Origin of the sequence: Anaeromyxobacter terrae (genome assembly GCF_022690685.1) — a bacterium.
GTDB classification, from domain to species: domain Bacteria; phylum Myxococcota; class Myxococcia; order Myxococcales; family Anaeromyxobacteraceae; genus Anaeromyxobacter; species Anaeromyxobacter terrae.
In genome coordinates this window covers 1-55,944 of sequence record NZ_JALCYY010000031.1, presented here as the reverse complement: position 1 = coordinate 55,944, position 55,944 = coordinate 1, and the positions used below count along the sequence as shown (strand labels likewise).

Genomic DNA, 55,944 nt, shown 5'->3' with positions numbered 1-55,944 from the left:
GAGATGGATTACCTCGGGTTCATCCACTACGACGACGAGATGTGGCGCGCGGTGCGCGCGCGCCGGCCGCTCCTCGTCGAGCGGCCCGACGTTCCGGCGGCGCGGGCGTTCGCGGGGATCGCGGACGGCCTCATCGCGCTCGACGGCACGCGCCCGGGGAGCACGAAGTGAAGCCGCTCGCGCAGCAGACGCTCTACGAGATCCTCGAGGTCCCGGCCGACTCCACGGCCGGCGAGATCGAGACCGCGTACGCCCGCGCGCGGGAGGTGTACGCGCCCGGCTCGATCGTCACCTACTCGCTCATGTCTCCGGAGGACGCGGAGCTCCTCTCCGCGCGCCTCGAGGAGGCGCGGGGGACGCTCCTCGACCCCGCCGCGCGCGCCCGCTACGACGCCCGCATCGGCGCGCCCGTGGAGCCGATCCCGAGCCCATGGCCGCCCGCGATCCCTCCCGTCATCCCCGCGCTGGCGCTCGCGCCGGTCGCACGCGGCGAGGACGAGGAAGGCGACGAGGGCGAGGTCCCGTCCGCAGGGCCATCCCGCGGCGGGGCGACCGAGCCGGCGCGGCCAGCCGCCTGGGCCCCGACGGAAGCGCCGCGCCCGGCCGCGGCTCCCATCCGGCTCGATCGCGAGGTCGCGGCGCCTACGCGCACGCCACCGCCCGTCCGCGCGCCGCTCCCGGCCCTCACCCCCGCGCCCGGCGCGCCGCCCCCGCCCGCGCGCGAGGTCGGCGTCCCGGACGCTACGGCCTGGACGGGAGAGGTGCTCCGCCAGATCCGGGAAGCGCGCGGGATCTCGCTCCAGCTCATCTCCGAGCGCACGAAGGTCACGCGCCACCACATCGAGAACATCGAGGCGGACCGCTACTCGCTCCTGCCCGCGTCCGTCTACCTGCGCGGCATCCTGCTCGGCATCGCGCGGGAGCTCCGGCTCGACGGGCAGAAGGTCGCGCGGTCGTACCTGGAGCGGATGGCGGCGGCCGCCGGAGCGGGCGGCCCGACCCCGCGGCGCTGAGCATTCGCGCCAGGGCCGGTTCGTTGACCGGCACCGGGGCGTCACGTACGATCTGCGGCCATGCCGCTCATCGACTCCGCCGAGGCCGCCACGCGCCTGGCCCGGGCCATCTGCTCGGACGTGTCGCTCTACAACGAGGAGAAGATCGTCCGCGGGATCGAGCAGGACCGGTTCTTCGACGTGCTCAAGGACGAGCTGGAGGAGGGGCGAGAGCTCTACCGCTCCCGCGTCTCGCCCGACCTGTACGCGCGCACGAACTTCTACGATCGGGCGATCGTCGACGTGATCCTGCGCTCGAAGGGGCACGTGAAGTCGAGGATCTGGTAGCCGCCCGGGAGACCGCGCATCGATCGCAGGATCGTCCTCGTCCCCGCCGAGCTCGCGGGCGTGCGCCTCGACGTCGCGCTCTCGCGGCTCCTGCCGGATCTCTCCCGGTCCCGCGTGCAGCGTCTCGTCGAGGACGGCCGCGTCCACCTGGGCGCGCGCCCGGCCAAGGCGGCGTCCCGGCTCCGCGGCGGCGAGACCCTCGAGATCGAGGTGCCGCCCCCCGAGCCCTCTCACCTCGTCGCCCAGGACCTGCCGCTCGCCGTGCTGTACGAGGACCCGGACCTCCTCGTGATCGACAAGGCCGCCGGGATGGTGGTCCACCCCGCCCGCGGTACGCCCCACTCCACCGTCGTGAACGCGCTGCTGCACCGCCTCGCCCGTGGCCCCGGGGAAGCGGGCGAGGCGCCGGGAACGAGCGGGCAGGGCGAGGCGCGGCTCGGCCTCGTCCACCGGCTCGACAAGGACACCTCCGGCTGCCTCGTCGTGGCGAAGACCGACGCGGCCCTCGCCGCGCTGCAGGCGCAGTTCAAGAAGAGGACCGTCGAGAAGCGGTACCTCGCGCTGTGCCACGGGGCGCTCGCGCCGGAGGGGCGCCTCGACACGCCGTACGGACGGCACCCGCGCGATCGGACCCGCTACACGGGCCGGGGCGCCGGTGCGCGGCGCGCGGTCACCGAGTGGCGCGTCCGGGAGGCGTTCGCGTCCGGCGCGTCGCTCGCCGAGGTGACCCTCCACACCGGCCGGACGCACCAGATCCGCGTGCACCTCGCCGAGGCCGGACACCCGCTGCTCGCCGACGCGGTCTACGGGGGCACGCGGCGCGAGGCGCGGCTCCCGCCGGAGCACCCGGTTCGGCGTGCCGCCGAGGCGATCGGGCGCCAGGCGCTCCATGCCGCCCACCTCGCGTTCGATCACCCGCGCACCGGGCGCCGGCTGGCGATCGAGGCGCCCCTCCCGGACGATCTCCGGCGGGCGCTCGACGTGCTCCGCGCAGCTCCAGCTCCGGCGGCGCCGCGGCGCCGGTGAGTCGCCACGGCCCTCAGGGCACCGGGGCTTGCGGGGGCGCGCCGGAGGCGACGCGGCACTGCTGCGCGTAGGCGCCGAGCGTCCCCTCGAAGGCGCGCCGCGCGCGCTCGGGCGCGCGCTCGGGGAGCGCGTCGATGGCGCGCCGCTGGACCGGCATCGCCGCCGCGCACTGGCCGAGGTCGGAGAGCACGGCGGCGAAGCCGGCCAGGATCGGCGGGCTCCACGGCGCGAGCCGGACGGCCTGCCGCGCCACCGGGAGCGCCTCGCCGGATCTCCCCTGCGCGAGCAGCTCGGAGGCGAGGTTGTGCAGCGCGGCCGCGTTCTCCGGAGCGAGCTCGGAGGCGCGCCGGAGGGCGTCCTCCCGCTCTGCGGCGCCCGTGGGCCCCGGGAGCGAGTGGGCGAGGAACGTCCAGGCGCGCGGATCGAGCGGGTGCGCCTCCACCGCGACGCGCGCGAGCCGGACCGGATCCTCCCCCCACAGCGCCGCGTGGTACTGGAGCGCGATGGGGTGGGCGCGGTCCTCGGCGAGCGTCTCCTCGACCTCGGCCCGCAGGGCGTCCAGCCGCTTCTCCGGCCCGTGCTGCCAGAGCGCGAGGCGGATCGCGTGCACCTCCGGCGAGGGGATGCGCTGCTCGAAGTAGCCCACCGCGGCGGGCACGGCGACCTCGCGGACCACGGCCTCGAGGTGCCGGCGCGCGTGCGCGTGGAGCGCCGCGTCGAGCGCCTCGGGCGCGCCAGGGCGCGCCGGGTCGTACTCGGGGAACGCGGCGCGCCAGGCGGCCTCGGGTGCCTCGCCGGCCGCGAGCCGCCGCTGGAGGTCGGCGAACGCCTCGGCGCGGTCGGAGGCGAGGTAGTGGACGAGGAGCCAGCTCGCCGCGTACCAGTCGAGCACGTCCCGGTTCCCCGCCGTCCCATCCCACGCGAGGAGCGCGCGCGCCGGGACGGGCGAGCGCCTCGCGCGCGCCACGCGCGCCTCGGGCGGCGCGCCCAGCACGAGCGCGCCACCGGGGACGTCCGCGCCGAGCGATTCCATCGAGACCGCGACGCCCTCGGCGAACCAGCGCGGCTGCCGAACGAACGCGCCCGCGAGGAAGTGGTGCGCGATCTCGTGCGCGAGGAGGGCGCGCTGGTCGGGCCGGATCTCGCCGGAGAGGACGATGCGCGGCGGCCCGCCCTCGCTGCGCAGGTAGTACCCCTCTGCGCCATCCGGGGCGAAGGGGGCGTACTCGGCGGCGCTGCGGAACGCGATCACCTCCACGCGCCCGGGTGCGGGCCGCGCGGCAGGGAGCGCCGCGGCGACCGCCGCGCGCATCCGCTCGAACCGGCCGACGAGCGTCGCGGCCCTGGCGGCGTCGAGATCCGTGCGGAGCACGAAGTGGTCGCTCGCGAGCTCGCGCCACTCGGCGCCGCCGTGCTCGGGGCAACGGAACGGCCGGGCTCCGCCGACGCACGCGCCGAGGAGCGCGAGCGATCCGAGGACGACGAGCGCGCCGAGGCGCAACACGCGCGGATCGTAACGCCATGGCGGGGGGCCGTCGCAAGGATGGGGGGCGAGCGCTACACGGCCCCGAACGAGGCCTCCGGGCCCGCAAGCGCCTCGTCAGCCCGGCGCGCGCGCACCGGCGGGCACCTCGGGCGGCGGATCGGCGGGCTCGAGCGGCTCGGACGCGCGCCGCACCGCGCGCGCCGGGGGCGCGTCCCAGCCGCGAAACTGCACCTCGAGCCTGAGCGTGACGGCGAACTCGGTCTCCCGGCCGCGCTCGGGTGTCCACGGCCAGGCCACCTCGGGCTCGACCTCGACGAAGAGCCAGCGGCGGTACACGTCGGTTCGGAAGCGTGTGAACGTACGGTAGCGGTCCACGCTCGTCTGACTCCGCGTGGCCCCCTCCAGGCCGACGCCGATCGCCGCGGCGACGGTGGGCGTGAACGCGCGCAGCGCCGCGAGCTCGCTCGACCACTCGACGCCGCGGCTGCGCTGGGTGAGCTGCCCGAAGCCCGAGAGCCGCAGGAGCGCGTAGCGCCGGATGCCGCGCTCGACGTGCGCGTCGAGCGATGTCCCGAGGTGCGTGTCGGTCCGCCAGAAGCCGCTCGCCGCGATGCGCGTCAGGAACAGCGGGCCCACGGGGATCGCCCAGCGGAGCCGCGCGCGGACGAAGCCGCCCGGCGGCAGCTGCAGCAGGAACCCCGCGCCGAGGTCGCCGTGCGCGAGGAGCCCCTCCCAGACCCGGACCCGCAGCTCCGCGCCCCCGCTGCCGATGGTGTCCGTGGGCTCCTCGCCGTCCGTCGGCACGAGCGCGGAGAGGGCGTCCCGCGTCTGCCCCTCGACGACGAAGCGGAACCGGTCGAGCACGCGGCTCATGCCGGGCAGGCGCAGGTCCGCGCGGAGCCCGATCGAGTAGCTCGGCGCGCGGCCGCGCCGGAACAGGACCTCGTTGCGCCAGCGAACGAAGGAGCGCGATCGCTCGGCCTCGAGCTCGGTCTCGTCGGAGAAGAAGCGATCGAACACGATCACCGGTGCGAGCATGCGCTCGGCGATGAAGGCGTGGCTCGCGTCCAGCCAGTTTTCCTCGTCGCTGCGCTGCGAGCGCTCGCCCGGGCTCTCGGGCCCCTCCTCGGGCTGCGGGGGAGGGGCGCCCGGCGGCTCCGGAGGCTCCTTCGGCAGCAGCCTGGGTGTGAACGAGACGTTCGGGGCCGCGGGCTCGACGACCAGGGCGGGCGACTCGAGCGTCGCGGGGGGCGGCGCGGCGGGCTCGAGGGCCCGACTGGGCGTCCTTCCGGCCCGGGCGGACGCCCGGTCGGGCGCGGCGGCGAGCGAAGCGAGGACGAGAAGGGCACTCAGGCGACGCGGCACGGTCGCCTGCACGTTAACCCGCGTGGGCGCCGTCGGACAGTGGAACACCCGCGCGTCACCCCGCCGCCGGCGCCCCGGCGTGCGCAGGCGGCGGCAGGGACCCGGCTACAGGAACAGGCGCGCGTAGACGGAGAGGAAGCGCTCGTCGCCGCGGCCCCGGTTGTCGGTGACGATGTCGCGGGCGCGGGGGAACCGCTCGAGCGGCAGGTACCCGGAGCTCGTCCCGTTGTCCTCGCCCACGAGGTTCGAGAACTTCACGTCGGCGCCCAGCGTCACGTTGTGCACCGGGGTGACCTCGACCCCCGCGCTCACCGGTCCGGCCACCCTCCGGTCGAACCCGGCGTTCTCGTTGAACGGGACGTCCACGCCGACGTTCCCGAACGCGGCGAGGCCGGGGAAGATCTGGACCTGGAGCCCGAGCGCACCTGCGATGGCGTCCGTGAACGCGACGTCGCTCCGCTTGTTGAGGAACGTGGTCCAGTCGGCGTCCGCGAGGATGGCGAGGTTCGGCCCGAGCGTGTACTTGTACAGGAGCCCCACCGCGCCGGTCCAGACGGTGTCCGTGAAGTCGAACACGTGCGCGCGGGCCTCGAGCGCGAGCTGGCCGGCAGGGCCGCTGCGCAGGATCCCGAGGCGGACGCGGCCGCCGACGTCGTCGTAGACCTTGCCGCAGTCGCTGCCGTTGCCGCCGAAGCACAGGCCGGTGGAGTGCACGACGCCGACCTGAAGGTCGTCCGCCACGCCGAAGTCGAGGCTGGCCGGGATGCTCCAGTCCGGCACCCTGCCGTCGTTCGTCTTGGAGATCTCGAAGCGCACCGGGACGCCGAGCTCGATGAGCCCGCGGGACAGGGTGAGCGGCTGACGGACGAGCTCCTGCGTCGGGTAGGAATCCTTCGCGTACCGGGTACCCGCCCCCTCGTCGAGCTGCGCCCGCGCGGTTTGCGCGGAGGCGAGCAGGACGGCAGCGCAGGCGACGACGAGGCGGAGGATCGCGTTCGGCTTCACGGCGTGCTCCCTTCTCCGAGGGTGACTGTCGACGGACGTTCTATGAAGCGGCGTCCGCCGCGCCCGCAACGCCTTCGAGTCGCACCCCGGCGGGCCCCGCCGGCCTCGAGTCACGGATCGTGACGCCCCGCCGGAGCCGTACGGAGCGAGCCCTCGCGCGGCCGGGCCTCGAGCCGGCGCATGACGCCCCGCGCCTCTCTTGACGCTGCGTCGATCTCGAGCCCCGCCTCGCGGAGGGCGCGCTCCGTCTCCCGGTTCGGGTGACAGCCTCCGGTGATCGCCGTCCAGGCGGGCTGCAGGCGATCCTGGAGCGCTCCGACGGCGCGGTCCCCGCGGACGTGCTCGATCGCCCGCAGCGTGCCTCCCGGCGCGAGCACCCGCTGGACCTCACCGAGCGCCGCCGGGACGTCGCGGACGCTGCAGAGCACGAGGCCGGAGAGGACGGTGTCGAACGCGCCGTCGCGGAAGGGCAGCGCCTCGGCCCGGGCGAGGACGAGCGGCGCCTGCGGCGCGCGCCGGCGGGCGCGGGCGAGGTTCGCGCGATGCGGATCGACAGCGACGGCGGCGCCGCGGGGCAGGAGAGGCAGGTTCCGCCCCGTGCCCGTGCCGAGATCGAGCGTGCGGCCGCGCGCGCCGCCGGCGAGCCACGCACGCCAGCGGCCGAGCTGGCCGTGCTCGAGCAGGGCGAGGCCCAGGTCGTACAGCCAGGGGATCTGCTCGAGGCCTCGCATCGGGGCTCCGTTCGCGCAAGCGCGCGGTGAAGGTCAGTCGAGGTAGCCCTGCGCCTGGAGGCGGAAGAGCTGGGCGTAGCGGCCGCCGCGCGCCACGAGGTCGCGGTGCGTGCCGAGCTCCTCGAGCCGGCCGCCGTGGAGGACCGCGATCCGGTCCGCGATGCGGACCGTGGAGAAGCGGTGAGAGATGACGATGGCGGTGCGGTCGGCCGAGAGCTCCTTGAAGCGCTGGAAGAGCTCGTGCTCGGCCTCGGCGTCGATGGCGGCGGTCGGCTCGTCGAGCACGAGGACCTCGGCGTCCTCGCGCATGAAGGCGCGCGCCACCGCGAGCTTCTGCCACTGCCCGGAGGAGATCTCGTGGCCGGACTCGAACCAGCCGCCGAGGATGGTGTCGTAGCCCTTGGGCAACCCCTCCACCAGCGCTGCGGCGCCGCCTCGCCGCGCCGCCTCGGAGACGCGGGCGCGGTCCTCGACGAATGCGGGGTTGCCGAGGCCGATGTTCTCCGCGGCGGTGAACTGGTAGCGCACGAAGTCCTGGAACACGGCGCCGATCCGCTGGCGCAGGTCGGCCGGGTCCATGTCGCGCAGGTCCACCCCGCCGTACCGGATCTCGCCCTCGGTCGGATCGTAGAGCCGCAGGAGCAGCTTGACGAGCGTGCTCTTGCCCGCCCCGTTCTCGCCGACGAGCCCCAGCTTCTCCCCCGGCGCGAGCGTGAGCGAGAGGTCGCGGAGCGCCCAGGCGGACTTCCCGGGGTAGCGGAAGGAGACGCCGCGGAGCTCGATCTCCGCGGGGCGCCCGCGCGGAGGGCTCCTGGGCGGGAGGGCGCGCGGCGCCTCGCCGCCCGTGGGTATGTGCAGGTAGCCGAACAGGTTCGACATGAAGAGCGCGTCCTCGTACATGCCGCCCACGCCGGAGAGGATCGCCTGCACGGCCCCCTGGCCCTGGCGGAACACGGCGATGTAGAGCGTGAGGTCGCCGAGGGAGATGTCGCCGCGCGCCGCGCGCCCGGCCATGAGGGCGTACATCGCGTAGAACGCGAGGAGCGAGACGAGGCCGAAGGTCATCCCTGCCCTGAGCCGGCGCACCGCGAGCCGGCGGTCCTCGTCGAAGAACTTCCGGAACAGCGCGCGGTAGCGGCTGAGCACGAGCGGCCCGAGGCCGTAGAGCTTCACCTCCTTCACGTGGCTGTCGCGGGTGAGGATCCACTCGAGGTAGTTGAGCCGGCGCCCCTCCGGCGCGCGCCAGGTCCAGAGCCGGAAGGACTCGCCCGAGAGCCGCGCCTCGGCGAGGAAGGCGGGCACCGAGGCGGCGACGATGACGAGGACGCTCGCCGGCGAGAGGCGCAGGAGCAGCCCCGAGAGCGCCACGAGGGTCACCGTGTTCTGCCCGATGGAGAACGCCTGCATCACGAGCGAGAGCGGCCGGGAGGAGGCCTCGCGCCGGGCGTTCTGCATCCGGTCGTAGACGTCGGCGTCCTCGAAGTGCCTGAGCTCGAGCTCCAGCGCCTTCTCGAGGATCCGCTCGTTGATGCGGTTGCCGAGCGCGCCGCGCAACAGCTCGCGGCGCAGGGCGAGGAGGCGCCCGGCCGCCATCTGCACGGACATGAGCCCGAGCTCGATGGCGACGAGCCACAGCACCCGCTCCCGGTCCGCGGCGAGGCCGCTCCGGGCGGCCGCGACGACGCCGTCGACGATGAGCTTCCCGGCCCAGGCGATGCCTGCGGGCAGGAGCGCGAGCACGACGGTGAGCGCGCCCACCGCGATCGCGCCACGGCGGTCGGCCTCCCACACGAGCCGCATCGTGCCCGGCACCTGCCGGAACACGACGCGCATTCCCTGCAGCCGCTCCCGGAGCGCCTCGCCGGCGCTGCGCGGAGGCTGCGGAGGGAGGGGGTGGGAACGGGCGGCGGGCACGGCGCCCGCTATAACGCACGCGCCGCTCGAGATCGATGGCACACACGCTCGATTTCTCGGGCGCGCTGTCGTAGATCAGCGGGCGATGAACATCCCGGAGCATCGGAGCGACGCGACGACGGCGATGGCGCCTGCGGATTGGTCCATCGACCGCGCGATGCAGTACTACAACGTCGGCGGGTGGGGGGCCGGCTTCTTCTCCGTGAACGAGAAGGGCCACGTGGTCGTCCATCCGATGGGCCAGCCAGGCCCGGTCATCGACCTCATGGACGTGGTCGAGGACATCCGCGAGCGGAAGATCGGCTTTCCGTGCGTGGTCCGCTTCCAGGACGTGCTCCGCGCGCGCGTGAAGCAGATCAACGAGGCGTTCGCGAAGGCGACGGCCGAGATGGGCTACGGCGCCCGCTACTTCGGCGTCTACCCGATCAAGGTGAACCAGATGCGCGAGGTGGTCGAGGAGATCCTCGACGCCGGCGCGCCGTACAACTACGGCCTCGAGGCGGGCTCGAAGGGCGAGCTGCTCGTGGTGCTCGGGATGAACACCAACCCCGAGGCGCTCACCATCTGCAACGGGTACAAGGACGAGCAGTTCCTCCGGCTCGCGCTGCTCGGCCGCAAGCTCGGCCGCAAGGTCATCGTCGTCATCGAGAAGCTCTCCGAGCTGCCCCAGCTCCTGAAGCTCGGGGAGGAGATGGGCGTCGAGCCGATGATCGGGCTCCGCTCGAAGCTCACCACCCGCGGCACCGGCAAGTGGGAGGGCTCGTCCGGGGACTTCGCCAAGTTCGGGCTCACCGTCCCCGAGCTCATCCACGCGGTGCGGATCCTCAAGGAGGCGGGGAAGGAGCACTGCGCGAAGCTGCTCCACTTCCACGTCGGCTCGCAGCTCACCGAGATCCGGGTGGTGAAGGACGCCGTCAACGAGGGCGCCCGCGTCTACGCGAAGCTCCGCAAGATGGGGCTGCCCATCGAGTACTTCGACGTCGGCGGCGGGATGGGCGTCGACTACGTCGGCGTCCAGACGAACGGGAACGCCCAGCCCGGCACCATCGCCTCGACGGTCAACTACACGCTCGACGAGTACGTCGGCGACGTCGTCTACAACGTCCAGCGCGTCTGCGTGAACGAGGGCGTCCCCGAGCCGCACATCGTGTCGGAGTCGGGGCGCGCCATCACCGCCCACCACTCCTGCATCATCATGAACGTCTTCGGTCACATCGAGATCGGGTCGGCGGAGGAGATCGCCGCCGCCTCGGCGCCGCGGCCGGACGAGCCGAAGCTCGTGCGGGAGATGCGCGAGATCGTCTCCTCGATGACGCCCCGGAACCGCGCGGAGGCGTACCACGACGCGGCGGCGAAGAAGGAGGAGGCGCTCCAGATGTTCAAGCTCGGCATCCTCGGCCTCGAGGAGCGGGCGGTCGTGGAGAGCCTCTTCTGGAAGCTCGTGCGCGGGATCGCGGACCTGAACCGCGGCAAGAAGCGGCTCCCGCGCGAGACGCGCGACCTCGCCGACAAGATCGCCGACCAGTACATGGCGAACTTCTCGCTCTTCCAGAGCGCGCCCGACCACTGGGCGTTCGACCAGCTCTTCCCGATCGTCCCGTTGCACCGGATGGGCGAGGTGCCGACGAAGGACTGCACCATCGTCGACATCACGTGCGACTCGGACGGCAAGATCGACCGCTTCATCGAGAACGACGGCGTCGACGAGACGCTCTCGCTCCACGCGCTCAAGCCCGGCGATCCGTACTACCTCGGCATGTTCATGACCGGCGCCTACCAGGACATCATGGGCGACATGCACAACCTGTTCGGCCGGGTGAACGAGATCCACGTGTTCGTGGACGACGAGGACCCCGAGGACTTCTACATCGAGGAGGTCATCCCGGGTGACACCATCGAGAAGGTGCTCTCTCGCCTCCAGTACGAGCCCGCCGAGCTCTCCCGCCGCGTGAAGAGCGCGCTCGACGGCAAGGTGAAGGAGGGAGCGATCCGCCCGAAGGAGGGCGTCTCGCTCGCCGACTTCTACGAGGCGGTGATGAAGGGCTACACGTACCTGGGCGTCTGACGCTCCGCGCGCCTGCCGGCGGGCGATCGGTTGCGGAGCGGGCGCGCCCTCGTAATCGTTGAGGGGTGCCGGAGCGCCCCCGCAAGCCCGGAGAGACCTTCGAGTCCTACGCCGAGCGGCTCATCCGCGAGGCGCAGGAGGAGGGCGCCTTCGAGCGGCTCTCCGGGGCGGGCAAGCCCTTGCCGCTCTACGGCGGGGCGCTCCCCGAGGCGTGGTGGATCAAGGAGAAGCTCCGGCGCGAGAAGCTGTCGAGCCTCCCGGACTCGATCGCCATCCGCCACGAGGCCGAGGCCGTCCTCGCCGCCGTCGCGCGCGAGCGGGACGAGCACGTCGTCCGCGAGCGGCTCGAGGCGCTGAACGCGAGGATCCGCCGCCTCAACGCGACCTTCGTCGGCTGGCCGCCCACCACCCTCGCGCCGCTCGACGTCGAGGAGGTCCTGCGGCGCTGGCGCGAGGGGAGGCTCGCCCCGTCCGGCACCGCGGCGCAGTGACCACCGGTGTGGTCTCCCCCCAGTGGGCCGGGCTCGACGCGGCGGCGGAGGCCATGGTTCCGGCATCACTCACCCGTGGCGGCGACGCGCCGCCCGACGAGGAGCCGCGCATGTCCGGGGTCTACAAGAAGATCGAGATCGTCGGCACGTCCCCCACGGGCTTCGACGAGGCGACGCGCGCCGCGATCGAGGAGGCCTCGAAGTCGATCCGGCACATGGCCTGGTTCGAGGTGGCCGAGCAGCGCGGCGCCATCAAGGGCGGCAAGATCACGGAGTTCCAGGTGACGCTGCGGGTCGGGTTCAAGCTCGAGTAGGCTCGAGCGATCGCTCCGAGCCGCCTCGCCGGTCAGGGCGCGTCGAGGGCGGCGCCGGACGCCACGGGCACGGGCGGCCCCCTCGCCGAGAAGACGAGGGCGACGCCGACGAATCTGCCGTCGGTGACGTCGCCCGGGCGAGCCGCCGTGGAGCGTTCGTAGCGGAGCACCGACACCGCGAGCCCGATGCGGCGCATCCCGCCGGGGAGCGGCCCGTAGTGGAGCTGCCCCGTCGCGCCCCACAGCTCCGGCTGCGCGTGCACCGGATGGACGTTCCAGCTGCACTGCGGGGCGAGGTCGAGCTCGAACCCGGCGAAGAGCGGCACGCCAGCGATGAGCGCGAGCCGCGCCCGCGTGGTGGGCTCGAGCTCCGGTCGTCCCGTCAGCGCGGCGATGCCCGTCGCGGCGAGCGACAGGTCGAGGTGCTGCGTCCGGACGGCCTGGGCCTTGACGCCGAGCTGCGCCGACAGGACCGACAACCGCCCGTCGACCTCGAGGCGAGGCGCGATCCCGCGCGCCGCCCAGAGCTCGACGGGCGCGACCGGGACGAGGGGTAGGACCATGTCGCCCGTGGGGTGCTCCTGCGGGACCGTGCGCTCGTGCCCGTAGCCCGAGAACCCGATCGCGGCGCCCAGGTCCCACTCGCCGGCGTCGAGGGTCCGCGCGCGCCCGAGCTCCATCTCGGCGGTGCAGCCGGAGAGGGTGACGGCGGCGATGAGGGCGACGGCGCGCGGGCAGGGCAGGGCGATCCTCGGGGCGATGGGGCGGCGCCATTCTCCACGAGTGGAGGGCGACCGTCACGTCCCGGGTGATGGGGACCGGGCGCCGACCCCGGCGTCCGGTCGGCGCGTCTCACCGTGCGTCGGGTTCACGGTCGGCGGAGGGTGCGCCGTCGCCGCCGTCCTTGGGCTCCTCGACCTTCGTGGGCGCGGTCACTCCCTTGTCGAGGATCTCGATGCGGTAGCCCTCCGTCTGCGCCCTCGACTCGTCGAGCGCCGCGCGCACGCGCTGCCCTTCCTCGAGGTCCTCGAACGTCGCCTTGAAGTCGCCGACCTTGATCTCGGCCTCCGGCGCGACGAGGACCTCGCGACGGGCGTCGCCGACGCGCAGCGTGACGGTCCCGTCGTCGCGGTCGACCTCCTCGACGCGGCCCTCCACCGTGCGGCCGGCGCTTCCGCCGCTCGCTCGCGAGCCCTGCGCCGTCCGGCACGCTGAAGCGGCGAGGGCGAGGCCGAGGGCGACGGTGAGGTGCGTGCGCATGGCGAGTCCTTTCGAGGAAAGTCTGGTCCTCGTCAGACCGGTGCGCAGCGGGAGGGGGCGGGCACCCGCCCGGCCGGACGCCGCGCCTGGACGCGCCCGGCGAGCTCGCGGTGGTTCGCTCGTGCCTGGGCGCGCGGGAGGGCCGGGTCTACTGCTTCGGCTCGGGCTCCGGAACCTCACGCTCGAGCTCGACCGCGCCGTCCGGACCGCCGGCGCGGTGCAGGTCGGCGATCACGTCCTCGTCGGAGACCTGCTCGAAGCGCTCGTACCACTGCCCCACCGCGAAGAACGGCTCCGCCAGGTCCACCGCGACGATCGCGTCGAACTCCGATCGAAGCTCAGGCTCCGCCGCCGCGGCCATCACGGGCGCCGCGAGCACGACGCGGGCGGCCCCGTACTGCCTCGCCGCGAGGGCTCCAGCCCGCGCCGTAGCGCCCGTCGCGACGCCGTCGTCCACGAGGATCGCGGTCCTCCCCGCGAGCTCGCGCATCGGCCGGTCGCCCCGGAAGGCCCGCATCCGCCGAGCGATCTCGGCCCCCTCGCGAGCGGCGAGCTCCTCGACCCAGGCTTCATCGACGCGGGCCCCGATGCCGCGCAGCGCCTCGCGGCTCAGGAACACGGCCCCGCCCTCGGCGATGGCGCCGATGGAGTGGTCGGTGCCCGGCGCGAGGACTTTGTGGACGACGAGGACGTCGAGCTCGGCGTCGAGGACGCGTGCCACCTCGACGGCGACCGGGACGCCTCCTCGCGTGAGCCCCAGGATGATCGGCCGCTCCGCACGGAACGGCTCGAGCTTCCCGGCGAGGAGGTGGCCCGCCTGCGTTCTGTCCCGGAACATCATGGCTGACCTCCGCCGCCCGATCCTCCACCCTCCGTCGGCTCGGGTCACTCGGGCGTCATGATCCGGCGCGGTCTCTTCAGCTCCCGCTCGCCGCGCGCGGCCTCCTCGCGCCGGCTCGCGCAGTCGGCGCAGTCGAGGACGAACGGCAGCGCCGCGAGACGGCCTGGCCCGATCGCCTCGCCGCAGTCCCGGCAGATCCCGTACTCACCCGCGTCGAGGCGCGCGAGGGCCGCGTCGATCAGGGCGAGCTCACGTTGCTCCACCTCGCCGAGCTGCGTGAGGTCGTACTGCAGCTGCTCGCTCTGCGATGCCTCCGCGGCCTCCGCGGTGCGCTCCGCCCGGCGCAGCTGGTCGATCGCGCCGACCGAGCGAAGGCTGGCCTCCAGGATCTCGCGGCGGCGTCGCTGGAGCCGCGTCCTCGCGTTCGTCAGTTCGACCGCGTCCATTGCACCCACCTCGCGGGACAGCCGAATCCGCGTAGACAGCATCGACCCATCGCAGGCGTGCGTGCATCCGGGTTTCCGGAGATCCGCCGAGGAGGCAGCGCGCAATGCGAGGGGGAGCGCCGCCCGCGCTGCGCCGAGCTGGCTGCTCGTTCGGCGAGAGGGGGCGCGGCGGCCTGCGCTGTCGCCCACCCCGATCCGGCGACTCCGGAGGACCCGGCACCCACGGTGGCCGGGAGGCCTACGCTGAGGCCGGTTGAAAGGGGGGAACGCAAATGCTCCTCGAGATCCGGAAGCTTCACGTCCTCTCGGGAGACGGGCAGACCGCCGACGTTCGCCGTGTACTGTGTCCGGCGCGCACCTGGACGGTGACTCTCGAGCAGTGCCTCGCGTGCGAGGACAGCGGCGGCGGCGTCGTGCGCGACCCGGCGGCGCGCATCGACTACGCGTCCTGCAATCACGCGGGCCAGGCTCGGCGGGAGGGCGCCGGGGACGTTGCGGACCGCACGCCGATGTCCGCCTTGATGAGGACCCAGGTGTTCGCCGTGCGGCCGGAGGTGAGCCTGGAGGCGCTCACGGAGCTCCTCCTCGACCGGGGCATCGGCGGCGCGCCGGTGGTGGACGAAGATGGGCGTCCCGTCGGCGTGGCGTCCAAGACGGACCTGCTCGACGAACGCCTCGCCAGGGGCGACACCGGCGAAGGGATCGCGCGCGGGCGGCACGTCGACCGCGGACACTTCCGCGTCGAGCTCGGGCCGGGCGTGCACGTGGAGCCGTCGCCCTACGAGTCGGTCGGCGACGCCATGACGCGCGCCGCGTTCACGCTGCCCGAGGACGCGCCGGTCGCGCGGGCGGCGGCGATCATGGCGGAGCGCGGCGTCCACCGCGTGCTCGTCGTCTCCGAGGACGGCAAGCTGTCCGGGATCGTCACCGCCACGGACCTCATGCGCTGGATCGCCGAGCGAGCGGGCGAGCTGCGGCCCGAAGCGTAGCGAGGCGCTGGGCCGCCCTCGTCCTACCGAGGCTCGCAGCTCGGACGCGACCGGTCACCGACCCCGGGCCCGCGGCCCTTACGGACTGCGCCTGGCGGGCAGGCGTAGCGTCAATGCGCCGTCGCCGGAGACGTCGAAGCGCGATTCTCCGCCGCTGATCCGGTTCAGCGTTTCCACGAGCCACCCCGCCTCGCCGGGGGTGGCCCGGACGAGCCTCATGTTCCGGATCCGGAACGGACGCATCCGAAGCCGCTCCAGCTCGCCACGAGCCGGATCGACCTTCGCGAGGTAGGCGAGGACGAGATCGTCCCGGTACGTCTCGTAGCCCTCGATCCCCTCGTAGTCGTCGATGAAGTCACCGCAGCCGTAGAGGACGAGCCGTCCGCGGTACACCTCGATCGGCCGGACGTGGTGAGAGGAGTGGCCGTGGACGACGTCGACCCCCGCGTCCACGAGGCGGTGAGCGAAGCGCACGTGGTCCGGCGGGACCTCCCATCCCCAGTTCGTGCCCCAGTGGATGGAGGCGACTACGACGTCGCCTGGGCGCTTCACGCGCCGCACACGCTCGCCGATCTCCGCCGCGGTCTCGTCGTCGAGGCGACGCACGAGATCGACGCCACTCCGGGCAGGCGTGGCGGCCCAGCTCGGAGGGATGCCGCACTCCTTCGTTCCGAACGCGAGCACGACGACCCTGCCGCCCCCGGCGAGCTCCACGACCGCAGGGCGGCGGGCGTGCGCGAGGTCGACGCCCGCGCCCGTGACCTGAATGCCCGCTCTCCCCAGGCTGTCGAGGGTCTCGAGGAGGCCGGGTCGGCCGTGATCGAGCACGTGGTTGTTCGCCAGGACGCAGACTTCGATGCGGGCGGCCGTGAGGCAGGCGACGTTCTCCGGGCTCATCCGATAGTGAATGCCCTTGGCCGGCCACCGCTCCTCGCTGCGGGTGATGCTCGTCTCGAGGTTCACGATCCGGACGTCGGCCCCGGACCACTCGGGCTCGGCGAGCGCCTCTCCCCAGACGTACGGGAACGCGACCGGGCGCGGGATCGGGCCGTTGGCCGCCTCCGCCAGCTCGACGTAGGTACGCGCGTCGTCGACGCTCGGCTCCTCGAGCCGGGGATCGCCGGGGCTCGGAAGGATCTGATCGACCCCGCGGCCCGTCATCACGTCCCCGGCGAGCAGCAATGTCGGCATGTCTCGCTCCCTGACGTCCGGATACTGGCCCTCGCGCGCCGGCGACACCCTGACGGCGCTCCAGCGGCCCCAGCAGCCCACGCGCCGGGCAAGCCGCCGAGCGCGCTCGCCGTCGCTTCCACCGGGCCCGGTGACACAATGATGGCGTCATGGCGCGAAGCTCCGCCGATGCTCCCCGTTTCGAGCCTTCCTACCTGCGGCTGCTCGCGTCGGGCGAGCTGGACGAGCGGGCCCTGATCGCCTCGTCTCACCTCGAGTGCTGCGACCTCTGCGCCCGCTACTGCCGGGTGAACCGGAAGGTGTCCGTGCGCGGCGCCGTGTGCCGCACAGGCGAGCGCGCGCGGGTCGACAGCGCCTTCCCGCACTTCGGCGAGGAGGCGTGCCTCACGGGCTGGGCCGGATCGGGCACGATCTTCTTCGCGTGGTGCAACCTCCGCTGCCTCTACTGCCAGAACTGGGAGCTCTCGTGGGAAGGCGCGGGCCGGGAGGTCGGTCCCGAGGAGCTCGCGGCCACGATGCTGGCGCTCCAGCGCGCCGGGTGCCACAACGTGAACCTCGTCTCGCCGAGCCACGTCGTCGCGCAGGTGCTCGCGGCGCTACCGATCGCCGCTCGCGGCGGGCTCCGGCTCCCGCTCGTGTACAACACGGGCGGCTACGACAGCCCCGAGGCGCTCGCGCTGCTCGACGGCGTCGTGGACGTCTACATGCCGGACATGAAGTACGCCGACCCCGAGCTGGCGCGCCGCTACTCGCACGTGCGCGACTACGCGGCCGTGAACCGCGCCGCCGTGCGCGAGATGCACCGGCAGGTGGGCGACCTCGTCATCGACGCGGACGGCATCGCGCGGCGCGGCCTCCTCGTCCGGCACCTGGTGCTCCCGGACGGCATCTCGGGGACCGACGAGGTGCTGAGGTTCATCGCGGAGGAGATCTCGCCGGACACCTACGTGAACCTCATGGACCAGTACCGCCCGTGCTTCAGGGCGTTCGAGCACGAGCCGCTCGCGAGGAGGCCCACGGCCGCGGAGCTCCACGGCGCGCGAGAGGCGGCGCGGCGCGCCGGGCTGCGCCGGCTCGATCCGCGCTCGGCCCGCTGACGGCCACCGCGCCGCTCCTCACGCGCCCGCGTCCGCCCGGCGGAGGGCGGCGGCGTGTCGGGCGCAGAACTGCGAGCCCTTCCGATCGGTCTCCGCGAGCGTGTTCGAGAACCACATCACGCAGCGCGCGTCGCGGCAGTGGCCGAGCCCGTACGCGTGGCCGAGCTCGTGGACGGCCTCCGTGGCGGCGCGACGCAACGTCCGCTCCGGATCGGCGCGCGCGACGAGCCGCGCGAGCGACATGATCGCGGCGCTGCGGCTCGCGTCCGCGACGCCGAACACGAAGTTCAGGTCCGGGACGAAGAGGTCCACCTCGGCGACACCGAGGATCCGCTCCCACGACTGCGACCGCGCGGCAGCGACCGCATCGAGGAGGTCGGTCGCGAGCCACCGGCCGCGCGAGGACCGGTGGGCACCTTTGGGGAGCGGGAGGGCGGGCGCGTCGACGATGCCCCGGCAGAACGCCTCCTCGATCACGCCGTGGAGGTGTGCGACGACGCCGGGATCCGCGTCCCCCACCGTCGCGATCGCGATGATGCGCCGGGATTCCTCGAGTCGCTTCTCCATGACCGGAGCCTGCGGAGCGGCGGCGCGAGGTGCCGACCGCGGCCGTGACGTGTTCGGCCCGTCACTCCTTTTGGCGCTTGAAGTAGAAGTGCGCCGTGCTGCCGTGAGCGAGCACGGCGACGAGCTCCCAGCCCTTCGCCCCGAGCGCGTTCAGCTCGGTCTCGTCGAGCGTCGCCTCCTCGGCGAGGTCGCGAACGAGGTGCCTGTACTCCCACCTGGGCTCGACGTACACGATCGGCGGCTGCACGTGGGCACCGGGCGGTCTCTGGGGTTCGGGAGGAGAGGTCTGCCGTTCCATGGCGTCGCTCCGGTGGCGAGGGCGGGCATCGGTGCCCACCTCGCGGATGATACGGGAGCGGGCGGCGGAGAGCATCCCGGCGCACGCGCGCCCCGGCCTCGAGCCCGCCGTGTCACGGCCTGGTGCCTCGAGCGCGTCGGCGAGCGGGTGCCCGGGCGCGGCGAGCGCCTTCCCCCGCGAGCCTGAATCGAGTGGGGTCGTGAGCGGCGGGCCGTTAGGCAACGAAGATGACCACCCGCCTCGAATCCGAGTCGCAGCACGCGGGTCCCGCCGACCCCGGCCGGATCGGACCCGACGACCCGCGCTACGCGGATCTGGCCCACCGCGGCTTCAACCGGCGCTTCCGGGGGGCTCCCGACTACGTGCGGCTGGTCCGCTCCACCGGGCAGGTGGTCCAGGCCGTCCAGGAGGCGGTGCAGGAGGATCTGCGGGTGGCGGTCCGGAGCGGGGGGCACTGCCTGGAGGGGCTGGTCGCCGACCCGGCGGTGCGCGTCCTCATCGACACCTCCCTCATGAAAGGCGTCTCCTACGACCCGGAGCGGGCGGCCTTCGCGGTGGAGTGCGGGACCACCGTCGGCGAGGTGTACCGCGAGCTGTTCCTCGGCTGGGGAGTGACGCTCCCGGCCGGCGAGAGCCCGGACATCGGGATGGGCGGGCACGTGCTGGGCGGGGCCTTCGGCTTCCTGTGCCGGGAGCACGGGCTCGCGGCGGACCACCTCTACGCGGTCGAGGTGGTCGTGGTGGACGAGGCCGGCAGGGCGCGCAGCGTGGTGGCGACCCGCGAGCCGTCGGATCCCAACCGCGAGCTGTGGTGGGCGCACACCGGCGGCGGAGGCGGCAACTTCGGGATCGTCACCCGGTACTGGTTCAGGTCGCCGGACGCGCGCGGGACCGACCCCGCCGCGCTGCTGCCCCGGGCGCCGGGGTCGGTGCTGACGTTCCGGGTGGGGTGGAGCTGGGAGGACCTCGACGAGCGGGCGTTCGCCCGGCTCGTGCGCAATCACGGAGAGTGGTGCGAGCGGAACGGCGGCCCGGACGCTCCCGGCGCGAGGCTCTTCAGCATCCTCTTCCTCCACCGCCGCCAGTCCGGAACGATCGCGCTGCGCGGCCTCTCCACCGCAGGTGAAGAGGCCGCGCGGCTCTGCGACGAGCACCTCGCCGCCCTGAACCAGGCCGTCGGCGCGCCCTGCACCCGCCAGCTCGAGACGAGCTCCTGGCTCCGCTTCGCCCTGAACCCTTTCCCCGAGCTGTTCCGGGTGCCCGGCGCGGAGAACGCGAGCTTCAAGATCAAGGACGCCTTCCTGCGCAGACGCTTCACCGACCGGCAGATCCAGGTCGCGCACCATCACCTGACCCGGACCGACGTGGACGTGCCCGGCGGCATGCTGGGCCTCGCCACCTACGGAGGAAAGGTCAACACCGTGGCGCCCGACGCGACCGCCTCGGCGCAGCGCGACTCGATCCTCACCACCGCGTGCAACGCGGGCTGGATGGACCCGCGGGACGAGGAGCGCAACCTGGGCTGGGTCCGTGCGCTCTACTGGGAGCTCTTCGCCGACAGCGGCGGCGTGCCCGCGCCCGGCGAGGTCGCCGACGGCGCCTTCATCAACCACCCGGACGCGGATCTCGCCGACCCGCGGTGGAACACCTCCGGCATCCCGTGGCACACGCTCTACTACAAGGGCAATTACCCCCGGCTGCAGCGGGTCAAGGCGCGCTGGGATCCCCGCGACGTGTTCCGGCACCCGCTGTCCATCCGGTTGCCGTGATGGATCCGGCGACCGGAGCGCCGGCGGGACGGAGCTCCACGGGCCAACGGTTCCCTGACCGCGACCGCTCGCGGTACCATGGCCGACGACCTCATGAGCGAGATCTCCTCCACCGTGGTCGGTACGGCGCCGACCGTGGACGTCGGCACCGCGCTCGGCAGCTACGAGCTCGTGGGCCTGCTCGGCAGGGGAGCCATGGGATGCGTCTACCGCGCGCGCCACATCCGGCTCGGGCGTGAAGTCGCCATCAAGGTCCTGAACCCGGAGTACGTGGCGCGCCCCGATGTCGTCGAGCGCTTCTTCCGCGAGGCGCGGGTCGTGAACGACATCGACCACGAGCACATCGTCGAGGTCACCGACTTCGTCGAGGCGCCCGGGCTCGCGTACCTCGTGATGGAGCTGCTCGAAGGCGCGAGCCTGCGCGAGCTGATGACCCAGCGCGGCCGGAAGTACCCGCCGCTGAATCGGATGCTGCGAATCATGACGCAGGTGTGCGAAGCGCTCGAGGCTGCGCACGAGAAGGGGGTCGTTCACCGCGATCTCAAACCCGACAACATCTTCGTCGTGGAGAGGGACGGCGCCGACTTCGTGAAGGTGCTCGACTTCGGGGTCGCGAAGCTGCGCGATCCCGTCGATCACGCCGCCACCTCGGCTGGGATGGTCCTGGGGACGCCGCACTACATGGCGCCGGAGCAGGCGCTGGGGAGGGACGTCGATCGACGCGCCGACATCTGGGCAGCGGGCGTCGTCCTGTACGAGCTGCTCTCCGGCAAAGTGCCGTTCACCGCACCGAGCTTCGTCGAGCTTGCGATCTTCATCCGTGAGCAGCCCCAGAAGGCGCTACCGCGGCGGACGCCGCGCGGCGAACGCATTCCGGCCTGGCTGGCCGCGGTCCTCACCAAGAGCCTCGAGAAGCGCCCAGACGATCGCTTCGAGTCGATGGCGACGCTCGCCAAGGCGCTGCGCGCGCCGCGGCGGCGCCGCACGATCGTACGCTCGCGCAGCCTCCTCGCTGCGGTCGCCTCGGCAGCCATCGTGGCGACGGGCGCCGCCGTCGCCGTGCGGTTCGGCGTCACGCGGAACCTCGGCGCGGCGCTCGAGTCCGGCCGAACACTGGTGCGGGAACTCGAGTCGGAGGCTCGCACGGACCCGTCGCCGTCGTCCGACGCGACCGGGACCTCGATCCCGCCCCCGAGCTCGATCTCGCCCCCGACCGCGACCAGGAGCCCGGCCGGGACGTCATCCCCGACCTCGACCTCGGTCGCGCCGGCGACGTCGCAGCGTCCGGCGACGACCTCGCGGGCGACGTCTCCCTCGCGCACGATGTCCGCTTCAGGACCGCAGCAGCGGGGAGCCGTCGAGCTTGTCATTCGCTCGTCACCGCCCGGCGCGTCCGTCGTCCGGCTCGACACCGGGCAACGCCTGGGGAAGACGCCGCTTCGAGTGAACGTCGCCCGCAAGGCGGCAGCGGTCTGGCTACGGATGACCCTCGACGGCTACAGGCCGGTGAAGTTCGCAGTCGATCTCCGCAAGGACAACACGGCCAACGTGCCGCTCCACGGCGTGGCGAAGAAGCCGAAGGTGGCGCGGCGACGTCGCTGATGGCTGCGCTTCCTGCTGACGCTCCGTCGCCTTCGGCCAAACGTCAGCGCCAGCGATCAGGTGAACGGGCGGGCACGCGAGCGGGAGTAGTGCCGCCACGTGCCTGGCTGCTTCCGGGACACAGGGGGGAAGCGCGATGTGTGCGCGGAACCCGTGCCTCCCGCATCGTTTTCGCCCCCCTGCGGGTGGCGGGGGTGGCGATTCGCTGCTGGTGTGGTCGAGGCGCGCATGTTGCTTCACCCCGGCGCCGAACCCGAACGACACGAGCGTCGAGATGCGAACCAGAATCCTCGCCTTTGCGAGCGCAGGCCTGCTCGCCGTCATCGCGTGCGGAGACTCGTCCACGAACCCGGGCGCGACCCCGACGAACGCCGACAGGTCCGACAGGACGCAGATCGCGAACTACCAGGACCTCACGGGACGCGTGCAATCGGCGGCGCTTTCCTATCGCGCTGCGATGGGCGCGCCCACCATGACGGTCGCGGGTTGCCCGGCGGCGCACGACGCTTACGACGCGCAGGTGCGCCCGTGGGTTTCGCAGATGGTGCAGATGAGCGGCGCGATGGACGGCTTCATCGGCGCGCACGACGGCACCGCGTACGCGGACATGAGCTGCGTGGCGATCGCGATGCTGGCCGACCTCGACGCGCACGGTCGCGTCGCGTGCACCTTCGCGAGCCTGAGCGACAACCAGGCCGAGGCCTTCCGCCACGCCGACGTCATGGCTTCGTACGGCGCGCAGGTCTACGCCCGCTGCGGGCAGATGATGGGAGGTCTCGACGGCGGAGGATACAGGTGGGGGCCGATGGCGCCGGGATGCGGCGGACCGGCGGGAGGAACGAACAGCGGCGACCCCGTCGCGCTCGGCGAGCGTATCTTCAACTGGGGGATCGGCGTTGATGGACAGCCGATCGTTCGCAACGGCGGCTTCGGGATGATGATGATGAGGAGCGGCTGCGCGGGCTGTCACGGGTCGGATGGGCGGGGGCTTCGCACCATGATGTTCACGACGCCGAACATCACGTACCCGAACCTCACTGATCCGTCCGGCATGCGCGATCCCGACGGCAGCCGCGGTCCGACGTTCACGGACGACCTGATCCGCCGCGCGGTGGTCGAGGGCATCGACCCCGACGGCGAGCGGCTCGACACCGCGATGCCGCGCTGGCAGCTCAGCGATCAGGACTGGGACGATCTGCTCCTGTTCCTGAAGACGCTGCGATGAGGTTCGCCTTCGCGCGGTTGACAGCGCGTAGCGAGCTTCGTTATTTTCGCAACCGTGGAAGTGACCTCCGCCCGACCCCGCCGTGTCCGCCCCGCGCGCGCCAACGCGACGGGCGAGTGCGCGGTCGTCTGCGTCGACTCCCGCAAGGTCGCCGCCGTTTGCGCTGCGGCCCCGGACGACGCCGCCATCGGGCGGGTCGCCGAGCGGTTCTCGGCGCTCTCCGATCCGACCCGCGTCCGCATCCTGCACGCGCTCTGCCGCGCCGAGCTGTGCGTCTGCGACCTCTCGAAGGTCGCCCGGCGCTCGATGCCCGCGACGTCGCAGCAGCTGCAGCTCCTCCGGAGGCTCGGGCTCGTGAAGTTCCGGATGGATGGCAGGCTCGCGTACTACAGCCTCGCCGACCCGTGGGTCCGGGAAGCACTCGAGACCGCGCTCGACGGGGGAGGGACGCGGTGAGCGTGCGCGTCCTGCGAGTGCTCGTGCTCGTCGCCGTGAGCGCGTTCACGTCGGGCGCCGCTCAGATCCTCGCGGCCGCGATGGATGACGACTGCGCGGCCGCGTGCGACGGCGCGCTCGACGGCAAGCACTGTCCTCCGAACTGCGCCCAGGGCGTCTGCGCGAAGGTGCATGTGTCCCTCGCCACGGTGGCCACGCCGTGCCACTGCCCAGCCGCAGCGACGATCGTGCGCACCGTCTTCGTGGCGCAAGCGTCGCCCCGGCTCCCGGTGCTGACGGCCGGCGTGTTTCACCCGCCGAGAGCCTGACGCGCTCCCATCACGGGAGCAGTGTGTCCGCTCACGCGGGTTTCCCTCGTCCTTCGTCCCGTCGTCCACGACGCGTCCGCGCCACAGCGCGGAAGGAGAAGAGTCCATGCGTTCGATCGCCCTCGCGGTCGCCTTCGCCGCCCTGTTCACCTTCGCCGCCCCGAGCCGTGCCGGCGAGCCGGCTGCGCCCGCCGCAGCGGATTCGACCGCTGAGAAGTGCGAGCACGGCGTGAAGAAGACGCTCTGCACACGCTGCAACCCGAAGCTCATCCCCGTCTTCAAGGCGAAGGGCGACTGGTGCGGGGAGCACGGCGTCCCCGAGAGTCAGTGCGCCAGCTGCAACCCCAGGCTCGCGAAGGAGGGCGTGAAGTGACCCGCGTCGCCCTGGCGGCGGCGCTCGCCGCAGTCGTTGCAGGAGCAGGCTGCACGCGTTCGGCGCCGAGCGTCGAAGGGCACGGCGCGACGCCGGAAAAGTCCGCGCTCGGGGCGGGGGCGGAGCAGGTCGCGAGCGCCGGCGCGCCGAAGCTCTGCGAGCACGGTGTGCCGGCGGAGCTGTGCACGCGCTGCAACCCGGATCTCATCCCTGCGTTCAAGGAGATGGGGGACTGGTGCGAGGAGCACGGGGTCCCGGAATCGCAGTGCAAGAAGTGCAACCCGGGACTCACGTTCACCACGGCGGCGAAGCCGGAGGCCGCGCCGAACGCCGAGCCCTGGTGCAACGAGCACGCGGTCCCGGAGGCGATGTGCACGAAGTGCCGGCCGCAGCTCATCGCGAAGTTCATCCAGGCCGGCGACTACTGTCGCGAGCACGGCTACCCTGAGTCCGTCTGCCCGTACTGTCACCCCGAGAAGGTGAAGGCGGCTGGGCACGAGCTGCCCTCGTTCCCGGAACCGGGGACGAAGATCCGCCTCGCATCCGCAGAGACGGAGCGGGAAGCCGGGATCGTGACCACGCGCGTCGCGGAGCGTCCGTTCGCGCCCACGGTCGAGGCGGTCGGCCAGCTCGAGTTCGACCAGAACAAGCTCGCGCGGCTCTCCGCGCGCGGCGAGGCGACGGTCGTCGAGGTGAAGGTGGACGTCGGTGAGGACGTCCGCCGGGGCCAGCGGCTCGTCGTGCTCGCGTCCGGTGCCGTCGGCGGCGCGCAGTCACGGCTGGCGGCGGCCGAGGCGCGCGCCCAGGCGGCGGGGGCGGCGCTCACCCGTGAGGAATCGCTCGTGGGCGACGGGATCAGCTCGCGGCGCGACGTGGAGCAGGCGCGCACCGAGCTCGCCACGGCGGAGGCCGAGCGTGACGCGGCTCGGGCGGAGCTGCGCGCCGCAGGCGCGGGCGACGCGGGGGGCGGGGGCCGGTACGCGCTCGTCGCGCCCTTCGATGGGACCGTGGTGGCGCGGGCCGCCGTCGCGGGTCGGGCGGTCTCGGCGGAGGATTCCCTCGTCGAGATCGCGGACGTCCGCACGCTCTGGGCGGTGCTCGACGTCCCCGAGGAGCACGCGGGAGCGCTGCGCGCAGGCCAGAAGGTGACGGTGCGCGTCGACGGGTCCGGCGAGGTCCGGGAGGCACGTGTCACGCGCGTGCCCGCGTCGATCGACCCGAGGACGCGAACGGTCCGCGTCCGCGTGGACCTGCCGAACAAGGACCGCGTGCTGCGGGCGGGCGCGTTCGTGCGCGGGACGATCGAGGTGGCCTCGCCGCGCCACGCGCTCCTCGTACCGCTCGACGCGATCCAGCGGGCGCAGGAGCACGACCTCGTCTTCGTGCGGACCGCGCCGGGCCAGTACGACCCGGTGTCGGTCAAGCTCGGCGCGCGGGCGGGCGGTGAGGTGGAGGTCGTCGGCGGCCTCGCGCCCGGTTCGGAGGTCGTCACGACGGGGGCATTCGTTCTCAAGACCGAGATCCTGAAGGACTCGATCGGCGCCGGCTGCGCCGACGACTAGGAGCGACCGTGCTCACGCGAATCATCGAGTGGTCCCTCCGGCATCGCTGGACCGTCGTCGGGGCCTGGACCGCGATCGTGGTGGCCGGCGTGCTCTCGTTCCGCGCGCTCCCGATCGACGCCTTCCCCGACACGACGCCGGTGCAGGTGCAGGTGAACACGGTCGCGCCTGCTCTGGCGCCGCTGGAGGCCGAGAGACAGATCACGATTCCGGTCGAGCAGGTGCTCGCGGGGCTGCCGAAGGTCGAGGATCTCCGGTCCATCTCGAAGTTCGGCCTCTCCCAGATCACGGTGCAGTTCGAGGACGGCACGGACCTGTGGTTCGCCCGGCAGCAGGTCTCCGAGCGACTCTCCCGGCTCGAGCTGCCTGCGAGCATCGAGCGGCCGGCACTTGGGCCGGTCGCGACGGGTCTCGGCGAGGTGTTCCACTATCTCGTGAAGGGGAAGGGCAAGTCGCTCGAGGAGATCCGGACAGCGCACGACTGGATCGTGGCGCCCCAGCTCCGGAGCGTCCCCGGCGTGGCCGAGGTGAACGCCTGGGGCGGCAACGAGAAGCAGTGGCACGTGGTCGTCGATCCGCGCCGCTTGCAGAAGTTCGACCTGTCGCTCGGCGACGTCTACGAGGCGCTCGAGAAGAACAACGCGAACGTCGGCGGCGGCGTCCTCGATCGCGGCGGGACGAGCCGTCTCGTGCTGGGGGTCGGCGCGCTCACGGACGCGCGCGGCATCGAAGGAGTGGTCGTCGCCGCGCACGACGGGGTGCCGGTGAGGATCCGCGACGTCGCCCGCGTCGAGGTCGGGCGCGAGATCCGTCGCGCGGCCGTCACGGCGGACGGCGAGGGCGAGGCCGTGCTCGGCCTGGGCTTCATGCTCGTCCACGAGAACAGCCACGAGGTCACGAAGGCGCTCGCGGCGCGCCTCGCGGACGTCCAGAAGAGCCTCCCTGCCGGAATCACGGCCGAGCCGGTCTACGAGCGCACCGAGCTCGTGGACCTCGTGCTCCGGACGGTCCGGAACAACCTGCTCGAGGGGGCGCTGCTCGTCGTTGCGGTGCTGTTCGCGTTCCTCGGGAACTTCCGCGCCGGGCTGATCGTGGCGAGCGCCATCCCGGTCTCTCTGCTCTTCGCGTTCACGGGGATGCTGCGTTTCGGCATCGCCGGGACGCTGATGTCCCTCGGCGCCATCGACTTCGGGCTGGTGGTGGACAGCTCCGTGATCCTGGTCGAGAACGCGGAGCGCCGCCTCGGGATGGAAGGCGGGCGGCGCCCAGTCCGTGAGGTCGTGCGCGACGCGGCCATCGAGGTGCGGAAGCCGACGCTCTTCGGTGAGCTCATCATCGCGCTCGTGTACCTGCCGATCCTCACGCTCGAGGGCGTCGAGGGGAAGCTGTTCCGGCCGATGGCGCTCACGGTCGTGCTCGCGCTGCTCGGCTCGGTCCTCCTGTCGATGACGCTCGCGCCGGTGCTCGCGTCGCTGGCGCTCCGCGAGGGTGCCCACCGGGAGCCGCGGTGGGTCGGGTGGCTGAAGCGGAAGTACGAGCCGATCCTCGCGTGGACCCTGGCGCACTCCCGGTGGATGCTCGGCGTCGCCGCCGCGCTGATCGCGGTGGCGGCGATCGGCGCGCTCCGGCTCGGGAGCGAGTTCGTGCCGCGGCTGTCGGAGGGGACGATCGTCGTGAACGTCGCGCGCCTCGCTGAGGTCTCGCTGGACGAGTCCGTCCGGATGGGCGAGCGGATCGAGAAGGTGATCCTGGCGAAGTTCCCCGACGAGGCGGAGCGCGTGTGGACGCGCACCGGCACGCCGGAGGTCGCGACGGATCCGATGGGCGTCGAGCTCTCTGACGTGTTCGTGGCGCTCCGCCCGCGGGAACGCTGGAAGCGCGCGCACACGCAAGCCGAGCTCGTCGAGGCGATGCGGAAGGAGCTCGAAGTCCTCCCGGGCGAGCGGCTCGCCTTCACGCAGCCCATCGAGATGCGGCTCAACGAGATGGTCGCCGGCATCCGCAGCGACCTGGGCGTGAAGCTGTTCGGCGACGATCTCGACCTCCTCCGCGCGAAGGCACGCGAGGTCGAGACGGTGCTGCGGGGGATCCCGGGCGCCGCGGACGTGACGGTGGAGCAGGTGACCGGGCAGCCCGTGCTCCAGGTCACCGTGGACCGCGACGCCATCGCCCGGTACGGGATCCCCGCCCGCAGCGTGCTCGACGCCACGGAGGCTGTCGGGATCCGCCACGTGGGAGAGATCCGCGAGGGGGACCGCCGCTTCGCGCTCGGCGTTCGCCTCTCCGAGGAGTTCCGAGATCCCGACGCGTTCGGGGCCGTGCAGGTGCCGGGCCCCGCCGGCGAGCGGATCCCGCTCTCGCGGCTCACGCACGTCGAGGAGCACTCCGGCCCCACGACCATCCAGCGGGAGTGGGGCAAGCGGCGCGTCGTGGTCCAGGCGAACGTGCACGGCCGCGATCTCGGGTCCTTCGTGGCGGCGGCCCAGAAGGCGATCGGCGAGCGGGTGGAGCTGCCCGAGGGCTACTTCGTGCGCTTCGGCGGGCAGTTCACGAACCTGGAGCGCGCCCGCACGAGGCTCCTCGTCGTGGTGCCCATCGCGCTCGCGCTGGTGTTCCTCTTGATCCACGTCTCGAGCGGGAGGCTGCTCGATACGTTGCGCATCTTCAGCGGCGTACCCTTCGCGCTCGTCGGAGGCATCCTGGCTCTGACCCTGCGCGGGCTGCCGTTCTCGATCTCGGCGGCGGTCGGATTCGTGGCGCTCTTCGGCGTGGCGGTGCTGAACGGGCTCGTCCTCGTCTCCCGGGTACGGCAGCTGCTCGATCGCGGCGTCGCGCTCGTCGAGGCGGTCCGAGAGGCGGCGATCTCCCGGCTTCGGCCGGTGCTCATGACCGCGTCCGTGGCATCGCTCGGGTTCGTCCCCATGGCGCTCGCGACGGGACCGGGCGCCGAGGTCCAGCGACCGCTCGCGACCGTCGTCATCGGCGGTGTCCTGTCGTCCACCGTGCTCACGCTGCTCGTGCTGCCCGTCCTGTTCACGGCGCTGCGCGCGAAGGGCGACGCGGAGCGCGGCGAGCGAGAGGAGGACTCGGGGACGGAGCGCGACGCCGAACGGCCTGGGCTCGCGGCGGCACGGGAGGAGCGGGCATGAACACGAAGCTCATCGCGGCCGCGGTGACCGTCTGCATGGCGTCGGCGGCCGGGGCGGAGCCACTCACGAGCGATCGCGCGGTCGCGATCGCGCTGGAGCGGAACCCGGAGCTCGCTGCGCTCGCCGCGGACGCCCGGGCAGCGCGCGCGCGGCTCGTCGGCGCGGAGCTCCCGCTTCAATCGAATCCGGAGGTCTCCGCGGGCGCCGGGCCACGAAGCCGGGGTGATCGGCGCACGACCGACGTCGAGGTCTCCGTCTCCCAACGCGTCGAGCTCTTCGGTCAGCGCGGCGCGCGGATCGACGTGGCGTCGGCCGAGCGGGACGCGTCCGAGGCACGCGTCGCGGCGCGCCGCGTCGGGCTCGCCGCCGAGGTCCGCTCGTCGTTCGCACGCGTGCTCGCGGCCGACCGGCTGGTCGCGCTCGCACGCGAGGACCTCACGGTGGCCCGCGACGCCGTGCGCGCGGTCGAGCGGCGCTTCGAGCTCGGCGCGACGACGCAGCTCGAGGTGAACGCGGCGCGCGCGGAGGGCGGTCGTTCTGCGCGGGCGGTCGCCGTCGCGTCTCGGCGCGCAGCGTCCGCTCGATCCGAGCTGCGGACCCTGCTCGGTAGCGAACCCGGCGCGCCGCTCGAGCTCGCAGGCGAGCTGCCACGGGCGAGCAGCGCCGCAACCCTGGACGCCGAGGCGCTCGTGAACCGGGCGCTCGCGGCGCGGACGGATCTCGTCGCCGCGCGGCGCGAGCTCGCCGCCGCCGAGGGCGAGGTGCGGTTCGCGCAACGCGAGTCGCTCCCCGCTCCGGCGATCGGCGCCAGGTACTCCCGCGAGGAGGGTGCCGACATCGTCCTCGGAACGCTCACGTTCGATCTGCCGGTCTTCAACCGTAACCAGGGGGGACGAGGCATCGCCTCCGCCCGGTTGGCGCGGGCCCAGGCTGAGGTCGCGGCCGCGGAGCGGCGCGTCCGTGAGGAGGTAGGGCTGGCCGTGTCGCGGCTCGAGACTGCCGCGGAGGCCGCCCAGGCGTTCGAGGGCGAGGCCCTCGCCGGGGCCGAGGCGAACGTCACGCTCGCGACGAGGGCGTACGACGCCGGAAAGATCGGCATCGCCGAGCTGCTGCTCATCCGGCGCGGCGCCGTCGAGGCGAGGCGGGAGCATGTCGAGGCGCTCGGGGAGCTCGCGGAGGCCGAGGCGGAGCTCGCCCGGGCGATGGGGTCCGAAGCGCCCTTCGGAGGAGATGCGAGATGAACGAGGTGACTGCGCGGAACCGTTCGGAATCCGTCGGGTACGCCTTGCGTCTCGAGTACCTGACGGTCGGCTGGAACGTGGTCGAGGGCGTGATTGCGGTCACGGCGGCCGTGCTCGCGGGCAGCGTGGCGCTCCTCGGCTTCGGGATCGACAGCTTCGTCGAGAGCGCCTCCGGAGCCGTCCTCATCTGGCGCCTGGTCGCGGAGCGGCGCGGGATGGACGAGGAGGAGGTGGAGCGTCTCGACGGGCGCGCCCACAGGCTCGTGGGCGCGTCGCTGTTCCTGCTCGGCGCCTACATCGCCGTCGAGGCGGGGACGGCGCTGTGGAACCGGGAGGCCCCGCGGCCGTCGACCGTCGGCATCGTCCTCACGGCCGTCTCGATCGTCACGATGCAGTGGCTCGCCCGCGCCAAGAGACGGGCCGCGCGCCGCCTGGGGAGCCGCGCCCTCGAAGCCGACGCGTTCCAGACCACGGCGTGCTTCTGGCTCTCGATCATCACGCTCGCCGGCATCGGCCTGAACGCCGCGTTCGCCTGGTGGTGGGCGGATCCCGTCGCGGCGCTCGCGATGACGTGGTTCATCGTCAAGGAGGCGCGCGAGGCGTGGCGTGGCGAGGACTGCGACTGTTCGGGGAAGGTCGAGGATGTCTCGCCGGCGGGTCTGGGGGCGGGAGAGGGGCGAGGCTGCACGGATGGGTGCGAGCGGAAGCAGGTCGAATAGGCACCCGCTCCTCGCCGCCTTCATCCGCGTAAGGCCGTCGCCAAACTCGTTCGGCAGGCCGCCCGCCGGCGTTGACCTGATGTGCCCTTCGGTGGCGGGGCGCGATCGGCAAGAACGGCAGAGCAGGGGAATCGAACGCCCGTAAACCGGTGCCTCCTCGTGCCTCTTCGTTGCGGTTCGGACACGAAGGGCCCGGATTCAGCCGAAGTGACATTCCCTTCGTGTCTTCTCGTGCCGATTCGTGCACGCCAGACTGTGACGGTGTGACGGTACCGTCGGTACTACTAGCGCCGTTGATCGCGGAGCAGTGGCGGCTGATCGAGGCTTACAGGCAAGGGCGGCGACGCGCGGCGTCCCGTGGGGGACGCCCTCGCACGGACGATCGTGAGTGCTTCGAGGCCGTTCTGTGGGTCATCTTGTCTGGGGTCGCTGGGCGCGGCTGGAAGAACCTGCCAGCAAGGTTCCCGAGCCCAGCGACCTGCTGGCGCCGCCTCGCTGAATGGCGAACAGGGGGTGTCTGGCTGGACCGGCTTTGGCACGCGGTTCGGCCGCCGGAGCCGTTTCCGACCGGGACTCGCGGGGGGCGCTTGGGTAAGATCCGGCGCAGCCGCTTGGCGCGGTAGGAAGGCAGAGGTGAGGCGTGGCTGACGAAGAGGTCCGGCTCACGGACGTATACGGCATCTCGCGAGACGTCCCGCTGAACTACGTAACGCGGCCGGAGGTCGATGGTGAGCTTCTCGACGCCCTGACGCGCCGCAAGCACATCGTCATCCACGGAAGCTCGAAGCAGGGAAAGACGTGCCTTCGGAAGTGGAACCTGGAGGAGCAAGACTACATCGTCGTTACTTGCTCGAATAAGTGGGACCTCGGACAGCTCCACGCCGCGATCCTCAAGCAGGCGGGATATACGGTCGAGCAATCAACGACGCGGACGGTGGGGGGCGGGCACAAGATCACCGCGAAGCTGGGGGCGAAGGTTGGCTGGCCGGCAGTGGGGAAGATCCCCGGAGTGGAGGCGGCCGCGGAAGTCGGCGGCGAGAAGGCGGGCGACGAAAGGCTTCAGGTCACGACCGAGCCGCTGGAACTCGATCCGGCGGACGTGAACGACATCATCGCGGCGCTGAAGAAGATCGAGTTCGACCGGTTCGTCGTGTTGGAGGACTTTCACTACCTTCCAGAGGAAACGCAGAAGGACTTCGCGGTCGCCCTGAAGGCGTTCCATGAGGGCTCGGACTTCTCGTTCATCGTCGTCGGCGTCTGGCTTGACGAGAACCGGCTTATCCAGTGGAACGGGGACTTGTCCGGTCGTGTTATCGCGGTGAACGCGGACGAATGGTCCGAGGCCGAGCTGCTGCAGGTCATCGCGAAGGGCGAGGAGCTGTTGAATATCGAATTTGACTCAGAGTTCAAGCAGGGGCTGGTGACGGGCTGCTATGAGAGCGTGTACGTCGTGCAGGAGGCCTGCTACCGCGCTTGCGACGCCGCGAAGGTGTACTTCAAGAAGCCGGAGAAGAGGCGGGTCGGCGACGGCGTCTCCGCCACAGAGATGATCAGGGCGGTCGTTGACACGCAGTCTGCGCGCTACAACACATTCATTTCGAACTTCGCGGGCGGTTTCAAGAAGACGCAGCTCGAGATGTACAAGTGGTTGCTCGTCCCCGTGTTGACGGCGCCGCCCCAGTTGCTTGAGCGCGGTCTCAAGTACAACGTCGTCTACAAGGCGATCACGGCGCACCATCCTGAAGGTGCTGCGTTGAACGCCGGGAACCTTACGCAGGCACTTCAGTCGGCGGCTGCGCTCCAGGTGGCGCTCAACATCAAGCCGATCATCTTGGACTACCACCAGTCCGCCCGGCTGCTGAACGTTGTGGATCGCGGCTTCCTGATCTGGCTGAAGCAGCAGAATCTTGAGGACCTGTTGATCGCCGCGGGGTTGCCTCCGGCCATCGCGGAGAAGCCGCCGCTGTTCAAGTAGATTCGTGCGGGCACACGGGCGCCCGAGCGTCGTCGCGGGGGCGACCTCGAGCGGATGATCGCGAGTGTTTCGACGCGTGGGTCATTTTGTCTAAACGGTTGGAAGAACCTGCCGGCCCGCTTTCCCAGGGACGTGTTGGCGCCGCCTTCTGGTTGGATCGGCTACGGGACGTCGTACGGCCGAAACGATGAGCCGATACGGCAGACGTTTCTCGCCGTAACCGCCCGACGGACCCCGTGTAGCAGCGGCCGTCCGCCCGCGTGATCCTCCGCGGTCTCAACGCGGAGGAGACACATGGACGACCAGGAGCGGGCGCGGTGGGTGAAGCTCGTCGCGGACTTCGAGTCGAGTGACCTGACGCAGCGCGAGTTCGCGACGGAGCGTGGCGTCTCTTTCAGCAACCTGCGCAACTGGCTCTATCGGCTGCGGAAGGAGTCTCGGCCGCTCGTCGCGGAGGAGACGAAGTCGTCGGGTCAAGCCCCTGCGCGAGCCGCTGAACCTGGAGGCTCGCGTCTCGTGCCGGTGCGCGTGGTGGCGTCCGCGACGGAGTCGCGGCGGGCGCTCGTCGCCGCCGGCGCCGACGACCTCCTCGAGCTCGCCCTGCCCTCCGGCACGCGCGTGCGGTTCCCGGCCGGTACGGACGTCGGCTATCTCCGAGCTCTCGCCGCGGCGCTGTAGCTCAGCGTGATCACGATCCCGCGGTCGGTCCGCATCTTCATCGGCTCGACACCGATCGACATGCGGAAGTCCATCGACGGTCTCATGGCCATCGTGCAGGAGGAGCTCGAGAAGGACGCGTACTCGGGCCACCTCTTCGTGTTCGTGTCGCGGCGCTGCGATCGGGCGAAGATCCTCACCTGGGACAAGGGCGGCTTCGTGCTCATCTACAAGCGGCTCGAGCGCGGCCAGTTCAAGCTCCCGCACATGGACGCCTCGTCGATGGCGGTCGAGATCGACGCTACGCAGCTCGCGATGCTGCTCGACGGGATCGACTTCGGCCGCGTCCGCCGCCCCGAGCACTGGACGCCCCCATCCCAGGTGGATCGTCAGGGCACTCGCCCCATGGACAAGCCGCCCCCGACATGATCTGACGATCGTGGATGGGTGGCGACGATCATCGCTGCGAATGGCGCGAGCGGGCCGAGGCGCTCGAAGGCGACCTCCGCGAGATGCGCGAGCAGTTCGCGTCGATGAAGGGGACGCTCGAAGCGCTACAGCGCCACGTCTTCGGGAAGCGGTCAGAGAAGATGCCGCCAGTCGCGGAGGCCCTCCGCGATCCCGCGCGCGCAGAGGCCGACCGGCTCGCGGCGCTCCAGACGCGGCGCGAGAACGCCGAGAAGAAGCGCCAGCTCGTCACCCGGAAAATCGAGCACAAGGTCCGCGACGACCAGAGGGTCTGCCCGAGCTGCGGCGGGCGCGACTTCACGCCGCTCGGCGCCGGCGCGATTACGGAGCTGTACGAGCTCGTACCGGCGATGGTGGAGCGTCAGCTCCACATCCAGGAGAAGCTCCGCTGTCGCTGCGGCGAGGGCATCGTGACCGCCGACGGGCCGGAGAAGGTCTACGACAAGGCGCGCTTCGGCCCGACGTTCATGGCGCAGGTCGTGGTCTCGAAGTGCGCCGACTCCTTGCCTCTGCATCGGCAGGCGAAGGCGTACCGGCGCGTCGGCGTGCAGGTGAACGACTCGACGCTCGGCGATCTCTTCCACCGCACGGCCGAGCTCACGAAGCCGCTCTCGGATCGGCTGCTACAACTCGTCGCCGAGAAGGAGATCGTGCTCGCGTACGAGACCACGCACCGCGTGCAGGCGAAGGACAAGACGCGCACCGCGTGGCTCTGGAGCTTCATCGCGCGCGAGGAGGCCGAGAAGGAGATCATCGCGTACGTGTTCTCGCGGAGCCGCTCGGGCGAGACGCCGGTGCGCGTGCTCTCCGACACCATCGGCAAGCTGCTCGTCGACGGCTACTCCGGCTACAACAAGGTCACGCTTCCCGGTTGCCGCGAGCGCGCCGGCTGCCTCGCGCACCTCCGGCGCAAGTTCTTCGACGCGCAGTCAGCGGCTCCCGACGCCGCGAAGCGCGCGATGGACTTCATCCTCGAGGTCTACCGGATCGAGCGCGCCGCTCTCGATGCGGACCTCCTGGGCACGCCACAGCACCTCGCGATGCGGCAGACCCGCAGCCGTGCGGTGATGGACGAATTCAAGGTGTGGCTCGACGCCGAGCGCCCAAGGCACCCGCCACGCGGCCCGATGGGCGAGGCGATCACCTATGCGCTCGGGCAGTGGAACGCGCTTACGCTGTTCCTCATCGACCCGCACCTGCCGGTCGACAACAACGCGTCGGAACGTGCGCTCCGCGTCGCTGCGCTCGGGCGGAAGAACTTTCTCTTCGTCGGGCACGACGAGGCCGGCGAGAACCTGGCCGGCCTCTACTCGCTCATCGCGACGTGCGAGGCGAACGACGTGAACCCAGTGGCGTACCTCGCGGACGTCCTGCTCCGCGTGCAGACGCACCCGGCCGCGCGCATCGACGTACTGCTGCCGCACAACTGGACGCCACCACAACGCGAGCCGTCGGCCTGATCCGGGCCGACGGCGAAGCGGTATGATCGTTGGATGTCAGTGTGCCCGGCCCGTATAAGGCTACCTGTCTCTATGGCGCTGCTCGCCAGCTGCGCGCTGCTCTGCGGCGGTACCACGCGATCAGCCAGGCAAAGACGGACATGCAGATGATCGAGAACTGCATCCACCCTGTACAAGGGCGAGGTCGGGCAGTACCCCGAAACTCTCGACGACTTGGCGAAGCCAATGCCTCCCGAAAGATCCTTGGGGACATCCGTACGGTTAAGTCCGGAGGTGGACCCAGGAATCTGGAGTGTCGGACACATCAATGGCCCGTCAGATGACATTCGCCAGCCGGCTTCCCGCTGGTGTGGCTGTGCGTGCTGACTCTCGGCGGCTTTGGTCGCGGGACGAGGAACGAACATGACGACACCGAGAACCTACAGTGCCAGTTGCCATTGTGGGGCCATCCGTTTCACGTTCACTTGCGAGGAGATCACGAGCGGCCGAAGATGCAACTGCTCCATCTGCATCCGCAAAGGGGCGGTCATGTCCTCGAACTACTTCCGCCCATCGGATGTCGAGGTGGAAGGTGAAGAGCGCCTAGCCCTGTATCAGTTCGGGGACAAGAACGTGAACCACTTCTTCTGCCGCACCTGCGGCATATTCCCGTTCAGCACGGTGGCCTCCGTGCCACCCGACTATCAAGGACCCGCAAGGCCGGGGGACTATCGGGTCAACCTCGGCTGCGTTCATGACCTTGATGTGCTCTCGCTAGATATCCAGGTCATCAATGGAAAGGCACTCTAGGGCGATGATGTTGCCGCCCGCGAAGTTCCCGAGAGATAGCGTGATGGCCTCTGCTGCGCGATTCGTCTTCCGGTTGTCGCCGACCTCCGCTGCACGACCGTGAGCCACTGCTGCATCGGCGCACCGCGCGACCACTGAGCTGACGCCTTCCTGCCCGGTCGGCGTCACGCCACGCCGCCAACACCGGGGCCGTCAACACGTCGTTCCTCGGGTGGTTACTTCTCGCCAGCCGGGCTCTGGGTGCGAACTCGCCACGAACGAGATTTGAGCCGGCACGTCACGGCGCTGCCCCCGTCAGCACTTTGGCCAACGCGTCTACCGCCGCATGCACCGCAGCGGGATCGAGTTCCATGAGGACTTGGTCAATCGCCGAGAGTGAATACCCTCTCCGGCGAGCGGACGCGGCGCGCTCGCTGATCTCGCGCGCTGCGCGCCTCCTCATGTCTTGCGCGGGGGCGTCCGCCTTCCCAAGCCGCACGACGATATTGGCCAACTGCCGCTTCATGTCGCCATTCGTCGCTAGAGTGAAGGCAACGGTGGCCATGAGTGAGCTCTCGAAGCTGCCGAGGCCGATATTATGTTGGCTGGCCTGGAAGCCCCAGCCGAGGAGAACGTCGAGAGCGCGAAGTGCCGCGTCCGAACAGCCCCGGAGGTGGGCCTCCATCGCGACCTCGAAGAGGTGATCCGCGACCCTGAACGACTCCACAAACCCGACCGTCTCTCGGTCAGCCGGGACCCACGACCACCCTGCGATGAGTCCGAGAGCTGCCTGCTCCAACGCCGACTTCGCTTCAGTTCTGGCTGCTGGCGCTCTCGTCAGGGCGAAAAGCACTCGCGCGATCTGGTTCGACGACTGAACGAGGGAGAGGGCGAAGATGCTTCGTGACTTCACCGCCGCAATAAGCAAGTCGCGGTGCGCGTCCTCCAGGCCTTCCGCCCATACCAGGACGTTCTGGATGACGTCGCGCGCCGAAATGTTATCTGGCTTAGCTTCGATGAGCTGGTTGCCGAGATCCGTTAGTTGTTTCGGCAGCGCAGTCGCACTTGATGCGGAGAAGTACGGATCTAGGTGTTGTCCGTGCGGGTCGCTGAGCGGATGAGCAGGCAGCGTCAAGACGATGAGCGCGACGCGATACACGGCCTGCGTGACCGCGGCCGCGATGTGTCTCGGGTCGGGCGATCGACTCACGAGGACTGTCACGGCGAGCTTCGACAGTTCCTCCACGCACGTTCGAACGACCGGGCGTGTGCTCTCTCTCCCGAAACTGGCGCCGGCTGTTGAGGCGATCTTGCTGATGATGTGGTCGGCGTCGGCGGAGTTCCCGCGACTCAGCAATGCCTGCCCGGTCGCGCCGAGCAGGCGCACACCCTCCATCGCGACGTCTGTGAACTCACGCTGGATGGTGGTTTCGAGGGCGCCGCTCAGGTATCCAGCAGCGAGAACGGAATGGTACCTGGATGCCCCTTCGGTGCCGTAGTCGATGTTCGTGTAGAGCCGAGCCAAGTCCGACATGCACCGCATCATGATCTCGACCGCAGGCTCATCCTGTCGTGCAGTCGCTGCGCTGATCTCCTGACGAAGTTGCTCCAGCGTTTCGTTGATGAATCCATCTACGGCGAGCGGATGATCGAAGAATGGGACGACTGGGTAGAAGGTCTTACCCTTGGCTCGGATATAAGCCGCGTTGATCGCGACAGCCGCTGTCAGCGCGTCTCGTGCAGCTGAATGGTCCCGACGCTCAACGTACCGGCGGGCGAACGAGACTGCATACCGCAAATCGTCGAGGGCGCGAGCCGTCCAGTGTGCGTTCAGTCGGAAGAATGTGGTCGCCGCGTGATCGTGCTTCATCCGCAGCGGGGGCCGCTCGGCTTCAGGAGTCTCGAAGAGAGGCGCCGCTCGAGATGCACGGCGGGCCCAATCACTCAGACTCCGAGTGGCATCCGCAACAACGAATTGGAGGTGGTGTGTTGGCGCGACGAGGCGGAGCGCCCGGTTGTAGGCGTAAAGCAGGAGGGCCGGGATGAGAAGCGTCGCCCAGCCTGCTCCAAGTGTCATGACCGTCAGCCACCGCCTGTCGAAAAGAAGGGCTGCCGAGGCGATCCCAATCGCGAGGCTGAACGCGCCGAGAAATGAACCCAGTAGCCCGCGATCGGAACTTAATCGCCGGAACATGGCGTGCGGCATGCGCTCGATGTTCACTTGAACCGCGAACACGATCAGCGCGAACGCGATGGCGGCGGCGCCGATGAGCGCACTCCCGACAGCAACCAGGACGTTTTGCAGAACCGCGAAACGCTGGTCGGCAGCGAAGTAAGCATCCAGGTGGACCCGAAATCTCTGCAACACCAGGACGCTGAGCGCGACCGCCGCGAGAAGGATCAACGAGGTTGCCTTCGCAGCGTCGCGCTGCTTCACGACAGATATTCGCGCTTGAAGGCGATACCAAGCTAACCATCCCCGAGCAGTAGCCCGGGCGAGCGCGCGAGAAGCCGCGGCGCGCGCCAAGTTCACGCGCCGACGCCAGGGTGCAGCCTGTCCAGCAGTCCCGTCGGTCACGGGATCCCTCCGCGGTCTTTCCGAGGGATCGACCGCCGCACGTGCGCGGTCGCGTGCCCTCTCTTCACAGTCCGTGACTGGCGCGTATACCCTGGCGCTCTGACTGGGGACCGACGGTTCAGGTTTTGCGAGTGAAGTTCGGAAGACGAATTACGTTTGAACGAAACTCCCCAGCTGTATGCGTTGGGAGAGCAGCAAATTCAGTGGGTTGGCTGCCGAGTGGGCCTGATTTCGGACCGTCACAGTTACCGTCACAGCGTACTCAGTGTCTGGGCCGAATTCGTCGGAAATCCCGTTGAACAACGAGGACTTGAACGAAAAGACACGAAACGGCAGAGCAGGGGAATCGAACCCCCCAACAGCGCCTCTCAGCACCATCCACCGGTTTTGAAGACCGGGCCCGGCACCAGCCTAGGACGCTCTGCCGCGCAAGGGTGTATGCGCAGCGCCCGGCACCGTCAAGCGGCGCAGCCGCCGCGGTGGCGGAGGCGCCGCGGACACGGCGGCCCTCCGCCGCACGCGGGCCGCCTACTTCGACGCCTTCGACACCCGCGACGGGCGGTCGCCGGCGAGGGGCGCGCCGTGCTCGTCGCCCCAGGGCGACATACGGGTCGCGGCGGCGAGCTCGTGCGGCATCGCGGCGCGCGGCGAGCGGAAGTACTGCATCGGCGAGTAGAAGACGAAGTTCGACGCGCGGCTCGTGTACACGCACGCGTAGTTCTCGACCTGCTCGGCGAAGCGCGAGTTCTCGTGTCCTTCCTTGAACGTGAGCCCCCAGTACGGGTTGAAGCCCTCCTCGAGGGCGCGCTCGAGCTCGTGCACTCGCTCGTCCGCGTCCCGGCGGGCGCGGCGGAGCACCTCGAGCTCGGCCTTGTCGCGCCGCCGCGTGGCCTCGAGCCGCTCGCGCTCGGCCGGGTCGCCCACGCGGTCGAGGCGCCGGTCGAGCGCGTTCAGGGCCGAGCGGTGCACCGAGATCTCGTCCTCGATCCGGACGCGCAGCGCCTCGAGCCGCGCCATCTCGGCGAGCGCGTCCTGGTTCTTCTCGAGCCAGGCGAGCTCGGGCTCGAGCTCCTCGACGACCATGCAGGTGCGCCACAGCGAGCTCTTCTTCGAGCGCAGGATGTCGCCGTAGATGTGGTCGCCGACGTAGAGGACCCGGTCGCCGCCGATGCCGATGAGCCGCTCGAGCGTGGGGAGATCGCCGCCCTCGTACCAGCGGCCGCGCTCGATGGAGGTCGCCTCGCCCGCGCGCGCGCCGTCCGGCGCGAGCGCGTAGAGCGGTCGCCGCTCGGAGAAGAACGCCGGCTTCGCCGCGCCGGTCACCACCGCGTCGAAGTAGTTCCGCCAGCTCGGGTACTCGGGGAGGACGCCGTCGAGGACGTAGGACATCACCGCGTCGGTGTAGTCCCAGAGCGAGTTCGTGAGGACGAAGAGCTTCTTCCCGCCGGAGCGGAGCTTGTGGAGCGCGGGCCCGAGCTCCGGGTCCTTCACGAGGTAGCGCGGGAGGTCCTTCTTCACCTCCGCCTTGAGCGTGCCGTCGCGGTGCACCGTGTCGATGGACTCGCGGATGTCCGCCCAGAGCTTCTCGTAGTCGATGGTCTGCCCCTCGCCCTCGAGGAGCTCGATGATCCCGGCGAACAGGCTCGCCTCCGGCAGCGCGAAGAGCGTGTCGATCCAGGCGAAGCGCGGGGAGGAGAGGTGGACCTTCTCGTCGCGGTAGAGGCGGCGGAGCTCCTCGTGCGGCAGCGGGCGGCGCCCGTGGTAGCAGCGGCCCACGTGGTTGTGGCGGTCCATCTTGAAGATGTTGCCGTGCAGCTTGTCCATCACGAGCCCGCGGATGACGAAGGCGGGGTCGTAGTGGAGCGCGCCGAGCTGCTGCGGGTACCCGAGCGCCGAGATCATGCGCGCGAGCGTCATCCCGAACGCGAGCTCCTCGAGCTGCTGCAGGTGGTACATCGCGAGCGTGTAGTCCATGTCGAAGCCGACGAGCTCGATCTTGTCCATTCGGAGGTTCCGGTTGACGAAGATCTGGCGGGCGCGCGGCACCTCGCGGTGGCCGACGTGCGGCGCGGCGAGCAGCGACAGGATCTCGGGCGCCTCGTACGCGCGCCCCGCGGCCGGCGTGACGGGCGCGGCGTGCGCGCCGGCGCCCGCCGGGGCGCCCCCTCTGGCGGTTGGCATGTCGGTGGCCGTGATAACCCGCCCCGTCCGCGGGCTCAAATGATCGCGCGGGCCGGCGAGCCGGCGGGCGTGAGGCCCGCCGGGAAAGTTGACCGGGGTGGCGTGCGTGGCACGCTCGCGCCAACGTGCCGAGGCGCCTCACCCTCACCGAGCTCGCCGCCCGTATCGAGCAGCTCGAGGATCGCATCGCCCGGCTCGAGGCCGGCCGCGCTCCTCCCGGCGACGGACGCGCCGCGCGCGTGAAGCGGCCTCGCGAGGTGAAGCGCTGCCCCGGCTGCGGCCTCCCGCTGCGGCGGCGCGCGGGGCGCTGCGCCAGCTGCGGGCGCCCGCTGGACTCCCTCTAGACGCGAACTGCGCTCCCGCCCCGCCGACGCCATCGTCGGGGCCACACCACCCGGCTCTCCGCAGGAGACTACTCGTCCGCCACCATGCGCGACGCCGGGACGCCGAGCGCCCGCGCGATCGCGACCACGGTGGTGTAGGGCGGGTTGCGGCCGCCCCGCTCGATGAGGCTCACGTACGCGACCGACAGGTCGAGCGCCTCGGCGAGCGCCTCCTGCGTGAGGCCGCGGCTGCGGCGCTCCTCGCGAACGCGCTCCCCGAGCCGTCGCAGCTCCTCGCGGCGGGGGTCACGCTGTGGCTTGTTCTTGCTGGCCATGCTCGGTGCGCTCTCCTCGAGGTGTCGAGAAACACAATAACGACCCGCTCTAGCGAAAAGGACCGACTCCTTTAGGGCGAGACGGTGCCGCGATCCACGGACCATGCGTCCAGCCTCCAGACGAGGGGTGACGCACTTCCGGGCGGGGGGCTCCACTCACAGGAACATCCGAGTCTCGCCCCGCTTCCCCGACCTCGCGCGTGGACGCTGCGCCGCCCGGCGGCTATGTTCGCGCGCGCACATGGCGACCCCCCCCGCGCACACCGGCGTCCTCGACCTCGAGCAGGTGAGGGCGCACACGCTCCCGAACGGCCTCCGCGTCCGGCTCCTGCATGACCGGAGCGCGCCGACGCTCAGCTATTACACGTTCTTCCAGGTCGGCTCGCGCAACGAGCGGCTCGGCACGACCGGCATCAGCCACCTGTTCGAGCACATGATGTTCAACGGGGCGGCCAAGTACGGGCCGAAGGAGTTCGATCGCGTCCTCGAGTCGCGCGGCGGTCACTCGAACGCCTACACGTCGAACGACGTGACCGCGTACTACGAGGACTTCGCGCCCGACGCCCTCGAGACGGTCATCGACCTCGAGTCGGACCGGATGCGCTCGCTCCGGCTCACGACCGACTCGCTCGAGCAGGAGCGCGAGGTCGTGAAGGAGGAGCGCCGGCTGCGCACGGAGAACTCGATCTTCGGGCTCATGGAGGAGCAGCTCGAGTCGCTCGTCTTCCTCGCCCACCCGTACCGCTGGCCGGTGATCGGCTGGATGGACGACATCGAGCGCATCACGCGGGACGACTGCGAGGCGTTCTTCCGCACCTACTACGCGCCGAACAACGCGGCGGTGTACGTCGTTGGCGACATGGACCCGGACGCGACGCTCGAGCTCCTCGAGCGCCACTACGCCGACATCCCCGCCGGCCCGCGGCCCGCCCCGGTCCCGCAGGGCGAGCCGCCCCAGCGCGGGGAGCGTCGCGCGGTCGTCCGCTACCCGGCCCAGGCGCCCGCGCTCCTCGCCGGCTGGAGGGGGCCGGCGGCCCGCAGCTCGGACTCGGCCGCGCTCGACGTCCTCCAGGTGTGCCTCGCCGTGGGCGAGTCGTCGCGGCTCCGCCGCCGCCTCGTGCAGGACGAGGAGGTCGCCGTGTCGGTGTCGATCGGCTGGGGCTGGCGCATCGACCCGGGGGTGTTCCTCGCCTTCGCGGAGCTCGCGCCGAAGGTGAAGAGCGCCCGGGCCGAGGCGATCCTCTGGGAGGAGCTCGACCGGGTCGCGACGAAGGGGGTCTCGGGCGCCGAGGTGCGGCGCGCGCAGGCGCTGCTCCGCAGCTCGGTCCTGCACGAGCTCGCGACTCACCACGGGATCGCGCACGCGCTCGGACAGGCCGAGGCGCTGCTCGGCGACTGGCGCGAGGCTGGGCACGCCCTCGAGCACTACGCCGCGGTCGGTCCGCGCGACGTGAGAAGGGTCGCCGCCGAGTACCTGGATCCTTCCCGGCGCAACGTCGTCGCGCTCGACCCCGAGGTGAAGCGGTGAGCACGCCCATCGCGCTGCCGGCCATCCACCGCGAGACCCTGCCGACCGGGCTCTCCGTCGTCGTCGCCCAGCGCCCGGGGGTCCCCCTCGCGGCGGTGCGCCTCGTGCTGCGCGGCGGCTCGTCGCTCGACCCCGCGCGCCGCAGCGGCCTCGCCCACCTCGTCGCGCTCGCCGCGCGGCGTGGGACGCGGCGTCGCACCGGCCCCGAGATCGACCTCGCCGTCGAGTCGCTCGGCGCGGAGCTCGGCGCGGGCGTGGACGAGGACGCGACCTACTTCGGCCTCTCGGCCCCGGTCGAGGAGCTCCCGCGCTGCATGGACATCCTCGCGGACGTGGCGACGCACCCGATCTTCCCGCCCGCCGAGGTGAAGCGGCTGAAGCGGCGCGAGGTCGCAGCGCTCGCCCACGACCTCGACGAGCCGTCGGTGGTCGCCGACCGCGCCATGCTCTCCGCCGCCTTCGGCGATCATCCGTACGGCCACTCGCCCGAGGGGCGCGTCCGGGACCTCACCGAGGCGAGCCGCGGCGACGTCGTCGGGTTCCACTCCCGCCACTACCGGCCCTCCGAGGCGATCCTCGTCGTCGTGGGCAAGGTGGAGCTCGGGGAGGTGCTCGCGCTCGTGCGGAAGCGCTTCGGCGCCTGGCGCGGGCCGGAGGGCGCGGAGCCGCCGGTGCGCGCCCCCGCGGCGCCCGAGACGCGGGTGGTGGTGGTGGACAAGCCGGACATCACGCAGTCGCAGGTGCGCATCGCGTCGCAGGGGTTCCCGCGCAAGAGCCCGGACTACGTCCCCGGCATCGTCGCGAGCGCCCTGCTCGGCGGGGGCTTCACCTCGCGGCTCATGGAGGCGATCCGGGTGAACCGCGGCCTCTCCTACGGGGTGCGCAGCCGGTTCTCGACGAGCGCGTCGGGCGGCGTCTTCTTCATCTCGACCTTCACGAAGGTCGAGACCACCGGCGAGATCGTGCAGGTCGCGCTCGACGAGACGGCGCGCTTCAGCGACGAGGGGCCCACGGCCGAGGAGCTGGAGCGCACGAAGAGCTATCTCTGCGGCCTCTTCCCGCTCTCCCTCGAGACGCACGACCAGCTCGCCGAGAAGCTCGCGGACCTCGCCCTCTTCGATCTCCCCGACGACGACATCCGGCTGTTCCGGGATCACGTCCGCGCGATCGGGGCGGACGAGTGCCGCCTCGCGGCGCGCCGCTACTTCCCGCTCGAGCGGCGCGTGGTCGTGGCGGTCGGCCCGGCGAAGGCGATCGCGCCGGCGCTCGAGCGGTTCGGGCCGGTGTCGGTCGTCCCCGCGAGGAAGATGGTGTGAGCGCCGGGGCAGGGGACCTCCGGGTCCTCCACGAGGACGCCGCGCTGCTCGCGGTGGACAAGCCGGCCGGGCGCATCGTCATCCCCGGGCGCGGGGGCGACGAGCGGAGCCTGCGAGAGGAGCTCGAGGCCGCCCACGGGAGGCTGTGGGTCGTGCACCGGCTCGATCGCGGCACGACCGGGGTGCTCGTCTTCGCGCGCTCCGCCGAGGCGCACCGGACGCTGAACCTCGCGTTCGATCGGGGCGAGCCGCGCAAGCGCTACCTCGCCCTCGTGCGCGGGACGCCGCCCGAGGAGGCGCGCCTCGACGCGGCGATCGCCCCGGCGCGCCGGGGACGGATGCGCCCCGCGCGGCCCGGCGACGCGCGCGGCAAGGCGGCGGCGACGGTGATCCGGCGGCTCGAGGTCTTCCCGCCGCGGGCCTGGGCGGGCGGCGTGCTCGCGCTCGTCGAGGCGCTGCCGGAGACCGGGCGCACGCACCAGATCCGCGTCCACCTCATGCACGCCGGCCACCCGCTCGCGGTGGACCCCGACTACGGCGACGAGGGTCCGCTCCTCGGGCCGGACGCACGGCTGCTCCTCGCGAGGACGCCGCTCCACGCGGCGCGGCTCGAGCTCCGCCACCCCGCGACGGGCGCCCCGCTCGTCCTCGATGCGCCGCTGCCCGACGACATGGCCGGGGCGATCGAGGCGCTGCGGGCGGGGTGAGGGGGGCTAGCCCCGTCCGTGGACGAGCAGCTTCACGTCCGAGCGGAACGTCACCTCGATCTTGCCCGCGTCGCGGACCGCCGAGACGAACCCGCGGCCGAACGTGGGGTGGTCGACGACGTCGTTCACGCCGTAGGTGCGCTTCGGGGAGTAGGGCTGCGCGCCGGAGAGATCCTTGCCGGCGAGGAGGTCCTCGAACGCGACCACCACCGCCTTCTCGCGCGCCGGGCGCTCCGCCCGCGCTCCGGCGGGACGAGGGGCCGAGCTGCCGGGCGGATCGCGGTAGCGGTGCACGCCGTGGCAGGTGTTGCACTCGACCTTCACCGGCCTGCTCGACACCACTGCGTGCACGGTGTGCGCGAGCATGAGCTGGCACTTCGTGCAGAACGCATCGACCTCGCCACCGACCTTGACCATGGGGCGCGCGAGTATAGCGATGGGCCGCCGGCCCGCAACCCGCCTCGGGAAAGCGGCGCAGCGGTCGCCGGCATGCGATAGTGCGCGCCGATGGATCGTCTCAAGGCCGCCCTCGAGGACTTCGGCCGGATGCTCCTGTTCGCGGTCGAGATGGTCGCGTGGGTCTTCCGGCCGCCGTTCCGCCCCGAGCTCGTGCTCGCCCAGATGGCCTTCATCGGCGTGGGCTCCGCCTTCATCGTCGGCGTCACCGGCACGTTCTCCGGCATGGTGTTCGCGCTGCAGATGAACTTCGCGATGAAGCAGTTCGCGGCCGAGGGCTACGTCGGCGGCTCGGTCGCCTTCTCGCTCGCCCGCGAGCTGTCGCCGGTGTTCACCGCGCTCATGGTCACCGGCCGCGCCGGCAGCGCCATCGCGACCGAGCTCGGCACCATGCGCGTCACCGAGCAGATCGACGCGATGGAGTCGATGGCGGTGAACCCGATCCAGTACCTGGTCGTGCCGCGGGTGATCGCGTCGCTGCTCATGTTCCCGATGCTCACCATGCTCTTCAACGCGCTCGGCTACGCCGGCGGGTTCGTGATGGGCGTGTACGTCGCGCGGATCCCCATCGGCCCGTACCTCGCTCACACCCAGGAGTTCATGAAGGTGAGCGACATCCTCCACGGCCTGCTCAAGGCGGTGGTGTTCGGGCTCATCGTCTCGGTGATCACCACCTGGCGCGGCTACGCGGCGACGGGCGGCGCGCGGGGGGTGGGCGAGGGGACGACCCGCGGCGTCGTCTCGAGCTCCATCTTCATCCTGCTCGCCGACTACGCGATCACCTTCGTCTCGGTGGGGACCTGAGCCGTGATCGAGGTCCGCGAGCTCTGGAAGTCGTTCGGCGAGAACCACGTGCTGAAGGGGATCACGCTCAAGATCCCCAAGGGGCAGACGTACGTCGTGCTCGGTGGGTCGGGCTCGGGTAAGACCGTCCTCATGAAGCACGTCATCGGGCTCCTCAAGCCCGATCGCGGGTCGGTGCACGTCGGCGGGATCGAGATCTCCTCCCTCCACGGGAAGGCGCTCACCGAGGCGCGCCAGCTGTTCGGGATGGTGTTCCAGGGCGCCGCGCTCTTCGACTCGATGACGGTGTACGAGAACGTGGCGTTTCCGCTCACCGAGAAGCGGCGCGGCGAGCGGATCGCCCCGGACGAGGTGCGCCGGCGGGTGATCGAGAAGCTTCGCGTCGTCGATCTCGGCGAGGAGGTCCTGCCGCGCTGGCCGTCCGAGCTCTCCGGCGGCATGCGCAAGCGCGTGGCGCTCGCCCGCGCCCTCGTCTCCGACCCGCAGGTGGTGCTCTACGACGAGCCGACCACCGGCCTCGACCCCATCACCACCGACTACGTGGACGGGATGATACTGAACGCGAAGCGGGCGCTCGGGATCACGAGCATGGTCATCTCCCACGACATCGCGAGCGCCTTCAAGGTGGCCGACCGCCTCGCGGTGCTCTACGATGGGCACCTCGCCGCCGAGGGGACCCCCGCCGAGGTGCGGGACAGCAAGGACCCATACGTGCAGCGGTTCCTCTCGATGTGGTTCGAGAAGCAGGCCTCCGAGGACCGATCCGCTTGAAGCCGGTAGTCAACAGGGCGCTCGCCGTGGGCATCCTCGCTGCCGTCACCGGCATCGCGTTCCTCATCGCGCTCACCTTCTTCCGCAAGGGCGGGTTCTCCGACCGGGACAGCTACGTCGTCCACGCGTACTTCCGCGACGCGACCGGCCTCACCTGGAAGAGCCGCGTGCAGATCGCCGGCATCCAGATCGGCGAGGTAGACGGGATCCGGCTCGAGGGCGCCCGCGCGCGCCTGGAGATCCGGGTCAAGAACGAGATCGAGCTGCACACGGACGCGTGCCTCACGAAGACCTATCCGTCGGCCCTCCTCCCCGACGCCACCCTCGAGGCGACGCCGGGCACCGAGGCGACGCCGCTCCTCCGCAACCTCCCCGAGGAGAAGCGCGAGATCGTCTGCGCGCGCGCGGCGGCCACGACCCAGGAGCTCATGGACGCGATGGCGAAGATCGCCATCGACGTCCAGGCCGTCACGGGCGACCTCGCGAAGACCGTGAGCGGCAACCAGGGGAGCCTGCGCGAGATCATCGAGAACCTCGCCCGGATCACGCGCGAGGTGGACCAGGTCGTCTCCGAGAACGGTCAGACGCTCTCGCAGATCCTCCAGAACACCCGCGACTTCACGGGCGACATCTCCGAGATCTCCGGCCGCGACAAGGAGCGGATCCACAACATCGCGCGCAACGTCGAGGATCTCACCGCGCGCCTCAACGTCGTCCTCGCGAGCGTCCAGGACATCATCGACCCGCAGGGTACTGGCCGGGGCGGCGCGCCGGGGGCCCGCGGCGAGCCGGGCGTGCCGGGGGCGCCAGGGGCGCCAGGGGTCGCGGGAGCGCCTGGGGTCGCGGGCGCGCCGAGCGGATCGTTGCTCACCCCCGAGCAGCGCGCCATCGCCCAGGCCCAGGTCGGCGGCGTGAAGCAGGCCGTGGACCGGCTGAACGGCAGCCTCGGCAAGCTCGACTCGATGCTCGAGAAGGTCAACGAGGGGAAGAGCCCTGCGGGCAAGCTCCTCGTCGACGAGCGCCTCGGCCGCAAGGTCGGCGACGCGGTCGAGGGGCTCAGCGACTACGTCGACCGGCTCGTGAAGCTGCAGGTCCAGCTCCAGCTCCGCTCCGAGTGGCTGCTCAACCAGACCGTCTCCGAGGGGCGGCCGGGCGCCAAGATCTACTTCGGCGCGCGGCTCATGCCGCGGCCCGACAAGTACTACCTCATCGAGCTGGTCTCCGATCCACGCGGCGTGAACACCGTCACGACCGAGACGATCACCACGCGACCGCCGGGCTCGAACGTCGAGAGCACGACGCTCGTCACGCGCACGCTGAACGAGGAGAAGCTCAGCTTGTCGCTGGAGCTCGCGAAGCGCTACGGGCCCGTCACGTTCCGCGCTGGCATCATCGAGGGCTCCGGCGGCGTCGGCTCGGACCTGCACCTCCTCCAGGACGCGCTCCAGCTGTCGGTGAACATGTACCAGTTCTCGCGCCCCGGCCGCTCCGTCTACCCGCGCGCGAAGATCTGGGCGAACTACCACTTCTTCCAGCACTTCTACGTCACGACCGGCGTCGACGACTTCCTGAACCAGTGGGAGACCGGCAAGTACCCGGGCGGCCGCAGCTTCAACGTCGGCACGGACGTCTTCTTCGGCGGCGGCCTGTACTTCACCGACGACGACGTGAAGACGCTCCTCGGGTCGGGCGTCAGCGGCGCGGCGAGCGCGGTGCCCTAGCAGCAGCGACGCCGCGTCCCGTCACCCGCCAGGTACCTGGCGCTCGAACCACGCCTCGCCGCCGCGGCCGTCGCGCAGGATGACCCAGATCGTGAATGGCCCCGCGGGCGCCTCGAACTCCACCGCGTCGCCCGTCGCGTTCCCCACGCCGGTGAACTCGGGGAACCGTCCCGCGGTCACGTACCACTGCCAGTCGAGCGACTCGAAGAACGGCGTGCGCGCCCCGTCGGGCGCGCACTGGTAGTAGGGCGGATCCGCCGCGCCCGGGTCCGCGCGGGCGCAGAGCACGCCGCGCCCCGCCGGGAAGCCCGCGGCGCAGAAGCCGTCGGCCCCGCACCCCGCTGCGTCGCAGGCGGTGGCGTCCCAGCACGGCACCAGGACCGGGACGCCCTCGCCGCACGGCACGTCCTCGCTCGGCACGCGCCGGACCGCCAGCGGCACCGGGTTCGAGTTCGTCACGTACGCGCCGGCGAGCTCGGTCGCGGCGATCTCGCTCCCGGGTATGAGCCGGACGCGCTTCACGGCCACCTCGCGCTTCCCGCCCGCGTCGGCGACGACGAGCACGGGGAGCTCGAGGTAGAGGCGGCACGCGAGCGCGGGCTCCGCCTCGGCGCGCGCGATGAGCCGGTCGAAGGCGCCCGCGACCTCCGGCACCGTCACCTCGATCGAGCTCCCCTCGCCGAGCGCGACGACGCCCGGCGCGGCGAGGAGGCTGTCGACGTCTCTCAGGGCCTCCGGGTCGAGGCAGGGCGGGAGCGCCTCGGTGCCGTCCGGGATGCAGGTCGCCCAGCGGATGCGCAGGGGCGCGCGGCCGAGCGGGTTCGCGACGAGCGCCGTGAGCCGCACGGTGTCGCCGAGCCGGGCATCCGCCGCGAGGCTCCCCGTCACCTGCGAGCGGACCGCGAGGATGCGCAGGTCGGCGACGAGATACTGCGGCGCGAAGCCGGTGTTGCAGGCGGAGAGGGCGAGGGCGAGGGCCGCGGCGAGCGTGACGGGGCGGGGCATGGGGTCACCACTCGGCGCGGAGCCCGAGCGCGGGAAGGACGGGGACGGAGGGGATCGCCACGGTCTGCGAGCAGTCGTAGCTCGGAAAGCGGAACTCGGCGTTCTCGCGGTTCGTGACGTTCTGCACGTCCACGTAAACGGACATCATCCAGGAGCGGAACACGAAGCGCTTGTCGAGTCGAGCGTCGGCCTGGAAGAACCCGGGCAGGCGGCCGGAGTACCGGCCGGGGGCGGGGATGCACTGGTAGCGTCCCGAGTCGGCGTCGTACACGCTGCCATCGAGCGGCGTGTACGGGTTGCCGCTCACCCCGCGCACGCGCGTGCCGAGGATCCAGTCGCCGCGCAGCCGGTACGAGAGGACCAGCGCGAGGATGTGGCGCTGGTCGAGGGGGAACGGGTGCCACTCCGGGTACGACGGCATCGTCGGGTCGTCCTGGCGATCCGAGCGCGACCACGTGTACGAGAGCCAGCCGAACAGGCCCCGCGCGAGCTCGCGGCGGAGGAGCACCTCGAGGCCGAACGCCCGGCCGTGGCCGCGGTTCGAGAGCTGCTCGAGGTTCCCCTGCGCGTCGGTGGCCCGCGTCGGGACGACGAGGTCCCACAGCCGCTTGTAGAAGCCGGTGAGCTCGAGGCGCGCCGACCACGGCAGCGCCTGGCGGACGCCGAGCGAGAGGTGGAGCCCGTGCTGCGCGCCGAGCTCCGGGTTGCCGAAGCTCTCGGTGAGGTCCTGCACCTGGGGCGCCGAGCCGAACAGCCCGGCCGCCGCGGTGAGGAGCGTGCCCGCGCGGAGGTCGTAGAACGCGGAGACCCGCGGGTCGAGCCAGGTCTTCCGCCCCCGCAGCCGCGAGTCGCCGTCGAGGCGCAACCCAGCGACGAGCCGGAGCCGCGTCGTCGCGCGCCAGTCGGCCTCCACGTAGCCGGCCGGCGCGAGCCAGGAGCCGCGCGCGCTCTCGCCGACGGTCGCCTCGGGCCGCTCCTGGCCCTGCTGATCGATCGAGCCCGGCGCGTTCAGGGGCGGCGCGTAGATGGAGTAGTCGAACGAGCGGAAGATCCCGTCGACCCCGGCCTCGAGCGTGAGCCGCTCCGACGCGCGCCAGGTGAGGGCGTCGCGCAGGGTGAGCGAGCGGATCTCGGAGAGGATCCCGAAATTGGACGACTGGAGCACGTCGAAGCTGTCGCGCCCGAGCGCCACGACGAGGTCGTTGCGCGCCGGCCCGATCGTCCGCCGCCAGCGGGCGCCGACGCGGTGGAAGACCGTCGAGAGGTAGAAGGTGGGCCGCCCGGAGGACTCGCTGCGGTCGACGAACTCGAGCTTGTCGTCCGAGCCGTAGGCGAGGAGCGAGAGGGTGCCGCCGAGCAGCGGACGCGACCACTTCCCCTGGTAGTCCCAGTACCGCGGCGCGACTCGGAGCTCGTTGGCGGTGTCCGGGGCGACGCGCGGCAGGACCACTGCGAGGACGGCGTCCACCCAGCTGCGCCGCACCGCGAGGAACCCGGTCCCGCCCGCGAGCGGTCCCTCGAGCTCCACGCGCCCGTCGAACACGTCGAGCTGCGCCGCCCCGTGGAAGGCGTCGCGCCCCTCGCGCGTGCGCAGATCCACGGTGCCGCCCAGCGCGCGGCCGTAGCGGGTCGCGAAGTTGCCGGGGAGGAACTCGAGCGACTCGATCACGTCGGAGGAGACGACCGAGGTGATGCCGCCGAAGTGGAAGAGCAGGGGGACCGGGATGCCGTCGAGGTAGACGTTGGTCTCGGCGGGCTCCGAGCCGCGCACCACGAGCAGCCCGATGCCGAACGGGCTGCGCGCCACGCCCGGCAGGTTCTGGATGACCTTCAGCGTGTCGCCCTGCGTCCCGGCGATGGTCCGGATCTCCTCGACCTCGAGCGTGTGGACGCTCACCTCGCGCCGCGGCCGCTCGCCTCGCACCACCGCCTCGTACGGATCGTAGCTCCGGCGCGAGAGCCGGTACTCGACCTCCAGCTGCTTACCGGCCTCGATCGTCTCCGTGACCGTGAAGGTCTCGTGCTCCGCCGAGACGATGCGAACCTGCGCCGGCCCGGGCGCGACCCCGCGCACCGCGAAGCGGCCGTCAGCGTCCGTCTCGGTCGCGACGCCGCCCACGTCGACGGAGGCGCCCGCCACCGGCGTCCGGGTCCCGCGCTCGATGACGCGCCCCGTGAGCATCACCGGCGCCTCGACCGGCGGGGGCGGAGGCGCGCGTCGCAGGACGAAGTCGTAGCGGTAGGCGATCTCCACCGGCGCGGGCTTGCCGTCGATCTCGGCGGGCCGGAACCGGAACTGCTGCACCGCGTGCAGCGCCGCGGCGGCGAAGCCCGGGTGCGGCCCGGGGTCCACCACCACCGCCTGCTGCACCTCGCCGTGCTCGTCGATGACGATGGAGAGCTCGACCGAGCCCTCGATGCCGGCCGCCTCGGCGTCAGGGGGGTACTCGGCGGGGACGAACGCGATGAGCTCGGGCGCGCGCGTCAGCACGCCCGCCGCGGGGGGCTCCTCGGCGTTCGGCGCCGTCTGGGCCGCGGCCGGGAAGGCCGCGAGGGCCGCTCCGAGGAGTAGCGCGTGAATCCTCATCGAGGCGCGTGGATCTTACGGTCTGGCGCCGGGGGGCGCCTATACTTTCGAGGCCCATGCGGAACTGGCTGAAGCTCGTCATCGTCGCGGTCGCCGCGCTCGTCGTCACGCAGCTCCTCCTCCGCGGGGCGGGGCGATCCGGCGGCTCCGGCGAGCCGTCGCCGCCGCTCGTCCTGCCCGACCTGCAGGGGCGGCCGGTCGATCTCACCGCGCTGCGCGGGAAGGTCGTCGCCGTGAACTTCTGGGCCACCTGGTGCGGCCCGTGCCGGGAGGAGATCCCGGAGTTCGCCGAGGTCTGGCGCGCGCACCGCGGCCGCTGCTTCGAGATCCTCGGCGTCGCGGAGGAGTCCGCGCGGGAGGACGTCGCGCGCTTCGCGGCGCAGATCCCGTACCCGATCCTCGTGGACGAGCGCGCCCAGGCGCTGGAGCCGTGGAGCGTGCGCGGCTATCCGCGCACCTACGTGCTCGACGCCGAGGGCAAGGTGCGGCACGTCTTCGAGGGCGGCATGCGCGGCGCGGAGCTCGAGGAGGCGATCCGTCCGCTCCTCCCGGCGAGCTGTCCGGGCTCGTGACGGCGGGCGACCGGGCGGGCGAGGATCCAGATGCACGCGCCCGGGCGGTCGCGGTAGATCTCGGGCGTGCCGCGCGCCTGCCCGATCTGTGGAAAGCCCGTCCCGCCCCGCACCGAGAACCGCGCGTTCCCGTTCTGCTCGGATCGCTGCCGCCTGCTCGATCTCGGCAAGTGGCTCGGGGAGGAGTACCGCGTCCCCGGGCCGCGCGCGGGGGACGGCGTCGAGGTGCCGGCGCCACCGTCCGAGCCCGATGGGGACGACGCGTGAAGCCGGTGCTCTACCTCGTCCGCGCCCTCCCGGGCGCGGATCTCGTGCCGCTCCGCGAGGTCTTCGAGATCCGCGGCGGCGCGCCCCGGCCGCCGCCTCGCGAGCGGCTCCTCGAGGAGGCGCGCGACGCGACGGTGCTCGTACCGACCTACCTCGACCGCGTGGACGCCGCGCTCGTCGAGGCGCTCCCGGCGCTCCGGCACGTCGCCTCGTACGGCGTCGGCGTGAACCACCTCGATCTCGACGCGTGCCGGCGGCGCGGGGTGCTCGTCACGAACACGCCCGAGGTCGTGACCGACGCCACCGCCGATCACGCCATGGCGCTGCTCCTCGCGGCCGCGCGCCGCATCGTCGAGGCGGACCGGATCGTCCGCGCCGGCGGCTGGACCGAGGCGGACCCGAGCTGGATGCTCGGGACGGAGGTGACCGGCAAGACGGTGGGCGTCATCGGCTTTGGCCGCATCGGCCAGGCGTTCGCTCGCCGCGCGCGCGGGTTCGAGCTTTGCGTGCTGTACGCGAGCCCGGCCGACGCCGGCCTCGGGTGGGCGGAGCGGGTGCCGCTCGACCGCCTGCTTTCGGAGAGCGACTTCGTCTCCCTGCACGTGCCGCTCTCCCCGGAGACGCGCGGGCTCCTCTCGCGCGAGCGCATCGCGCGCCTCAAGCCCGGGGCCATCGTGGTGAACACCGCGCGCGGCGGCGTGGTCGACGACGCGGCGCTCGCCGAGGCGCTCGCCGCCGGCCGGGTGGGGGCGGCGGGGCTGGACGTCTTCCCCGACGAGCCGCGCGTGCCGGAGGCGTACCTGCGCCTGCCGAACGTGGTGCTCACGCCGCACCTCGGCTCGGGCACGCGCGAGACGCGCGCGGCGATGGCGCGGCGGGTCCTCGAGGACGTGGCCCGCGTCGCCCGCGGCGAGCCGCCGCGGTACCCGGTGGCCTGAGGGACGAGGGCAGGGGGAGCGCCCCGGGTCCGCTGGCCGCGGCGCCGGCCGCGTGATATCACCGCCCACCCGCGGCGGTGCCGGTGGGACCGGCGGACGGCCGCGCGCCGCGCTCGCGGCGCGGCCTCGCCCTGGAGGAGTTCGCGTGAGACGCATCGTGCAGGCGCTCGTGGGGATCGCGATCTCCGGGGCGGCGCTGTGGCTCACCCTGCGCGGCAAGGACGTGTCTGCGATCGCGCAGGAGATCCGCGCCGCGGACTACCGCTACCTCGCGCCGTACGTGCTCACCCTCCTCTGCATCCACCTCGCGCGGACGGTGCGCTGGGGGATCCTCCTCGAGCCCGTCGCGAAGCTGCCCTTCTCGAGGCTCAACGCGGTCTCTGCGGTCGGGATCATGGCGCTCGTCGTGCTGCCGTTCCGGCTCGGCGAGTTCGCCCGCCCGTACCTCGTGGCCGAGCGCCCGCGCCTGCGGGTCTCGTCCGCGCTCTCCTCGGTCGTGGTCGAGCGCGTGGTGGACGGGGTGTTCACCGGCCTCCTGCTCGTCGTGACCCTCCTCGCCGTTCCGGACGGCGCGCCCGGCGTGCGGCTCCTCCGGACCGGCGGCGTCTTCGTGTCGCTCGCGTTCCTCGGGTTGCTCGCGTTCCTCGTCGTCGCCTACCGGAACCGCGGGCTCGCGGTGCGCATCGCCGCGGCGCTCCTCCAGCCGTTCTCGCCCCGCCTCGCGGCGCGGGCGTCTGGGATGCTCGACGCGTTCATCCACGGGCTGCGGCTCGTGCCGAGCCGGCGCAAGCTCGTGCTGTTCTTCCTGCTCACCGCGGGCTACTGGGGACTCAACGCGTGGGGGATGGCGCTCCTCGCGCGCGGGTTCGGCTTCGACCTCGGCGCGATCGAGGCCTGCACGCTCCTCGGCGTCCTCGTCATCGGCGTCATGATCCCCGCCGGCCCCGGCATGATCGGCACGTTCCAGGGGGCGATCGTGCTCGGGCTGTCGCTCTTCGCGTCGCGCGAGGCCGTGGCGACGCGGGGGGTCGCGTACGCGAACGTGATCTGGGCGGTGCAGCTCGCGCAGCAGGTCGGGCTCGGGCTCTTCTTCCTCTTCTCGCGGCACATCCAGCTCGGGCGGATCTTCGCCGCTCCGGGCGCGATCGAGGCGGGCCTAGACGCCGAGGAGGCCGACTACCAGGCCGCGGCGGACGGAGCCGGCGCGGCCAGGCTGCCGAAGGACTAGGCGATCGCGGCGGCGACCTGCTCGCGCGCGCGCTTCACCCGCTCGAAAGCCTCGGCCATGTCCGCGAGGAACGACGCGTCCACTGCAGCGTCGATCTCCTCCACGAGCTCGTCGATGAGGGAGGGTGACTCGTCGTCGAAGGGCAGGAACTCCAGCATCACATCTCCTCCTCGAGCCAGCGGAGCAGGGCTTCCTTGATGCGGTCGGCCGGGCGCCGCGGAGGACGCGGTGCCTGACGGGGTGGGTTCTCGGGGACCTTCAGCGGAAGCTCGCGCGGGGTGAACTCCTGCGTCCGCGTCGAGATCGAAGCCTGGGACGACTGCGCCTTCCCCATCCGAAATCCTCCGATATCGCCCAACCGTCCCCGTGTACCACGCAGAAGGCCGCGAGCAAGAATACGCGCTCGCCTCACAGGGGTGGTCGGGCAACAGAGGTTGGTATCACACCTGTCTGACATTGTGCTGGGGGG

56 protein-coding genes and 1 tRNA gene (1 of these 57 only partly in view) are annotated in these 55,944 nt (G+C 71.7%); 36 read left to right on the top strand and 21 right to left on the bottom strand.

What is annotated here, in order from left to right:
* The 4 genes in view from MNY62_RS14975 to MNY62_RS14960 are tightly spaced (at most 60 nt apart) and all read left to right on the top strand, a layout consistent with a single transcriptional unit that may run on beyond the window.
* Positions 1 to 171, top strand: the 3' portion of a protein-coding gene (locus MNY62_RS14975) for a P-loop NTPase (RefSeq protein WP_242344982.1). 816 nt of this gene lie to the left of the window's left edge; the window shows 171 of its 987 coding nt (coding positions 817–987); the start codon falls outside the window, past its left edge; the stop codon is at positions 169 to 171.
* The gene (locus MNY62_RS14970) at positions 168 to 1,013 is read left to right on the top strand and encodes a helix-turn-helix domain-containing protein (protein WP_242344981.1); all 846 of its coding nucleotides are present in this window, start codon (positions 168 to 170) and stop codon (positions 1,011 to 1,013) included. The genes MNY62_RS14975 and MNY62_RS14970 overlap by 4 nt, the downstream gene beginning before the upstream one ends.
* Before the next feature lie 60 nt (positions 1,014 to 1,073).
* Positions 1,074 to 1,340, top strand: a complete 267-nt coding sequence (locus MNY62_RS14965) for a hypothetical protein (RefSeq protein WP_242344980.1) — start codon at positions 1,074 to 1,076, stop codon at positions 1,338 to 1,340.
* Between the two features lie 60 nt (positions 1,341 to 1,400).
* Positions 1,401 to 2,366, top strand: a complete 966-nt coding sequence (locus tag MNY62_RS14960; protein ID WP_242344979.1) for an RluA family pseudouridine synthase — start codon at positions 1,401 to 1,403, stop codon at positions 2,364 to 2,366.
* Between the two features lie 13 nt (positions 2,367 to 2,379).
* On the opposite strand, the gene MNY62_RS14955 is transcribed toward MNY62_RS14960, so the two are convergent.
* The 5 genes from MNY62_RS14955 to MNY62_RS14935 form a co-directional block, all read right to left on the bottom strand.
* Positions 2,380 to 3,870: a tetratricopeptide repeat protein gene (locus MNY62_RS14955; RefSeq protein WP_242344978.1), complete on the bottom strand. Its 1,491-nt coding sequence runs from the start codon at positions 3,868 to 3,870 to the stop codon at positions 2,380 to 2,382.
* Positions 3,871 to 3,966: 96 nt separating this feature from the next.
* Entirely contained in the window at positions 3,967 to 5,217 is a 1,251-nt protein-coding gene (locus tag MNY62_RS14950) for a hypothetical protein (RefSeq protein ID WP_242344977.1), read from the bottom strand.
* Between the two features lie 105 nt (positions 5,218 to 5,322).
* Positions 5,323 to 6,222 (bottom strand): hypothetical protein, encoded by a 900-nt coding sequence (locus MNY62_RS14945; RefSeq protein ID WP_242344976.1) that lies wholly within the window; start codon positions 6,220 to 6,222, stop codon positions 5,323 to 5,325.
* 110 nt (positions 6,223 to 6,332) lie between these two features.
* Positions 6,333 to 6,953, bottom strand: coding sequence for a class I SAM-dependent methyltransferase (locus MNY62_RS14940; RefSeq protein ID WP_242344975.1), 621 nt, complete (start codon positions 6,951 to 6,953; stop codon positions 6,333 to 6,335).
* A 33-nt stretch (positions 6,954 to 6,986) separates the two neighbouring features.
* Positions 6,987 to 8,786 (bottom strand): ABC transporter ATP-binding protein, encoded by a 1,800-nt coding sequence (locus tag MNY62_RS14935; RefSeq protein ID WP_242344990.1) that lies wholly within the window; start codon positions 8,784 to 8,786, stop codon positions 6,987 to 6,989.
* A 166-nt stretch (positions 8,787 to 8,952) separates the two neighbouring features.
* Between MNY62_RS14935 and speA the strand changes: the two genes are divergently transcribed.
* From speA to MNY62_RS14920, 3 genes are all read left to right on the top strand, one after another.
* Entirely contained in the window at positions 8,953 to 10,932 is a 1,980-nt protein-coding gene (gene speA, locus MNY62_RS14930) for a biosynthetic arginine decarboxylase (RefSeq protein ID WP_242344974.1), read from the top strand.
* 65 nt (positions 10,933 to 10,997) lie between these two features.
* Positions 10,998 to 11,423, top strand: coding sequence for a DnaJ family domain-containing protein (locus MNY62_RS14925; protein ID WP_242344973.1), 426 nt, complete (start codon positions 10,998 to 11,000; stop codon positions 11,421 to 11,423).
* Positions 11,424 to 11,476: 53 nt separating this feature from the next.
* The gene (locus MNY62_RS14920) at positions 11,477 to 11,737 is read left to right on the top strand and encodes a dodecin (RefSeq protein WP_242344972.1); all 261 of its coding nucleotides are present in this window, start codon (positions 11,477 to 11,479) and stop codon (positions 11,735 to 11,737) included.
* Positions 11,738 to 11,769: 32 nt separating this feature from the next.
* Here MNY62_RS14920 and MNY62_RS14915 read toward each other — a convergent pair whose 3' ends face one another.
* The 4 genes from MNY62_RS14915 to MNY62_RS14900 form a co-directional block, all read right to left on the bottom strand.
* Positions 11,770 to 12,417, bottom strand: coding sequence for a hypothetical protein (locus MNY62_RS14915; RefSeq protein WP_242344971.1), 648 nt, complete (start codon positions 12,415 to 12,417; stop codon positions 11,770 to 11,772).
* Positions 12,418 to 12,589: 172 nt separating this feature from the next.
* Entirely contained in the window at positions 12,590 to 12,997 is a 408-nt protein-coding gene (locus tag MNY62_RS14910) for a hypothetical protein (RefSeq protein WP_242344970.1), read from the bottom strand.
* A gap of 148 nt (positions 12,998 to 13,145) precedes the next feature.
* The gene (locus MNY62_RS14905; RefSeq protein ID WP_242344969.1) at positions 13,146 to 13,838 is read right to left on the bottom strand and encodes a phosphoribosyltransferase; all 693 of its coding nucleotides are present in this window, start codon (positions 13,836 to 13,838) and stop codon (positions 13,146 to 13,148) included.
* Positions 13,839 to 13,882: 44 nt separating this feature from the next.
* Complete coding sequence (locus tag MNY62_RS14900) at positions 13,883 to 14,284, bottom strand: TraR/DksA family transcriptional regulator (RefSeq protein WP_242344968.1); 402 nt, start codon at positions 14,282 to 14,284, stop codon at positions 13,883 to 13,885.
* 272 nt (positions 14,285 to 14,556) lie between these two features.
* On the opposite strand from MNY62_RS14900, the gene MNY62_RS14895 reads away from it, so the two are divergent.
* Positions 14,557 to 15,273: a CBS domain-containing protein gene (locus MNY62_RS14895; RefSeq protein WP_242344967.1), complete on the top strand. Its 717-nt coding sequence runs from the start codon at positions 14,557 to 14,559 to the stop codon at positions 15,271 to 15,273.
* A 78-nt stretch (positions 15,274 to 15,351) separates the two neighbouring features.
* Here MNY62_RS14895 and MNY62_RS14890 read toward each other — a convergent pair whose 3' ends face one another.
* On the bottom strand, positions 15,352 to 16,464 hold the full coding sequence (locus tag MNY62_RS14890) for a CapA family protein (protein ID WP_242344966.1): 1,113 nt from the start codon (positions 16,462 to 16,464) through the stop codon (positions 15,352 to 15,354).
* 149 nt (positions 16,465 to 16,613) lie between these two features.
* Between MNY62_RS14890 and MNY62_RS14885 the strand changes: the two genes are divergently transcribed.
* A complete protein-coding gene (locus MNY62_RS14885) occupies positions 16,614 to 17,561 on the top strand; it encodes a radical SAM protein (RefSeq protein ID WP_242344965.1) in 948 nt (315 codons plus the stop codon).
* 18 nt (positions 17,562 to 17,579) lie between these two features.
* On the opposite strand, the gene MNY62_RS14880 is transcribed toward MNY62_RS14885, so the two are convergent.
* The gene (locus tag MNY62_RS14880) at positions 17,580 to 18,128 is read right to left on the bottom strand and encodes a peptidase M54 (protein ID WP_242344964.1); all 549 of its coding nucleotides are present in this window, start codon (positions 18,126 to 18,128) and stop codon (positions 17,580 to 17,582) included.
* Between the two features lie 61 nt (positions 18,129 to 18,189).
* Positions 18,190 to 18,375 carry a hypothetical protein gene (locus MNY62_RS14875; protein WP_242344963.1) on the bottom strand — a complete coding sequence of 62 codons (186 nt, stop codon included), beginning with the start codon at positions 18,373 to 18,375 and terminating at the stop codon, positions 18,190 to 18,192.
* 278 nt (positions 18,376 to 18,653) lie between these two features.
* Between MNY62_RS14875 and MNY62_RS14870 the strand changes: the two genes are divergently transcribed.
* The 16 genes from MNY62_RS14870 (at position 18,654) to MNY62_RS14800 (ending at position 36,179) form a co-directional block, all read left to right on the top strand.
* Positions 18,654 to 20,195: an FAD-binding oxidoreductase gene (locus MNY62_RS14870; RefSeq protein ID WP_242344962.1), complete on the top strand. Its 1,542-nt coding sequence runs from the start codon at positions 18,654 to 18,656 to the stop codon at positions 20,193 to 20,195.
* A gap of 93 nt (positions 20,196 to 20,288) precedes the next feature.
* Positions 20,289 to 21,797: a serine/threonine-protein kinase gene (locus tag MNY62_RS14865; protein WP_242344961.1), complete on the top strand. Its 1,509-nt coding sequence runs from the start codon at positions 20,289 to 20,291 to the stop codon at positions 21,795 to 21,797.
* A gap of 274 nt (positions 21,798 to 22,071) precedes the next feature.
* Positions 22,072 to 23,022: a c-type cytochrome gene (locus tag MNY62_RS14860; RefSeq protein ID WP_242344960.1), complete on the top strand. Its 951-nt coding sequence runs from the start codon at positions 22,072 to 22,074 to the stop codon at positions 23,020 to 23,022.
* A 54-nt stretch (positions 23,023 to 23,076) separates the two neighbouring features.
* Positions 23,077 to 23,478: an ArsR/SmtB family transcription factor gene (locus MNY62_RS14855; RefSeq protein WP_242344959.1), complete on the top strand. Its 402-nt coding sequence runs from the start codon at positions 23,077 to 23,079 to the stop codon at positions 23,476 to 23,478.
* Positions 23,479 to 23,480: 2 nt separating this feature from the next.
* Positions 23,481 to 23,786, top strand: coding sequence for a hypothetical protein (locus tag MNY62_RS14850; protein ID WP_242344958.1), 306 nt, complete (start codon positions 23,481 to 23,483; stop codon positions 23,784 to 23,786).
* Between the two features lie 106 nt (positions 23,787 to 23,892).
* The gene (locus tag MNY62_RS14845) at positions 23,893 to 24,159 is read left to right on the top strand and encodes a hypothetical protein (protein WP_242344957.1); all 267 of its coding nucleotides are present in this window, start codon (positions 23,893 to 23,895) and stop codon (positions 24,157 to 24,159) included.
* The gene (locus tag MNY62_RS14840; protein ID WP_242344956.1) at positions 24,156 to 25,721 is read left to right on the top strand and encodes an efflux RND transporter periplasmic adaptor subunit; all 1,566 of its coding nucleotides are present in this window, start codon (positions 24,156 to 24,158) and stop codon (positions 25,719 to 25,721) included. The genes MNY62_RS14845 and MNY62_RS14840 overlap by 4 nt, the downstream gene beginning before the upstream one ends.
* A gap of 8 nt (positions 25,722 to 25,729) precedes the next feature.
* The gene (locus tag MNY62_RS14835) at positions 25,730 to 28,870 is read left to right on the top strand and encodes an efflux RND transporter permease subunit (protein WP_242344955.1); all 3,141 of its coding nucleotides are present in this window, start codon (positions 25,730 to 25,732) and stop codon (positions 28,868 to 28,870) included.
* A complete protein-coding gene (locus tag MNY62_RS14830; RefSeq protein ID WP_242344954.1) occupies positions 28,867 to 30,111 on the top strand; it encodes a TolC family protein in 1,245 nt (414 codons plus the stop codon). The genes MNY62_RS14835 and MNY62_RS14830 overlap by 4 nt, the downstream gene beginning before the upstream one ends.
* Positions 30,108 to 30,830, top strand: a complete 723-nt coding sequence (locus MNY62_RS14825) for a cation diffusion facilitator family transporter (RefSeq protein WP_242344953.1) — start codon at positions 30,108 to 30,110, stop codon at positions 30,828 to 30,830. Before MNY62_RS14830 ends, MNY62_RS14825 begins: the two co-directional genes overlap by 4 nt.
* Before the next feature lie 149 nt (positions 30,831 to 30,979).
* Complete coding sequence (locus tag MNY62_RS25750; protein ID WP_408629088.1) at positions 30,980 to 31,453, top strand: transposase; 474 nt, start codon at positions 30,980 to 30,982, stop codon at positions 31,451 to 31,453.
* Between the two features lie 17 nt (positions 31,454 to 31,470).
* Positions 31,471 to 32,805, top strand: a complete 1,335-nt coding sequence (locus MNY62_RS14820; RefSeq protein ID WP_242344952.1) for a hypothetical protein — start codon at positions 31,471 to 31,473, stop codon at positions 32,803 to 32,805.
* Between the two features lie 294 nt (positions 32,806 to 33,099).
* A complete protein-coding gene (gene tnpA, locus MNY62_RS14815) occupies positions 33,100 to 33,483 on the top strand; it encodes an IS66 family insertion sequence element accessory protein TnpA (RefSeq protein ID WP_242344951.1) in 384 nt (127 codons plus the stop codon).
* 6 nt (positions 33,484 to 33,489) lie between these two features.
* Positions 33,490 to 33,891 carry an IS66 family insertion sequence element accessory protein TnpB gene (gene tnpB / locus MNY62_RS14810; RefSeq protein WP_242344950.1) on the top strand — a complete coding sequence of 134 codons (402 nt, stop codon included), beginning with the start codon at positions 33,490 to 33,492 and terminating at the stop codon, positions 33,889 to 33,891.
* Between the two features lie 14 nt (positions 33,892 to 33,905).
* A complete protein-coding gene (gene tnpC, locus MNY62_RS14805; protein ID WP_242344949.1) occupies positions 33,906 to 35,390 on the top strand; it encodes an IS66 family transposase in 1,485 nt (494 codons plus the stop codon).
* Positions 35,391 to 35,792: 402 nt separating this feature from the next.
* Positions 35,793 to 36,179 (top strand): GFA family protein, encoded by a 387-nt coding sequence (locus MNY62_RS14800; protein ID WP_279426620.1) that lies wholly within the window; start codon positions 35,793 to 35,795, stop codon positions 36,177 to 36,179.
* A gap of 277 nt (positions 36,180 to 36,456) precedes the next feature.
* Here the strand turns inward: MNY62_RS14800 and MNY62_RS14795 are convergent, their stop codons facing one another.
* From MNY62_RS14795 to MNY62_RS14785, 3 genes are all read right to left on the bottom strand, one after another.
* On the bottom strand, positions 36,457 to 38,595 hold the full coding sequence (locus MNY62_RS14795; protein WP_242344947.1) for a hypothetical protein: 2,139 nt from the start codon (positions 38,593 to 38,595) through the stop codon (positions 36,457 to 36,459).
* 471 nt (positions 38,596 to 39,066) lie between these two features.
* Positions 39,067 to 39,162: transfer RNA gene (locus MNY62_RS14790), tRNA-Sec, on the bottom strand.
* Between the two features lie 102 nt (positions 39,163 to 39,264).
* Complete coding sequence (locus MNY62_RS14785) at positions 39,265 to 40,917, bottom strand: HAD-IG family 5'-nucleotidase (RefSeq protein ID WP_242344946.1); 1,653 nt, start codon at positions 40,915 to 40,917, stop codon at positions 39,265 to 39,267.
* 125 nt (positions 40,918 to 41,042) lie between these two features.
* Between MNY62_RS14785 and MNY62_RS14780 the strand changes: the two genes are divergently transcribed.
* Positions 41,043 to 41,261, top strand: a complete 219-nt coding sequence (locus MNY62_RS14780) for a hypothetical protein (RefSeq protein WP_242344945.1) — start codon at positions 41,043 to 41,045, stop codon at positions 41,259 to 41,261.
* Between the two features lie 68 nt (positions 41,262 to 41,329).
* Here the strand turns inward: MNY62_RS14780 and MNY62_RS14775 are convergent, their stop codons facing one another.
* A complete protein-coding gene (locus MNY62_RS14775) occupies positions 41,330 to 41,575 on the bottom strand; it encodes a helix-turn-helix domain-containing protein (protein WP_242338167.1) in 246 nt (81 codons plus the stop codon).
* A gap of 241 nt (positions 41,576 to 41,816) precedes the next feature.
* Here MNY62_RS14775 and MNY62_RS14770 point away from each other — a divergent pair, with 241 nt between their 5' ends.
* From MNY62_RS14770 to MNY62_RS14760, 3 genes are read left to right on the top strand one after another with little or no spacing between them, the layout of a single operon-like run.
* Positions 41,817 to 43,103, top strand: a complete 1,287-nt coding sequence (locus MNY62_RS14770; RefSeq protein WP_242344944.1) for a M16 family metallopeptidase — start codon at positions 41,817 to 41,819, stop codon at positions 43,101 to 43,103.
* Positions 43,100 to 44,419: a M16 family metallopeptidase gene (locus MNY62_RS14765; RefSeq protein WP_242344943.1), complete on the top strand. Its 1,320-nt coding sequence runs from the start codon at positions 43,100 to 43,102 to the stop codon at positions 44,417 to 44,419. Before MNY62_RS14770 ends, MNY62_RS14765 begins: the two co-directional genes overlap by 4 nt.
* Positions 44,416 to 45,126, top strand: coding sequence for an RluA family pseudouridine synthase (locus tag MNY62_RS14760; protein WP_242344942.1), 711 nt, complete (start codon positions 44,416 to 44,418; stop codon positions 45,124 to 45,126). Before MNY62_RS14765 ends, MNY62_RS14760 begins: the two co-directional genes overlap by 4 nt.
* 6 nt (positions 45,127 to 45,132) lie before the next feature.
* Here the strand turns inward: MNY62_RS14760 and MNY62_RS14755 are convergent, their stop codons facing one another.
* A complete protein-coding gene (locus MNY62_RS14755) occupies positions 45,133 to 45,543 on the bottom strand; it encodes a hypothetical protein (protein ID WP_242344941.1) in 411 nt (136 codons plus the stop codon).
* A 90-nt stretch (positions 45,544 to 45,633) separates the two neighbouring features.
* On the opposite strand from MNY62_RS14755, the gene MNY62_RS14750 reads away from it, so the two are divergent.
* From MNY62_RS14750 to MNY62_RS14740, 3 genes are read left to right on the top strand one after another with little or no spacing between them, the layout of a single operon-like run.
* Complete coding sequence (locus MNY62_RS14750) at positions 45,634 to 46,386, top strand: MlaE family ABC transporter permease (RefSeq protein ID WP_242344940.1); 753 nt, start codon at positions 45,634 to 45,636, stop codon at positions 46,384 to 46,386.
* A gap of 3 nt (positions 46,387 to 46,389) precedes the next feature.
* Positions 46,390 to 47,157, top strand: coding sequence for an ABC transporter ATP-binding protein (locus MNY62_RS14745; protein WP_242344939.1), 768 nt, complete (start codon positions 46,390 to 46,392; stop codon positions 47,155 to 47,157).
* A complete protein-coding gene (locus MNY62_RS14740) occupies positions 47,154 to 48,878 on the top strand; it encodes an MlaD family protein (protein WP_242344938.1) in 1,725 nt (574 codons plus the stop codon). The genes MNY62_RS14745 and MNY62_RS14740 overlap by 4 nt, the downstream gene beginning before the upstream one ends.
* Before the next feature lie 21 nt (positions 48,879 to 48,899).
* Here MNY62_RS14740 and MNY62_RS14735 read toward each other — a convergent pair whose 3' ends face one another.
* Together MNY62_RS14735 and MNY62_RS14730 are read right to left on the bottom strand one after the other, a co-directional pair.
* A complete protein-coding gene (locus MNY62_RS14735) occupies positions 48,900 to 49,883 on the bottom strand; it encodes a hypothetical protein (protein ID WP_242344937.1) in 984 nt (327 codons plus the stop codon).
* 4 nt (positions 49,884 to 49,887) lie between these two features.
* Positions 49,888 to 52,470, bottom strand: a complete 2,583-nt coding sequence (locus MNY62_RS14730; RefSeq protein WP_242344936.1) for a TonB-dependent receptor domain-containing protein — start codon at positions 52,468 to 52,470, stop codon at positions 49,888 to 49,890.
* Between the two features lie 56 nt (positions 52,471 to 52,526).
* On the opposite strand from MNY62_RS14730, the gene MNY62_RS14725 reads away from it, so the two are divergent.
* The 4 genes from MNY62_RS14725 (at position 52,527) to MNY62_RS14710 (ending at position 55,475) form a co-directional block, all read left to right on the top strand.
* Complete coding sequence (locus MNY62_RS14725; RefSeq protein ID WP_242344935.1) at positions 52,527 to 53,042, top strand: TlpA family protein disulfide reductase; 516 nt, start codon at positions 52,527 to 52,529, stop codon at positions 53,040 to 53,042.
* 66 nt (positions 53,043 to 53,108) lie between these two features.
* Positions 53,109 to 53,309, top strand: a complete 201-nt coding sequence (locus tag MNY62_RS14720) for a DNA gyrase inhibitor YacG (protein WP_408629087.1) — start codon at positions 53,109 to 53,111, stop codon at positions 53,307 to 53,309.
* Entirely contained in the window at positions 53,306 to 54,247 is a 942-nt protein-coding gene (locus MNY62_RS14715) for a 2-hydroxyacid dehydrogenase (RefSeq protein ID WP_242344934.1), read from the top strand. The genes MNY62_RS14720 and MNY62_RS14715 overlap by 4 nt, the downstream gene beginning before the upstream one ends.
* Positions 54,248 to 54,392: 145 nt before the next feature.
* Complete coding sequence (locus MNY62_RS14710; RefSeq protein ID WP_242344933.1) at positions 54,393 to 55,475, top strand: lysylphosphatidylglycerol synthase transmembrane domain-containing protein; 1,083 nt, start codon at positions 54,393 to 54,395, stop codon at positions 55,473 to 55,475.
* Here the strand turns inward: MNY62_RS14710 and MNY62_RS14705 are convergent.
* Positions 55,472 to 55,633, bottom strand: coding sequence for a hypothetical protein (locus tag MNY62_RS14705; RefSeq protein WP_242344932.1), 162 nt, complete (start codon positions 55,631 to 55,633; stop codon positions 55,472 to 55,474). The two genes, MNY62_RS14710 and MNY62_RS14705, sit on opposite strands and share 4 nt — an antisense overlap.
* Entirely contained in the window at positions 55,633 to 55,809 is a 177-nt protein-coding gene (locus MNY62_RS14700; RefSeq protein ID WP_242344931.1) for a hypothetical protein, read from the bottom strand. The genes MNY62_RS14705 and MNY62_RS14700 overlap by 1 nt, the downstream gene beginning before the upstream one ends.
* Positions 55,810 to 55,944 lie beyond the last annotated feature (135 nt).

Coding starts and splice junctions, on each gene's coding strand:
- MNY62_RS14965 (WP_242344980.1), top strand. CDS start 1,074: ATGCCGCTCATCGACTCCGCCGAGGCCGCCACGCGCCTGGCCCGGGCC.
- MNY62_RS14940 (WP_242344975.1), bottom strand. CDS start 6,953: ATGCGAGGCCTCGAGCAGATCCCCTGGCTGTACGACCTGGGCCTCGCC.
- MNY62_RS14935 (WP_242344990.1), bottom strand. CDS start 8,786: ATGCGCGTCGTGTTCCGGCAGGTGCCGGGCACGATGCGGCTCGTGTGG.
- speA (WP_242344974.1), top strand. CDS start 8,953: ATGAACATCCCGGAGCATCGGAGCGACGCGACGACGGCGATGGCGCCT.
- MNY62_RS14920 (WP_242344972.1), top strand. CDS start 11,477: ATGGTTCCGGCATCACTCACCCGTGGCGGCGACGCGCCGCCCGACGAG.
- MNY62_RS14915 (WP_242344971.1), bottom strand. CDS start 12,417: ATGGAGCTCGGGCGCGCGCGGACCCTCGACGCCGGCGAGTGGGACCTG.
- MNY62_RS14910 (WP_242344970.1), bottom strand. CDS start 12,997: ATGCGCACGCACCTCACCGTCGCCCTCGGCCTCGCCCTCGCCGCTTCA.
- MNY62_RS14905 (WP_242344969.1), bottom strand. CDS start 13,838: ATGATGTTCCGGGACAGAACGCAGGCGGGCCACCTCCTCGCCGGGAAG.
- MNY62_RS14900 (WP_242344968.1), bottom strand. CDS start 14,284: ATGGACGCGGTCGAACTGACGAACGCGAGGACGCGGCTCCAGCGACGC.
- MNY62_RS14895 (WP_242344967.1), top strand. CDS start 14,557: ATGCTCCTCGAGATCCGGAAGCTTCACGTCCTCTCGGGAGACGGGCAG.
- MNY62_RS14890 (WP_242344966.1), bottom strand. CDS start 16,464: ATGCCGACATTGCTGCTCGCCGGGGACGTGATGACGGGCCGCGGGGTC.
- MNY62_RS14885 (WP_242344965.1), top strand. CDS start 16,614: ATGGCGCGAAGCTCCGCCGATGCTCCCCGTTTCGAGCCTTCCTACCTG.
- MNY62_RS14880 (WP_242344964.1), bottom strand. CDS start 18,128: ATGGAGAAGCGACTCGAGGAATCCCGGCGCATCATCGCGATCGCGACG.
- MNY62_RS14870 (WP_242344962.1), top strand. CDS start 18,654: ATGACCACCCGCCTCGAATCCGAGTCGCAGCACGCGGGTCCCGCCGAC.
- MNY62_RS14865 (WP_242344961.1), top strand. CDS start 20,289: ATGAGCGAGATCTCCTCCACCGTGGTCGGTACGGCGCCGACCGTGGAC.
- MNY62_RS14860 (WP_242344960.1), top strand. CDS start 22,072: ATGCGAACCAGAATCCTCGCCTTTGCGAGCGCAGGCCTGCTCGCCGTC.
- MNY62_RS14845 (WP_242344957.1), top strand. CDS start 23,893: ATGCGTTCGATCGCCCTCGCGGTCGCCTTCGCCGCCCTGTTCACCTTC.
- MNY62_RS14830 (WP_242344954.1), top strand. CDS start 28,867: ATGAACACGAAGCTCATCGCGGCCGCGGTGACCGTCTGCATGGCGTCG.
- MNY62_RS14825 (WP_242344953.1), top strand. CDS start 30,108: ATGAACGAGGTGACTGCGCGGAACCGTTCGGAATCCGTCGGGTACGCC.
- tnpA (WP_242344951.1), top strand. CDS start 33,100: ATGGACGACCAGGAGCGGGCGCGGTGGGTGAAGCTCGTCGCGGACTTC.
- tnpC (WP_242344949.1), top strand. CDS start 33,906: ATGGGTGGCGACGATCATCGCTGCGAATGGCGCGAGCGGGCCGAGGCG.
- MNY62_RS14800 (WP_279426620.1), top strand. CDS start 35,793: ATGACGACACCGAGAACCTACAGTGCCAGTTGCCATTGTGGGGCCATC.
- MNY62_RS14785 (WP_242344946.1), bottom strand. CDS start 40,917: ATGCCAACCGCCAGAGGGGGCGCCCCGGCGGGCGCCGGCGCGCACGCC.
- MNY62_RS14775 (WP_242338167.1), bottom strand. CDS start 41,575: ATGGCCAGCAAGAACAAGCCACAGCGTGACCCCCGCCGCGAGGAGCTG.
- MNY62_RS14770 (WP_242344944.1), top strand. CDS start 41,817: ATGGCGACCCCCCCCGCGCACACCGGCGTCCTCGACCTCGAGCAGGTG.
- MNY62_RS14755 (WP_242344941.1), bottom strand. CDS start 45,543: ATGGTCAAGGTCGGTGGCGAGGTCGATGCGTTCTGCACGAAGTGCCAG.
- MNY62_RS14750 (WP_242344940.1), top strand. CDS start 45,634: ATGGATCGTCTCAAGGCCGCCCTCGAGGACTTCGGCCGGATGCTCCTG.
- MNY62_RS14735 (WP_242344937.1), bottom strand. CDS start 49,883: ATGCCCCGCCCCGTCACGCTCGCCGCGGCCCTCGCCCTCGCCCTCTCC.
- MNY62_RS14730 (WP_242344936.1), bottom strand. CDS start 52,470: ATGAGGATTCACGCGCTACTCCTCGGAGCGGCCCTCGCGGCCTTCCCG.
- MNY62_RS14725 (WP_242344935.1), top strand. CDS start 52,527: ATGCGGAACTGGCTGAAGCTCGTCATCGTCGCGGTCGCCGCGCTCGTC.
- MNY62_RS14705 (WP_242344932.1), bottom strand. CDS start 55,633: ATGCTGGAGTTCCTGCCCTTCGACGACGAGTCACCCTCCCTCATCGAC.
- MNY62_RS14700 (WP_242344931.1), bottom strand. CDS start 55,809: ATGGGGAAGGCGCAGTCGTCCCAGGCTTCGATCTCGACGCGGACGCAG.